The sequence below is a fragment of the Bombilactobacillus sp. ESL1097 genome (assembly GCF_058107205.1).
On sequence record NZ_JBYLUB010000005.1, the window covers coordinates 1 to 57671 of the forward strand.

The window sequence follows — 57671 nt, forward strand, 5'->3', positions numbered from 1 at the left end:
AGCTCATAGGACTTGTACCCTTGGGTATCATTTTGATACCCAAAATACATTTGCCTAATTTTTTATAGAAACTGAACTTTAGTATTTTTCAAATTTATCTAAAGTATTTTTATTGCATTAACATTAAGTGAAAAATACATCCAAATATATAACCGTGTTCAACGTTCAGTAAAAAAACTGATTAAGTGTTTAATAATCTAAATTTCACGTAACATATTTTTAGTTGTTATTTAAATTTTGAAATTGTTTGATACTTATCAAAGTTAAAAAAGGCTCTAAATAAATAATTATTTAGATGCTTATAAGTTTACCTTTTATTTTTAAAGAAAGTATTAAATATGTTAATCATTAAACATCAGTACTATTTATTAATACAAATTATTTTCATTTCAAATTATAATTATTAAAACCAATTAGTTAATCAAATGGATTATTTTATTATAAATCGAAATAATTCTTTAATCATTAAAAATAATAATATATCTTAAATATATAAGGCTTTGATAACAAATTATTTTGTTTAGTTAATTAGTATTTATTACTATAATGTATTTTACTTACTGTAGAAATTAGATTTCAAATATATATAAGCTCTTTTAAACGTAGATCTATATGGTCAAAAAATACTATTATTAAATAATAAGGCATAATAATTTAAAAAATATAGTTTTATCACCATTTAAATATTCAAATAAAGTCAGTGAACCAATTATTAACATTTAAAGTAACGTTCTTTGTTAAAAAATACATAGCAGAAGCTTCTTGCTTAATTTTCACACAGGATAAGCAAGTTGCGGATATCTATTCTTTTTCCAACATTGGTTTCATGCCCAAATACATATCAATTAAATGTTGTACTTTTTATGTAAACGTTATAAACTAGCATCTGTAAACATATAATTATCGCAAAGGGGAGCCTATCTGTGCTGAGAATGATGAAAATCAGACCCTTCGAACCTGTTTTGTTAAGACAAACGTAGGAATTGTGATCAATTGAAAGTATTCTTTTTGCGAAATTGTTGCTGAATCGTAAAAGAATACTTTTTTATTGCCACAACCAAGTATTTATTCGGAAAGTGTGTGCAAAATGCAACAAACAAAGTTGAGTAGTTTATTTTTATTGTGGCTGGGAACAGCAATCTCAATTGCTGAAATTGTTACTGGAACCTTAATGGCTCCCCTAGGATGGGGAAAAGGTATTAGTGCCATTATTATCGGGCACTTGATTGGCTGTTTTTTATTTTTATTACCTGCAGCTTATCTTTCAGCAATTAAACAACAACCAGCTATTGCCGTCACGCAAAGTATCTTTGGTAAGGCTGGAGTTGAAATTTTCTCTGGTTTAAATGCGTTACAGTTACTCGGCTGGACGGCAGTGATGATCGTCAATGCGCAATTGGCTTTAAATAGTCTGGCACAGAAGTTATTTAATTATCATAATACCGTGGTCATGGCAGTAATTGTAGCGGGATTAATTATTATTTGGCTATTATTGAACCATCAATGGCTCTTTCGAATCAATAATTTAGTAGTTATTCTCTTAGCTATCGGGATGCTTTTAGTAGCAGGAATTTTGCTGACACATTCTTTCCCTCATGCACAGCAGCTAAAACTCACTCCGATCAGTTTTGGCAGTGCGGTAGAACTCAACGTGACGATGGTCTTATCTTGGCTACCATTGATTGGTGATTATACCTATCAAGGACAGCAGCCAGTGAAGGAAAGTTTAGTGAGCGTCCTGGGTTACTTTCTCGGTAGTTGTGCCATGTTTGTCCTAGGATTATTAGCCGTTTTAAAATCTGGACAAACTAATTTTAACCAAACCCTAGCACAAACCAATTTGGGCATCATCGCTTTATTAATTATCATCTTCGCGACCGTTACCACAACCTTTATGGATGCTTACTCCGCAGCAACTAGTTTAGATAATATCTGGCATTTAAACCATGTCAATTATTGGGCTGTTGGTATTACGATCTTGGGCTTATTAATTGCACTCAACGTTTCTTTAAAGTACTACCAAAACTTTTTAAACTTTATCGGCGCCATTTTTACGCCATTATTTGCCATTTTATTTGTCAGTGTCTTCTTAATTAAACAAAGGCTCAACTTTTTCTGGAATTTCTGGTGGTGGTTAGTGGGCGTTGTAGCATATTACTTGCTGCAAAAATTAGACTTCATTGGCGGCACTACCTTATTATTACTGGTGATCATCACCAGCGCACTGCTCATCACGGCGACTTTCAGTAAAAAGTATGATTTTAAATAATTAATGCTGTTACATTAATTAGTAGTAGCATTTTTCAAAAGTAAGATTTCTATCAAATTTAATCTCAATTTTTGATTAATTATTGCATTGAACTACCTGTTAAATTTTATTAAAAATTAATTAAATAATAGTCATTATTTGCAATTACTAGTACTGATTTATGCTATATTTAAATTAATCTTTATGAACAAAGCTAAAGGAGTTGATATCATTAAAAGCCAGATCACACACTGAAAGAACCAAGTTAAGATTTCAACATAAAATTTAATTTGACAAGGATGAAAATTAAAAATGAAACTAAAGTTATCCAGTAGCAGCTTCTTACTTGCCCTAATCGGCTGTTTAATGTTAGCTGTACAACCAGTTCAAGCAAAAAACTACGTGACATCAGCTACTAATTTACAAGTTAGTTCCGGCAATACTGCAGTACCCTTATACAGTGATGCTGATTGCACGCAACCAACCGGGGCCACTTTATCAACTAAAATCAACAATTGGCAAGTCTTCGCCATTGGCCAAGCTAGTCCAGCAGCCAATGCTCAGCGCTTATCTTATAAACTAGGGGCCAAGGCCTGGGTCAAAAGTAGCGATGTCTTTTTAGGTGGTGTCGTTAAAAATCAAAAGCCAAATAACTTATTAGAAGCCTATTCTAACTACCAACGGGTGCCAATTTATGATTCGCCACAACTTTGGCACATTACCGGTTATTTGAATTCCAACATTGCTGATTGGAAAATCAGTAAGTATGCTAGTAACAGTGCCACCGGAAATCCCATTACGCGGGTGGACTTAGGAGCTAACCAATGGGTGGATGCCACTAATGACGTAGTGGCCGTGCGTTCGCTATATATTTTTGAAAAGGGGACTCAACTGTTTAACCAGTTTGGAACGCCAACGACTAAAATCCAAGCTGACGACTTTTACAAAGTTTATGGTATTAAAAACATCAACGGACAAAATTATGTCAAATTAGGAACCAACAAACAATGGGCTAACTTAAGTGAAGCTCACACTAACTAATTATGTAAAAAACAGTCTTTATATATCAATATATCTTTATATCTTTGAATTATCAAGTTAGTATATTGATATGTATGTAAGACTGTTTTTTTAGCTTTTAAAACTACTTCATTTTTAATTTGTACGAATTATAACCTTTAATAAACTCCGCAATTTCATCCGCACGATGATCAAAGAGTTTGTTTAAGACATCAACTGCTAATTGAGGATAAACTTTAAAAGATCCATGCTGCTGAAAATCGTTTTGAGCCTGCTACTCGCCCATGGCGAAATCTGTCATTGATGCATTATTCTGGTGGGCTTTTTGTTGCTGCCAAGCCGTATATGCCAATTGCACATCATCATAATTGCCAGCTTTGACATCATCATGAATTTTCTTGAACATTTTTTACTTTCTTTCCGTGAACTACCTCAGCTCTATAGTAACAAATTCTTTGGTGGCAGTTTAATCATGTTTCAAAGCCAATATTAGCACATTTCAACTGAGCAGCGAGGTGATTTTTTCCCAATTCAATTACTCGTTAATCTGTGCCATCAGTTTCAATTTAAAATTTGACATTTCAGCTTGATAATGTTTTAATACAAATCGTTAATTCGATATTTCTAAAAATACAAACAAGGAGTAAAAAATGAATTCTGACGAAAATAGAGTAAAAATTCTCAAAGCTTTAGCCGATGAAGGACGCTTAAAAATTATTCGAATCCTGTTTAACAGTCACCGTGAAATGACCTGTGGTGAAATTGCAGCGCATTTAAACTTAAGTGATTCCACCGTTTCATATCATTTACGAGCTATGCGGGAGGCCGGCTTAACCAAGACCCGTAAAGATGCACAAACACGTTTGATCAGCATCAACGAAGCCACCTTTGCGCAGTACTTGCCCGGATTTTTAACAACTTTGACAGACCACTAAAAAATTTTAGAGCTAATTTCGATATATTTAGAAATAGCGAATTACAACTTGATTAAATGAAACGGAAGTCTTCAATAGATGAAAAAATATGCTAGTTTATTCTTTTTAACAATGTTTTTAATTGGTACGGATACATTTTTAATTTCGCCATTATTACCTACTTTGAGCCACATTTATCATATTCCAACTGCAATTTCCGGTTGGTTAGTGAGTGCCTATGCCATTGGTTATGCAGTCTTTGCTTTAATTTCCGGCCCTATTTCTGACGGCCATGATCGCAAAAAAGTCATGTTATGGGGCTTATTAAGTTTTGCCCTCGCAACTTTACTCTGTGCGTTTGCCAACAGTTTTCCTTTAATGCTAATCTTTCGCTTTTTGGCTGGCGTCAGTGCTTCTTTTGTGACACCACAAGTCTGGGCCTCTATTCCCGTAGTGATTCCGCGAAAACAAGTAGTCAAAGTCATGGGTTACGCCACGGCAGGGATCTCTGTTGCGCAAGTCATTGGGATTCCCATTGGCAGTTATTTAGCCGCTAGTTCTTGGCACACTCCATTCTATGTTATCTCAGGAGCAGCTTTCTTGTTATTACTATTGTTATTTTTCACCTTACCCGAATTAGAAATTAAGTCCCGCCAACATCTCTCCTTTATTCAAATCTATCAACAAATTTTAACTAATCACCAAGCTCTAAGCCAATTAATCGTTTACTTAATTTTCCAAACAGGCGCGTTTACGGTCATGACCTTTGTTTCAACTTGGTTTCAGACTACCTTTCAGCTCTCTTTATCAACAATTGGTACAGCACTCTTGGTCGCTGGCCTGGGTAATTTAATTGGCTCTCTCATCAGCGATAAAATCGTTCAACATTTTGGTCTGAAAAAATCGTTCATGAGTATTGCATTACTTTTAATCATTGTAGATTTACTAACCATTACTGCCGCTAACTTTTGGTTCGCAGAAATTATTTTAATCTTAATTTATTTGTTAAACGGACTAATTTTGCCCTTATTCATGACCATGTTTCAAACTACGGTGCCCAATGCTGGCAGCACTATTTCTTCATTATCCAATTCTGCTATGTATTTAGGCGAAACCTGCGCTGGTATAATCGGGGGCCTCTTATTCAAAGCCTTTAAAAACTATCTCGGCATTGGATTATTTGCCGCCATGATGATCATCATAGCCTTAACTATCCGTTGGATCTTAAACTTAAGAACAGAACGTTGAGTGAAGACCTGAACATCAGCACTATTTATTTTTACTACTCAAGAAGTGCTTATAATTACGCGGTCTTAATTACTATCCGTAACCGGAATGGTAGCAGCACCTCAGCTTATAAATACAAACCGCTGAAAAGTAATGTTCGTATCTATACGAACATTTTCTTTTTACATAAATTTCTTAATTAGTCTTTATATAATCAAAAGACACATTTTAAAGCGTTTGTGCCTTTTGATTACCTTTGATAACGCTTGTAATGGTCATTATAGTATACTATTTGAACTAGCAACCTACAATCCACCAATTAAATCATGTGAAAGGATATAATAACAATGACTCAAGGAAAAACTCCATTACACTTAGCCAAAAGTACTGCAGAATACCGTTTATTAGGACAAGCAAAAAATAAAATTAATCCGTGGGAAGAGCACGTTCATTTCGACGGCTTAAAAGGATCATTTGAATGGTTTTTTACTAAAGTTGATACCACCGAAGCTAGTGTTGTGATTGGCATTACGACGGCCCCCTTTTTTCAAGGTGAGTTAGGTCTGAAACCCACTTTAGATGTGATGATTAATTTTCCTAACGGTAAAAATATTATGAAACACCTTGAATTCGATCCTGCAGACTTTTCCATTTTAAAAAATAACTCTGGGGTGGCCATTGCTCAGAATTACTACCAAAGTACTCAACTGCAACAATTTCATGCACACGCTGAAGTTGATGATCTTGTGATTGACTTAGAGGTTACACCACAAGCACCAGTCTGGCATCCTGAAACAGGACACTTTCTTTTCGGACAAGAACAAGAAAATTATTTTGGCTTTTTTGTAGTACCACCAACTCCCACAGCTCATGTAACCATTCACAGTAAAGAATTAAACCTGGATACTGATGGAACCGGCTACGTCGATCGGGGTTGGATGAATAAGCCCTTGGGGGAAATCTTAAATAACTGGAATTGGTATTACTGGAATTTCAACTAGTACACTGTGATGGCTATTAACATCACTTTTGAAAAAGAATACGGCTATCCTGAATACCCACTTTTTATGGTATATAAAAATGGTGAACTATTAGCTGGCGGGCCAGACACTCAAAATAATGAGCATTTACAATATACTGTTAATCAACAACATTACGATGCAAGTATCCAACGGAACGTGATTGATGCATTCACTTATTCCTATCATGAAGCAAACAAAAACTTTACTTTAAAAGTCCACAATGATCAACAAATCGAAGTACAAAAATGGTTTAATGTCTTACCAGGATCATTGACACAAAAGCAAGCTTCATCAGTTTGTGATGGTGCGGAAGCTCGTTTTACTGGCCGCGCAACTTTTACTTTTGAAAAGGATGGGCAAGTCATTGATCAAATCTCAATTGCTAATGGACCATTTGATGAACTGCAATATATGGGGCATCCTAAAAAATAATCCTCTGACGACCAACATATTTCTCTAAATTATACGGCTTTTTAACTGGAGCTCATCTACGCATTGTTATCTTGTTCTTATGATCCACATTGAACAGGAGACAATGCTTTTTTTATTCAAAGTACTAATCAAATCAAATGAACATCAATAGTTTCGTTTCCAATCGTTGAAACAACAGCATTCCTACTGGCGAGTTAAAGACATTGCCTACCAATTACTTGATAGAACTCTACAATTGATTAGCAAGCGCAAGTACGTATGCCCGAAAATCGGTTTTAAATTGCGACTGATTCAAAATCTGAACTCCCTGTCCCAGACCTAACAAAAACCGGAAACTTTCTTCATTATTCGGCAGACCTATAGTTGCATGAAAGGTCTGCCCATCCGTTTCGTTGATTACCTCCGGACCAAACCGTTCCACAAACACGTCCCGAAAACGTTCCGCAACAGCTAACCAAACTATCGTTTCCCGTTGCGGTTTCATCCCGCTATATAAGACAAGCTTCTCAGCATTAATAGATCGCGGTTCAAATGTTTCTGCTGAGTACTCGATCATGGAGAGTTTTGCAAGAGTAAAAGTTCGAAATGCCTGCCGAGTCATGTCGAAACCTTGAAGATACCAGCGCTGGACTTTGAAAACGATGCGGTATGGTTCCAATGTCCGCTGGCTCATTTGACCACTTCGGTTCGTATAGGTAAACTTCACGATATGATGTTGCCGAATCGCAATTAATCATGCGGTTGCTCGTCTCCGCAGGGCGACCGTTCCTGGCCAACCTTGATATTCAATGACCACTGGCATCAGTCCTTCAGATACAGTAGATAATCCCTTAATCCGATTCAAAGTTTCTCGCAGTTCTGGGGTTGCTAGTAGCGTAGTCGTACCAGATAGCGCAACGAGCAGATTATCAAGATCTGTTTGAGTAAACAACTTTTTGTCCACCTTATAATCTGACATGATGCCAACGCCACCATAACGACCCTGTTTGGTAAAAATCGGAATACCAGCCTCATTTAACGTATCCAAATCTCGATAAATGGTACGAACACTGACTTCAAATAACGTTGCCAACTTGGTTGCTGGGACTATTTCTTGTCGCAGCAGTAGGAAAGCTAGACTAATTAAGCGACTTATTCTCATTCTTTCTCCAATCCTGACATAATTGTGTCATATTTTACTTGCTATACTACGTTTGTTAAATCAATTAAGCAATTGGAGGTTGTAAACATGACAAAAACAGAACTAATTCCTTTTCTATCGTTAAACGGACAAGCAAATAAGGCAATCGCCTTTTACGAAAAAGCACTAGGAGCCGAAGTCGTTTTTAAAAAGACACTGCTTGAGGTCCAACAAATAGGTGCTCCCCTGAAGCTGACGCCTAAAATTGAAAATCAGGTTAGTCACTGCGTATTGGTATTTCCTACCGGTGGCGAATTAATGTTGAATGACACACCTGTTGATAATGCACAATTTGTGATTGGCAATAATCAGAGTATTTGCCTACAATCAACGGACAAAGACCAGATTACGACCCTTTACCAGGGATTAGTGACAAACCAGTACCAGGTTGACATCATCACACCGCTGACCAGTAACGTCTTCAGCCCCGCTTATGGGATCGTGAAGGATCCCTTCAATATTGTCTGGCAACTGACAACTTCAATTCACAATGATTTCTAATTAATCCAACACAATATTATATTTATAAAACTGATAAGACCGTCTCCCTTCGATATGCCACCAAAAATGCCTCCAAAAATCTTAATTTTTGGAGGCATTTTTTATGAGCAGATTATCTAAACAAGACAAAATTGATATTTATAATTTATGGAAAAATTATTCATACGGAATCAAGGAACTATCCGAAAAGTTCTTAATTGATCGATCTACTATTATATATTTGGTGGCTTTACTTGATCGACACGGTATTGAACTACTGGATTGCCCATACATTTCCCATTCTGTAGAATTTAAAGAACAAGCAATCAATCGTGTATTACTGAATTACGAAACCATGTACTCGGTTTCTATTGATTTAGGATTAAAACATCAATCAATCTTACAATCTTGGATACGCAAATACAAAGCAGACGGGTATAATGTGATTAATCACAAGAGAGAAAGAACGACTCAAACTCAACAAATCAAGCTTCTCCAACAAAAAATCCAAGACTTAGAGCAGCAGAACTTGAAAATGCATATCGAGATCGAATTAAGAAAAAAGTTAAATACTCTGATCGACCAGTCCGATCAGAAGAACTAGTTCAAGCAATTATCAAGGTAAGAAAAGAATTCCGCGTCAGCGTTGAGTATGTCCTTAAAATCATCAATGAATCTCCTGATTTACCCAATCCGTCTCGTAGTAACTACTACTATACAAAATCAAAGATAACAAAAACCAAGCTTTAATGATCCATTTATGTTATGAAACTAACTGTCATCACTATGGCTATCGTAGAATTACTTGTGAGTTGAGACGTAAAGGTCATATCAAAGACAATTTAATTCAACGTAATTTTGGTGCAACTAAACCTAATCATAAGTGGTATTGTGTGACATGACTGAGTTCAATCTTCATGGTCAGAAGACATATCTATCGCCCATCATGGATGAGTGTTATTTCCTACACAATTTCTCGTAGTCCCAATCTCCAACAAACAATGACTATGTTGGAAAAGGCAGAGCATAAATATACATCATTATGCACTCTGATCAAGGATGGCAGTATCAACACCAAAGATTTCAATCATGGTTAAAGCAACGTGGAATCAAACAATCCATGTCACGTAAAGGAAATTTGCTCGACGATGGCTTAATGGAGGGGTTCTTTGGTATACTCAAGTGAGAAATGTATTATGGTTTTGAGAAGCAATTTTAAAACTTAGATGACTTAGAGGTAACAACCAAAGAATATATTCATTACTATAATCACCAGCGAATCAAGATCAAATAAAAAAGTGGCTAAATCCTTGATTTACAAGGCTTTAGCCACTTTATTTTGTTGCTTAAAATTGTTTTGATTAGCTATTTTTGACCAAATAGTAATTCATAAAAGCAATTACTATGGTTAAAACTAAAAACACTGCTATTATTACTTGACCGAGAATTTTAAAAATATAGCCGTTGGCTATTAACAGGAACCACGCGCTGGCAGCCATTAATGTTATGCTCAAAGTATTTAAAACGAAACCTAATTTTCTATTAACTTTAATTCTGGCAACAGACAAAACGGTTGCTATGACCAAGCTAGCTGTGCTTAAAATATAAAAAATGGTTGCCGAATTACTTGTCGTTGGATGAAGTAACGATTCTACTAACGAACAAACACTCAAAATTACCATAGCAAGATAAAGTAAGACATCTAAATAATAAGACATTTTCTTAAGCATATGAATTCTCCTTATTCTATTAATTAATTGTTCAACAATTTAAAACGTCGCTGTTGAGTACGTTCACTGATACCTGTTTTACGCTCAATCATTTTATAGGTCATACCCTGCTGGCGTAATTCATAAGCAAAGCGAATTTGTTCGTCAGTGTACGTTTTGGGGCGTCCTTCTCTAAAACCTGGATCATTCTTTTTAGCGTAAGCTTTCCCTTCCTGTGTCCTTGTTACAATCATATCACGTTCGAATTGCGCAAACGCACTAAAAATCGTAAAGATTAATTGTCCTGTTGGTGTATTATCAATCATTCCCATATTAAGAATATGAATCTTAACATTGCGTTGGATCAGATCTTGGATAATCTCCAAAGCCTCTTTCATATTTCTAGTAAACCTATCTAGCTTAGTAACGATCAATGTATCATCTTCTGATAGCAGATCAATCAGCTTTTGAAATTCTGGACGTTGAGTTGTAGTGCCTGTAAATTTTTTCAGAGCCAGCTGTTTTTAACAATTCAATTTGATTTTCCAATTTTTGATCCGTTGTACTAACACGAGCGTAGCCGTATTTCATGTAAAAATCCTTTCATGCTATAAATTATTTTCTGTTATATCATGGATAATTTGCTTAAAAAAAGTTTTTGTGTCGCCATTTGTCAAACGGCGGTCATTATATTCTAGATAATCATTAGCCCGCCACCATTTTTTTAAACTTGCTATTGGAAAGGGAAAATCTTTTGTTTGATTATGCTTAACTGTCAGAGAAAAAGGTACGTCCAAGTAATAGACAAAAGCATTACGACCAAAAAGTTGGATTAAATTTTCTAACATTTCACCATAAACATCTTTGCGTAAAATACCCTCTAAAATAATTACATGATAATGTTTAGACCCGTATTCAACCAATTCTTTTATTAAACTAATTGCTGGTGTACCTGGACGGTCGTTAGCATGTAATATATCACGGCGGATAACATCTTGATGAAGCAAAAAACAATTATCATAACCTAAATATTTTTGTAGATTATCAGCTAAAACTGTTTTGCCACTCCCAGAATTTCCTCGGATTAAAATAAAAATAGTTTCCATACTTTTAACTCCATTCCAAAAATATAGCATGTGTTTATGTCGGTAAGTTATGACGTATTTTAACCAATTTAATTATAAGACAAGTAAAAAAAGCGACACAACCATTAAGTTATGTCGTAAAAGTTTAAAGATACTTCAATGTTATAATTAATTAACAGATATGTTATTCTTATTTATTTTTTCTAAATCTTCATTCTTAATGAGTATTGAATGATATCTTTCTTTAGGAAGTTCTAACTGAATTGCATCTGGAAAATTTGTATCCTCACGACCAAATTCAATGATTAATATTCTATATTCATTCTGCTGAGAATATTTTGGATTTTTAACCGCAAAAGCGTTTAATAAAACTTCTTCCAACTTTTTTTTATCCTTTATTTCATAGAATAATTCTTCGTTATTATCGAAAGACAGAGTTTCATTTTTATATTTAACAAACTTTGTAAAAAAGGTTATATCTATTCCATCATTATCATACCTTCCTAATTCTTTTAGATAATTATTTAAGTGATCTTTTTTTTATGATTTATGTTTTGATCGACAATTTCACATTTTTGGTTATTAAAAGTTTTGACGAAAGATAGCTCTTTATATGCATCTATGCAGTCCTTATTACACATTTCAACCTTCCAATCAAGAAGATTATCTCCCTGAAAAGTTTGTATTCCCGAATTATCTATTTTAGGATTTTTAACAGACTTGTTATTAAATTCAACAGTTTTTATTCGTACCCTGTCTAATTCATGATTAAAATCAGTGAAAAATAATACCGCGTCTTTCCCTTGATTGCTATCACTAAATTTTCTCAATCTATAGACAACATCTTTTTTTATGCTACCATCTTCGTTAAAATCATTATCATAAAGTATAGTAAAACAACTAATATACGATTTAGCATTATTATATAGACCTGATTGATATATTAATTCTGAATAGCTAATTTTTGAACTATCCCTTATTTTAATATAACCCTCCTCATCATCTCCAATAAAAGTATTTTTATCATTTAGAAAGGTTTTTATACTTGGAAAGTATAAAATTCCATTATTTAACTCCTCTGCTTTACAATTAAATTTAATAAATGCTACAGCATCTGTTCTTCTATTAGGAATGTTCATTAAATATCAACCCTTTTCACAAAAACTAAATAACTTTTAATTGCCTCTTAGTGATCGTTTTTTTATTTCCATTATTTTATTTTTCCTTGAAAAAGTTCTTTATGCGTTCCTATTCGAATTAACCTAATTACTGGATTAGTATTATGCGGCAGATAAATGATTACAACGTCTACTTTGCCTTCTGATAAGTGAAAGTCTAAAGTATCATTATATAAACCACACCTATTATCCAGTTTATGTGGACTGTAAGAATCAGGAACACGGCCATGAAGCTGTAACTCACTTAATGCAATCCTAAATTCTGAAATTAATTCTGGATGGTGTTTTTTAAATTTTTGATAATCCTTTTGAAACTGCGGTTCAATCTTAATCTTGTAATTAACGTTATTCATTATTGGCTATCACTATTCAAAAAATCCATAATCTGACTTGTCTCCTCAAATTCAGGAGAGTTATCCGGTATTAAACCCATTTCCTTAGCTTGTGCTTCAATCAAAGCCTTATGAGTTGTATCATTGGGTATTTCGTCAGGAACTATAATTTCAAATGGAATTTTATTTTGAATAACGAACTGTTTAATTGCCATGTTAATGTAACCATTTAATGTTAATCCGGCAATTTCTAGACGCGGTTCTACAGCTTTTTTTAACTGGTCATCTATCCGAATAGTAGTTGGAGTTGTTGTCATTATAAATCCTCCTTTGTATATTTGTATTCATTATAACATACTTAAGAATACAAAAACATAAATAACAATTATAATGAACAGTACAGGCTTCGTTTTTCAATTAGAAACCAAAACGATTTTATTGACGTAAAAATTATTGATTACCATGGGACCGTTTTGTACATAACCTTGAAAAAGTAATTCTTCCTTTTTGGAGTCGAATAACATAAAACATTAAAGAAAGAAGTAATGCTGAGTTATTCTGAATTTTAATAACTACTCCAACAATTGCTAATTATTGTTTGATTTTCGTAAATAAACATATAACAAGCTATAACCTATTCCACAAACTATCGTCAACACTCCGTAAATTAACAGCAACAGTTTAGTGCCTGTTTGTTGAAACAGCAACGTTCCGACTGGTGAACCTAAGGCATCACCTACCAAAAAGCCCGACTGAGCTATGCCTAAATACAGAAAGCTTTCAGTTTGGGGAAACATATCGTATTCCATCAACTCTTTAAAGATAAAAAAGCCGGCGATACCAATTGCCATAATTGTATAAGCAATTAACGAAATATAAATGCCCTTGTCAAATTCTAAAAATGCTACCAACATACTACAACCAACAATGACTTCATTGATAAGAAAGGCCCATCCTGCAGACATCCGCAAATGTCGCCGTTGATAAAAAAGCGATGTTAAAACTGTTAAAATACTAAATATCGTCGTCCAAACAGTTACTGCACTAATTTTTAGACCAGTCTTCCGTAAAATCGCTGGTAAAATAGGATCAATCAAGGCGTTAGTTAACCCCAATAAGAACACCAACAAAAATAATAGTACCCCCGCTAACCGATTCGTTGGTAACGCCACCAACAGACTATGCGGCTTTTTTTGAACTCTACCGTCAGGAATGCTATTAGTCACTGACAGACTGCCCATCAATAAGGCCGCTATAACAATCAAAAACCAGTACATATAATTTGCAGCATGCACTACAGAAATCAACCAGCCAGCAACAATAGTGGCCATCAAAGTAGCAATTTGCATAATTGTATACCGCGACGAAACCAATGCTTCTTTAGCTGCTTCATCTTGGTCTGATTCAAAATAAATCCAAGAGCGAATTACTAGTAACGTAATACTAGCTCCGAGACCGGCAATAATACCCGAAATCAACGCTATAAAAGCGTTATTAGGAATCACTCTCAACAACATGCCCACAGCATAGATTGGCAAAAAAACTTTGACAATCTTTTTTAACCCCCAGTTGGCCAAATTGTTACTGATTAAAAAGGAAAATGATCCCGCCACTGCCATCGCCGAATAAGAGATGGAATAATTCAGCAGACCATGATTTTGTTGAAAGAACAAGATTTGAGCGTATTTGGAGACGCCCATTGCTAAATAGAAAATTAAAATAAAGACAAACATCTTCTGATATTTGTATTCATTATGGAAAAAACGTTGAAATAGTTTCACTGAACAATGACTCCTGAATCTTTAATTAACGGTATTAATGCATAACTTCAAGGCGAACATCAACCAAAAATACTTTTTTAGAAATCAAGACACTTTCTTTTGTCTCAAATCTGCTGACAAAGAATTTATTAATATCATAATCTACAAAATTAATTTTATCTATAAATCACAAAGAAATTCTCAGCAGAGTATTTAAAACAAACATCTTCACTATAGTTTAACAACTTATCGTACGTTACTGTTCAATTATAGAAAATCGGTTAACTAATCATAAATAACTTTTTGTGTTGTGCAAAACTATTATGTTGGATCACTCACGTTAGAATAGTAGTTCAAGATGTTTCTTCATTGGTGTCACCTACTATCTACATATTAATCCAATTTAAAGATAGTCAATATAACTTTAATAGAACCTAATCAACTATTGAATGAAAATGATCCTGGATTAAACTTCATGAACGCAATGTCACTGAGCGCAAACCTAAATTTTAAAATCAATTCCAACTGGTGTTTTCGAAACTTCTGATAACCTTTTCGTGCTACACTTAATATGTCAGAAAGAGGGGTAAATGATGCAAGCAAAATTAACGTTGATTGGCAGTTTAATTATGACCGTATTTGGTTGTTTATTGATAATTAGTCATTCGGTTAATGCCCAAGCCTATGTCACATCAGCCGCAAATTTACAAGTTAGCTCTGGAAAGGAAGCGGTACCAATCTATAGTGATGCTGCCTGTTCCCAACCAACCGGTACAACTTTAGCCACCACCATCAATGATTGGGCAGTCACTGCTGTTAGTCAAAGTAATCGTCCTACAGATGGTACAACGTACATTCCCTTTAATTCCTTTGACCTAGGGTTTAATCAATGGGTTAAAAGTAGTGATGTCTTTTTAGGTGGCGTCGTCAAAAACAAAAAGCCCAATAACTTAATAGAAGCCTATTCTAACTATCAACAAGTTCCCATCTACGACTCGCCACAACTATGGCACATCACTGGTTATTTAAATCCTCAGATTGCTGATTGGAAAGTAAGTCAGTATGCCAGCAATAGTTCAAGTGGCGATCCCATTACGCGGGTTGATTTAGGAGCTCATCAATGGGTGGCTACATCGAGCAACGTCCTTGCCGTGCGTTCGATCTATGCCTTTGAACAAGGAGCCCAATTGTTTAACCAGTTTGGAACGCCAACGACTAAAATCCAAACTGACGACTTTTACAAAGTTTATGGTGTTAAAAACATCAACGGACAAAATTATCTCAAATTAGGTAACAACCAGCAGTGGGCTAATTTAAATGCCGCTCATATCAACTAATTTAATTCAAATTATATATTTGGGAAAATTGCTAACGAAAGGGTGCAATTATTATGAAACCAACTCTAATATCTTTAAGTAGTCAATTATTGGCAACAATAATTACTGTAGCTAGTTTACCAATATTATCGACTCAAGCCGCTGTCGTTCCCAGTCATGATATTTATTATTCACATGGACAGATGAACATGACTTACCAAGATCCACAGTTAAGTCAACCCATTGGTACGAGGCTCGTTCCTCAAATTAGTGCCTGGCAAACTTATGAAAAAGAAGTCGATAATACTGGAAAAACAACGGCTTATGATTTAGGTGGTCATCAATGGGTGAGCGCACAATTTAATGCTGTCAGCCATGAAGTTAAACCCGGATCATACATCTATCAAGAAGCTTTTTCGGCTGGCCAACCTATTCCCGTGTACAAAGATCCCCAACTGACCCAACCCATCGGAAAGTTAAGTAATAAAGTAGCCGATTGGCAAATCAATCGCGTCGACTTTGCCAATCAATCTGAATATGTTTATGCCGTTGATTTAGGCAATAATCAGTGGGCAGCAGCAGACGCTTTATATCTTTTACCCAAAGCCGTGACTGTCCATGCTAACAACACTTTAGTCAACCAAAACGGTCAGCCCACTGGCCAGATCACTAACCTCAACGTGCCCTATGCGACTTATGGCGTTAAATCCATTAACCAACAAACCTATATCCGACTTGGTAGTAATCACCAGTGGTTATTAGCCAGTCAAAGCGATCCCGCACTTAATTAGTATTTCTTATAACTTCTAACTTCAAAGCAAATGACGCTAATAGTAACTATATAAAATAAATTAAGATAGTATTGCCATCTATGTCAAAAGTTTTAAAGCAAGGACAATTAGATAGTCGTACTATTTTTTAACGATAAGAACTTCATAAAAGTTCATGAACGGCAGAGCAATAAAAAGAGCTTTAACAAAAAGATTTTTAACGAGGACCTAACAAAACACACCCACTGCTACTGCTACTGCTCATAATTTTTATGGTTCTTCTTTTTTAAAGAGAGCTTTTTTAAATAGATCAATGTATCCTTTTTTACTAATACTGTCGTTGGTTTTAATCTCACTGGGCTAACATAAAATCCGAGTGTTCCAAAACCACGATGCCATAATTATATCTTAAATTGGCATGTCATTCTTGAATTATCATTGTACTTCTTCTCTTTAACCAGTCCGTTAAATTACAAACACTAATTTAAAATTAACAACACTTGTTTTAGGTGGTATTTTAACCGATATCTAAATGGGATCTGGCATGTCATACGCTTCAATAGCTTCTACTGTTTTCAACCTCTTATTTTTTAGATTAAACTTGTGTTTATTACAAGCTGGATTTATTATTAATGTAATACAATAGTAAACAACAATAAAGGGGGCGTATTTTCTTGAGCAATTCTACTCTTAAAGATAAAACTGTTTCCACTCGTGTTAATAGCACAATTAGTGAACGTGCCAAATCAAATTTAGCCAAACAAGGTTTAACTGTATCAGAATATATTCGACTATCTTTAATAAAGGCAGCTAATAACGAAGTCCGCTTGGTCAGCTTTTTAGATTCCTCAGAAGCTATAGCTGCTAAGCGTGAAGCTGAAAACAACGAAGTAACTGAGATTGGTTCAGTCGCAGATTTCAACGATTGGATTGACAAAATAGATGAAGATTAAGATCACAAAATCCTTCGAACGAGAATTAAAAAGACTAGCTAAAAAACATTTTCCTATTAGGATATTAAAACCATGTCTAAAAGCTATCATCGAACAAGATTCTCATATTCTTCACAAGATTAAGGATCATGCTTTAAAGGGTCAATGGCAAGGATACCGGGAATTTCACCCGTCGAGGTATGGCAATTATGGTAAAACATCTGATAACTGGATCGTTATTTACAAACTAGACCACACACAATTAGTTTTGTTATTAGTAACTACTGGCTCACATCAAATTTTAGACAAGTAATCAAAAGTTACCTTATTTTTATTGCAAACTTGTTGCGCTAATTGCGGTTAAGCCCATTTTACAAGTTGGCTTAATTAAAGCATAAAGCTAGTTTAAAAAATTAAAATCATATAAAAACCACTTAGCACTTATGACTTGAAGTCAAAATACTAAGTGGTTTTATTTTATTGCTATAGCATTCAAAACTTTAATTACGAAAATAAAATATAAAATAATCATTATTGGTTTGTTATTGGTTTACTGAAACGAATTTGCGACCTTGGTATCTGCTGCTTCCAACTCACTGGATACCTGGGAATACTCTACTGTATCGTGTTCCGCAATTGTCCCATAATGTTTAATTACTTGTTCCAATTCCTTTTCTAATTTAATTGCTTGAACAAAAGGTTTTAAATTCGTTCCAGATATATTGGTAGCTGTTAAGGATTGGGCTTGTAATTGTTGAACTGAACTGCTTGCTTGGCTCACATTTTGATTATAGTTAGCTTGAACAATTTTAATAGTAGTCATTATTTTTTCTCCGCACTCTGGGCTAATGCCAATTGGACTTCTAGTTGAGTAATTTCGACTTCTAATTGGCTAATTCTTTGTTGGATGGCACTTAAATTCTCGTCATTTTTACTTGCATTATTTTTTGTAATGGATAAGTTATTCGTCTGTAACTGTTCAAATTTATTCTTTCTCTGACCGTGCCATGGTGCTGCTGTTGCTTGACCTATTTGAATGTCTCTAACGATTTTTTGTAAGTCATCCACCTCCGCCTTAGCTTCTTGTTGTGCCTGGTGCAATTTTCTTAATAAGGCTTGCTTCTGCTTAATTGCTTGTAAAATAGCGGCAACATCCATTTCAAATTATCTCCCATCCAAAAATTATTAGTAACTACCACTTTCTTTTTAATAACTACCGCTGGCTCGAAACTTGTTGATTAAATCTTCTGAAACCGAATCCGGAATTGGATAAACATGATCATACTTGTGAAGGTAGCCATATTTATAAGGATTATTGTAATACCTTTTAGATCCCTTAACATGCTTCCTTTCTCCAATCATGGGCTTCTGAACTTGCCAAGTATTTCCCTTCTTTATCAATACATAACTACCAGCATTTGCTAACCTTTTAGCGTATCCTCTAGAATAGACACTTCGATAATATTCATATGAATTATATAGTTGCCTAATTTGATCAGGTAAAATCTTTTGTTGTATGTCTGTTGGTAACTGATTATATAATGCTTGATTTAAACGAATAGATTTTGGCATTATTAACCAACTATTAATACGCTTTAATGGATCAACTTTTTCTACATACTCATCTACTCCCATAGAACTTGCCCAATAATCTTGAATAAATAATTTAACTTTCTTTTTGGATGTCTTGTAATTTCCCGCAAAGGTTTTAATCATTAAGGAGTCATCCCCTCCCTCTTGTGCTGTGCGTACTTTAAAAGCATCGTTATATACTAAAACAAAGGTTTGATCGGGTTTTAACTTAAAAAAGTATTCGCCATCACCTTCTCTCGGAAAATATTCAAATTCTGACGAGTTAAAGGAAAAAGATTTACCGATTAAATCTTTAGTCGTTTTGGCTTTTATTTTGGGTGTCAAGACACCACCTTCATCTTTGCGGGCTTGCAGTTTTTTATCACTCATCTTTTGATATTTGGATGTCATTTCTGCTCTACTAGGTGGATTACTACTCAGTCCCATCGTAAAAACACTTAATCCGGCTATCATCGCCAATAGAAAACTTTTATATATTTTTTTCATCTTATTTACCTTGTTTTTTGCGATGATAATCCGAATAGCTGTCTACAGGCTGATATTTATTTTTACCTTCTTTTTGAGGAGTTTTATATAAATTGTCATCTTTATTCTTATTATGCAACATCGAATTGCGATTAGGTATGTCCATATTTCCGTAGGAGTAATCATAATTAAAGTGTGAACTGTTTACATTGGATAAATTCATATCATTTTGATTGGCATAATTATACGATGGTCCATTCACAAATCCTGCTAAATCATCCGTTTGCCATTCAGCTAAATTTTGCCCACTTTTACCAATGGTTGTTGCTGGATCAACATGTAACAATTCATTGTCAAACAGATTTAAGACGGGAAAGCCATTTGTTAACTTCAGATAACCATTTTCCACGGTAGCACCTACGTTTACACTCATTAATAACTACCGTTGGCTCGAAACTTGTTGATTAAATCTTCTGACACTGAATCCGGAATAGGGTAAACATGATCATACTTGTGAAGATAACCATATTTATCAGGAGAATTATAATATCTTTTAGATCCTTTAACATGCTTTCTTTCGCCAATCATCGACTTTAGAAATTGCCAATTTCTTCCATCTTTTTTAATTACATAATCTCCCATATCACCTATTTGCTTAATGTATTTCTTTGAATATTCTTTTTTCAACGATTCAATAGATGGATAATCATGATCAATTTGATCAGGTGAAATCTTTTGTTGTACGTCTGTTGGTAATTGATTATATAATCCTTGATTTAAACCTATCGATGTTGGTGTTATTGGCCAACTATTAACTCTTCTTAAAGGATGAATTTCGCTTGCGTTTTTTATCGTTATCCAATAATCTTGGATAAATAGCTTGATTTTCTTCTCACTTATTTTGTAATTACCTGCATAAGTTTCAATACTGATTCCATCTCCTCCTCCTTCTTGCATTGTCTGTACTTTAAAGGCATCGTTGTACACTAAGACAAAGGTTTGATCTGGTTTTAATTTTAAAAAATATTCGCCATCGCCTTCTCTTGGAAAATATTCAAATTCTGACGAATTAAAGGAAAAAGATTGTCCTATTAAATCTTTAGCAGCTTTGGCTTTAATTTTGGGTGTTAAAGCGGCCCCCTCATCTTTGCGCGCTTGCAGTTTCTTCGCACTCATTTTTTGATATTTCGGTGTCATTTCCGCTCTACTAGGTGGATTATTGCTCATGCCCATGGTGAAAATACTTAATCCTGCTATCATTGCCAGCAGAAAAGTCTTATAATTTCTTTTCATCGTCTTATTTACCTTGCTTTTTACGCTGATAATCCGAATAGCTGTCTACAGGCTGATATTTATTTTTGCCTTCTTTGTTAGGAGTTGTATAAAGAACTTTATTATTTTTAGTTTCATCTTTCACTAACATTTCATTGCGATTAGGCATATCCATATTTCCATAAGAGTAGTCATAATTAAAATGTGAACTATCTACATTTGATAAGTTCATATCATTTTGATTAGCGTAATTATACGATGGCCCATTCACAAAGCCCGCTAAATCATCGGTTAGCCATTCCGATAAATTTTGCCCACTCTTACCAATGGTCTTTGCCGGATCAACATGTAACAATTGCCCCGTTTTATTATCAATAATGAATTCCACATGAAAATTAGAAAGCAATTTATAATTGTGCATGTAATTCAAACCATACTGTTTTTTATCACCTGTCTTACCAACATACTTTTTGTTATGCGCTCTCGCACTTTCACTGCCGACTTTAAACTGCCCAGTTTGACTCAAATCATCTAAATACTCACCTGGAGTAACATGCAACTTCTTAGCTACTTGTTCGATATATTTAGCGTTGGAGTCCGAAATATAATAGCGCAATTGGTGAATCTCGGTAGCTAACGTGCCACTGGCGTTGGCTAAACCACCTTTTGTTCCCTTAGTAAAGGGAAAAGCAGTATGCACGACTTGAGGCAACAAGGTTTGTAACAATTCATTTTCAAAGGGATTCAACATTGGAAAGCCATTTGTTAACTTCAGATAACCATTTTCTACGGTCGCCCCTAAGTACTTCAGCATAATCGTTAATGCTGAACTGGCCGCTTTTTGACTAACTCCGGTTTGCGCATACGGTCGAAACAATGCATTAAAGGCCGCTGATCCGACTTTACGCGCCTGCTTAAATAAATGATTTAATTGTTTAGATAATTTATTTCCTTTTAAGTTCTTGATACTATCATTCAAAAAGTGTTCATAACTGGTTAAAGCCGCAGTATTCCAACCATCATGTCCTAACTCGGTTAAAAAAGCCGCCATCTGAAAGTGCTCTTTGCCTTGTCCTTTAATCCCAGCGGTTACTGCCAAATCGCTTTTAACATGTACCAGATTATGACTTAAATCTTTTAACGCTAATGGCAGGGTGCGATTATTATAATTTAATACTTTGCGCTTCGTTTGTTGTACCAATTGGATCGTTTTACCCAGTGCTTCGTCAGCTTGATCATCGATTAATTGGCAATCCGCGCCAGCTTCAAGCGCTAATTGGTAGGCTTTGTTCAGTCGGGCCACTGTTCTACTATTTAATTCTTTGGCCTTTGTCAGTATTTTTTCAATATCATCTAAATTATCGGTGTCAATTTTAGCTTGACTACTACTATCAACATCTGCCTTAAAGTCATTAATTAAGCGTTCCATGCCTTGCGCTAATTGATCTAACTCACTTGTTAATTGTTGCGATTCACGACCATGCGCTGCTTCGACATACTCGGACATTTGTTGTTGCGTTTTCCCGCTGAAGCCTTCAGAATTTGGCACAGCTTTCATCTTGACACTGGTATCTTGTAACGCACTTTTTAAAGCTTGAACTTGTGTTTGTAAATGATAGTTATTTTCTTCTAACTTACTCATGTCAATTTTAACCATTAATTTCTCCATGTTCTGTATTATTTCGAAATTAATATATTATATTTATATATAATAATTTTTAATTTTAATGGCAATATATTAATTTGATAGTAAAATAACATATCCATCAAACATAGTAAAGCAGTAGTATTATGCCAAGCAAAAAATAGATAACAGAGCATACAATTAATATAAAACCAACAATTGAGTAATGTTTTTAGATATATTTGTATCTAAATTAGCCAAGCAAAATAAATTTAATTGGTTTTAATTAATTTATTAATTTCTGCAGCTAAAGATTGATCATTTAAAAATTCTGCAATGGTTTTAATTTGTATTACCTGCTGAACATTTACATCAGCCAGATAATTTTGAAAACAAAAACAGCCAACCCCAAAATCAAATCTTTCTTTCAATTCAATTTAGAAATTAGACTGTTTATTTTTACTTTTTAGCTATTTCAGATAAGCCCGCGTATAATCGTCTTCACCCACTGGATGACGTAAAACTCCTTTGAGCTTGGGATTAACCAAATGACTTTCCACCATTTGATATAGTGGAATGACCGGCATAGTTTGGTTTAAATGTTGTTGTAATTGCCGCATGGTCTGCCAATATGCTTGATCATTATTGCCACTGTCTAAACTAGCCTGCTGGTATAACTGATCAAACTGAGCATCATGATATTGTCCATAATTTTGAGGATTGGCACTCTGTAAAATGCCCATAAAACTAATAGGATCGGCAAAGTCTGCTAACCACAAGGTCTGTCCTAACGAGAACTTACCACTATGCATTTCACTCGAACTCGTTTTCTCCGGAACATTCCGCAAATTAACTGTCACGTCTGGTAAATTCTTTTCTAAAGAATTTTGTAAAAATTGCGCTACATTCTTTGTAATAGTTTGATCATCACCTAACAATTGCAAAGTCACATGCTTTTTAAGATGAGATTCTTGCAAACCTTCTCGCCACAAAGTCCGAGCTTGCTTAACATCATAAGTAGTCTTGGGTGTGGTCTCGGTCGCAAAGTCCTTATTCGTTGTCGGATCCATCGTTAAATCCTTGGCCGTGTAAGTGTCCGCTGGTTTGGAGCCGTCTGCTAAAACATTTTTCGTTAAGGCTTGACGATTAATTACCAAACTAATTGCTTGACGCATTTTAGCATTAGTTAACGGCTGATGATTGCGTAAGTTAACTCGTAAATAATAGTTTCCCGCGCGGCGTTCATGAATTAACTTTTTTGACTTTTGAAGACCTTTCGCCGTTACTCCGGTAATAGTCGCATCATCCAACTTGTTTTGACTAAATAATTCATTCGCCGTGTTAGCATCTTTCACGACTAAATAATTAATCGCTTTTAGGTGAATTTGCTTTTTCGCATAATAATACGGATTAGGCTTTAAAGACCATGTATCACTATTTCCATTCCACCGGGTAACTTTAAAGGGACCATTATAATACAAATACTGAGATTTAGTACCATACTTGGATTTAAATTTCGTTAACGCGGTCCGATTTTCCGGAAAGAAAGCAGGCATCACCATCATCTTATTAAAATACGGCATCGGGTGCTCTAGCTGTACTTGTAAAGTATGTGCATTTAATGCCGCAACGCCTAACGTTTGGGGCTTTTTTTGTCCCTTGGCAATCGCCGCTGCATTTTTAATTCCATCAAAAATATAACTATAACCCGATTTAGCATTAGGAGAAGCCGAACGGCGCCAAGCAGTCACAAAATCTTGAGCGGTAACTTTTTGTCCATTACTCCATTTAGCGTTGGAACGTAAGTGAAAGGTATAAGTTAACCCGTGATTAGTCGGCTGCACTACTTTGGTCGCCATTGCCGCTTGTGGTTGATTATGCTTGTCCGCACGATATAATCCCTCCATCGAATTTTCTAGAGTATTCCAAGTTTGTAAATCTGCATGCTCCGAAGTATCTAAAGATAACAAATCACCTGTTTGCATCAGGTTAATTTGTTGCTTCGTACCAGATGAAGAAGATTGTGTAGTCTGAGAACTACAGCCAGTTAATAAAACCACGCCCAAGCCACTTAAAACTGCGACCCAATTTAATTTATTTGTCATCTGTTAACCCTTCTTTCAAGTTGACTTGCGGATTACGTTCAACAGTAGTTAAGAATTGGCCTAAGGTTTGGAAAAACGCTAAAGGATTATCAACACTATGGCAATGACCACCATCGGGTGTAAGCACTAAGCGCGCATTCGGCAGCGTCTGTTGCATCCGCTGCGCCACCGCTAAAGGCATCGTATCATGATCACCAAACGTTAATAACGTTGGTGTGGTAATTTTATGCAGGTCACTTCGGCGATCCCAGTCCTTGAGCGTTCCAGTCATCACAAATTCATTATTACCCTGAAAGTGGTTGTAAACCGGCGTAGCATTTGTTTCAACAGTATGATGTCCCCCATTTTCCGGATGACGACAAACATAGACCTTATACAACTGCTGCACTAAATCATTATACTTGGGATCATCAAACCGCTCTTGAGCTTCAACTTGTTTCATATAACTAACCCAAAATGGTGAAAATAATTGTTCCCGTAAGTAATTAATGTGGGTAATATATTCAGGAATATTGTCAATCATACTCATAATGATTAAGCCTTTGAGATGTTGCGGATATTTCAAGGCATACTCTTGCGCCAATAAGCCGCCCCAAGAATGCCCCAATAAATAAAATTGGTCTAAGCCTAATTGTTGGCGAACTTCTTCTAACTCTGATAAATAGTAATCAATTGTTAAATATTTTTGATTCTGAGGATCAGTAAAATCTGGTTGATCTGAGTAAAAAGAACCCAACTGATCATACATTGAGATCTGTACGTTACTGAGGTGTTCATTAAAGTTTTCAAACTCTTCATGGTTACTACCTGGACCACCATGCACACATAATAATTTAACGGGTCCTTCACCGACAGTCCGCGTAAATAAATGAAAACCATTTTCTAATGTTAAAATTTTACTACCTGTCATATCTGTATCTCTCCTTTTAATCTCAGCTGCTCGCAAAGTTGGTTAATCTTCAATTACTGATTTTGCAAGCGCAACAATATGCTGTGCCCAAAAGCGCTGAGCGACTAAGAACTTCCTTACAACTCTAGTGCTTAAACAACTAACTCTAACAATAAAAAAACACCCTCTCTAAGCAATAAATTTCTTAGAAAGGGTGCGTTGAGCACGGTACCACCTTATTTTTAACTTCCAAGCCAAAAACCAATCCACTCTTCAATAAACGCCAATATGACAACAGCTATTATTGATTTTTGATTTGTTAACTAAATAACGGTAGTAACCGATCTAGCTTACTAATTTCAGCTGATAGCTCAAAAGTGATTTTCATAATTAAGATTTTGTCCCTGCTTGCACTCGACCAGGTTCGCTATCCGCAATCTTAAAACTACTTACTTCGTCATCACTATTTTAATTTTATTGTCATTTCAATTTAATCTGAATGTTAAAGCTTTAATCTTACTTTGTCAAGGATTTTTTAATTTCACCAAAAGAAATTTTTGAACCTGCAAGTTCTGTTTAGCTCCTAAAAGTAAAACTCATGATTTTTTCTTAACTTTTGCAAATAAAAAGGAAACGTTCGCCTAATTTTTAATAATTATCGAATCGCTTCCTCAATCAATGTCTGGAATAATCTGTTGCTTAAGGATGGGCCCACAAAAATTTTCCAATGGCTTGATTAACTTGGTAATTATTTTCGTGTAATTGACTATGTTGACCCTTTCGGCCTTTAATCTCTAACTCTTGATAACTTTGATAACGCCCGCGTAACAAGTACTTGAGTGACCGTGCGGAAACGTTGGTAACATCACCATCAGAATTAGTTCCGTTATTCAAATTACCATAAATATTCAAAATTTGAACATGTTGCGGATAAGAACTACGTTTACTTAACAAATAGCGATAATAGCGATCTTCATATCTAGGCCGGCCGTTGGCTAAAAAATAGTTCTTATTTGGTCGATCATCAATGCCAATAATCCCATCAAAGTGTCCCGCAATATTCACTTGCTTATTGAGCTGGGGCAAATCTTTACGTTGACCATATTTAACTTGATAATACATTGTCGTTAAATTGCCCATAGAATGAGCGACCGTATTATACCGCCGAATCTGATATTTTTTCTGTAACAAAGTAATTAAATTATAAAACCACCGACTAGTTTCTTGATAATTACTATTCTGATTATCTTCCATTAAAACTTGAATTAAGGGATGTTTGACCCCTTTCGGCCAATGACCACTTAACTTAACTTGACCTTGTGGCGAAATTTTGGCAACTAACACTTTGGTCGCTCCTTGATGTGCTTGAGCATAAGCCATCATACTTTTAGCCGAGTTAGCTCCAGCACCATAACCGTGTAAATATAAAGTTGGCACACTAGCTGAACGATCACCGTTAGTGGGTCGATTCATTTTAATAAATAAACCACCACCCAGTAGTAATAACACAATAATGACTCCTAACCACCAGAGTAAGGTTTTTCGCTTTTTAGTTAACACTGTCATCACCTCTCCTTCAAAAAAGCTTGCGTGCCCTGACTTAAGCGCTCTAAGCCGTCAGTTAACATTGCTGGTGGACAAGCACTATTTAGCCGGATAAAATGAGCACCATTGCCACGATAAATAGCCCCATCATTAACAATTAATCCTGTTTGGCGTCTTAAATACTGAACTAATGATGTCGTCGTTGCCGTAACCTGCTGCACATCTAACCATAACAAATACGTGGCATTTTCTGAAACCAATTTGACCTGCGGTAAATTAGCTATTAAATATAGTTGAACTAAATCTCGATTTTGTTGTAGTTGCTGCTTTAATTGTCGTAACCACCGGCTTCCCTGAGTATACGCCGCAATGCTCCCCGGAATAGCCACCAAATTCGGTTCTGTTAGCTCATCATTATTGAGACCGCGACTAACAATTTGTCGCAGGTTAGAATTAGGAATAATAACTGTGGCCGCATGCAAAGCCGCCAAATTAAAAGTCTTACTGGGCGAAGTCAACACAACAATATAACTAGTCATACTCGTTATACTCCTTAATTTTCTCAATAAGCCTTTAGCTTCAATGATCCTAATGATCTGTTAGATTAGCTTGAATGGCCGCTATGATTTGTTCAGGTAATAAATTATTTTGTTGATAAAGTTGCTGTAGCGGCGTTTGATCAGTGTAAACCCGCTTTTGGCCAAAGTTTAAAACTTGAACATCAAACTTACCTAAATAAGATGCTACCTTTTGGCCAAAGCCCCCGTCTAATAAGTTATCTTCTAAAGTGACAATCAATTGATGATCAGCGGCCAATTGTGTGAGCGTCTGATCATCTAAAATATTGGCCGCCACCGGATTAACTAATGTAGCACCTACTTTGTCCGCGACTTGACGCCCTAATTCATAAAAATCACCCAGTGCTAAAATGGCAACCTTTTGCCCCGCTTGCACTTGATAATGAATCGTTTGATAATCACGCGCTGGTTGATTATGAGTAGTAAACGGTACTGCATTGGTTGGTAACTTAATAGCAACTGGTTGTTGGCGTTGCTTAATGGCCCAAGTCAACATTGCTTGTTCTTCAGCTAAACTAGTTGGTGCTAAATATAGCCAATTAGGTAAATTAGATAGCATTACTTGATCAAAAACTCCCAAATGCGTTTTTGATTGTTCCGACATTCCTCCACCAGCTACGAGCATCACTACTGGCAAGTTATTAGCCGCCACATCATGTGATAATTGATCAAAGGCACGTTGTAAAAAAGTCGAATTTTCAAACAGAATGGGAATCGCACCTGCTTTGGCAAAACCAGCCGCCAAGGCGACGGATTCTTGTTCAGCAATCCCCACATCAGTGTAATTATTCGGATAATCATTTTTAATACGATCCAAACCAAATACTCCCGGAATCGCCGCATCAATTGCCATAATTGGTTGTCCAGCATCAATTTGTTGCGCTACGACATCTAAAGCGGTTGAATTGGCAGTAACCGTCGTGGGGCCTGGAGCTAAAGGTTGATCCGTGGCTAAGTTAAACGGCGCTACCCAATGATGCGCTTCTTCTTGCGCTACTGCGGGTTGATAGCCTTTGCCTTTTTAAAGTATTAATATGAACTACAATCGGATGATCAATATCTTTCACAGCGGTAAAAGCCGCAATCATTTGTGTTAAATCATTACCATCGGCTACGTAACGATAATCAAAGCCTAGGGCTTTAAACAAGTTATCACTAGCTTGACCATGAGAATCTCGTAATTTTTGTAAGGCTTGGACTAGCCCACCAACATTTTTATCAATGGACCATTGATTATCATTAATTACAATCACCAAATTGTTCGGTTCAATGGCTGCATTATTCAACCCTTCATACGCTAAACCGCCGGTCAGGGATCCATCACCAATTAAAGCCATAATATTTTCATGTGTGCCTTTTAAATCACGAGCTTTGGCCATGCCCGTTGCTAAAGCAATTGAGGTTGAGGTGTGCCCAATCGAATAGTAATCATACGGACTTTCCTCCGGATTACTATACGGCGTAACTGTATCATAAGCCTCAGGATCTAGCCACGCTTGCGCGCGCCCTGTTAACATTTTATGGGGATAAGTTTGATGGGAAACATCCCAAATAATTTTGTCAGTCGGAGCGTTGAACACATAATGATAAGCGATCGCTGCTTCGACAATTCCTAAATCTGGTCCTAAATGACCACCCTGTGCGGCATCTTTTTCTAAAATTAACGTTCTAATCTCTTGCGCTAATTGTTCTAAATCTTGTAATTGCAGTTGCTTCAAATCTTGAGGTCCGTTAATTTGGTTTAAAAGATAATCTGGATGTTGATTCATAAAATGACCTTCTTCTTATTTAATTTTAATCTTGCAAAAGCAACTATAATACTTAAAGTGCTGTTTAAGTCAAATGATTTTCACCATTTATTACTCAACATACGCCTAAACAATTTTTTAGCTGCCCAGAAAACTGTTTCTGTGCCCCCAGTATAGATATCCTCTTAGCTACTGTCTAATACTTATTTTTAATAGCCAATTATAACCAAAGAGCATACTCAGTTAGCTTGACTTACAGTTAACTCTAGGTTTTATGCTACAAATAATTATTATTAAATCTTATGAAAGTAGGTGACTAAATTGCGTTCCAAAATCACACTTCATATTTATACTTCCCTCGATGGGCGGATTACTGGTAATTTTAGTACTGCTTTGTCAGATCATAGTGCAACAAAATTCTTTCAAACCATTGGTTTTCAAAAAAACAATCCGCATAGTTTTCATTTTCAGGGTTGGATTTATGGTAGCAATACCTCCAAATCCTATTTTGCGCCAGGTCAATTTATTGCTGACCACAATACTTCTAGCATCGTTCCTGCCGGCGATTATCTGATTAACCAACAACAAAGTTGCTATTACATTGCATTTGATCGTCACGGTTGTCTTAATTGGTCCCAAAATACTACTGCTTATGCTGGGCAAACTGCGTTTGTGATTGAAGTCTTGACTGACCAAGCATCCAATTCCTATAAAACATTTTTACGGCAAAAACAGATTCCCTATATCATTGCGGGAGAACAAGAAATTGATCTAGCACTGGCGTTGCAAAAATTAGCTGCTGAATACGGCTTAGACAATTTGATGTTGGGCGGTGGTGGACTGTTAAATTGGAGTTTTCTTACCGCTGGTTTGATTGACGAAATTAGTTTAGTCGTGGCGCCAGCGATTGATGGTCAAGAACATACTGCTCGCCTATTTAATTCCCAGTTTAGCCACGATCCAAAACCCATTGGTTTTAAATTGCGTTCAGCACAAGTCATCGCTGATAATGTCCTATGGTTAAGATATATTCCTCTAAATGTTAGCCAAAGAACTTGAATAACCGACAGTTGCGACAAAAGTGCTTAGAAGCGGGGTTTAACCTTCCAGTATGAATAATAAATATCAGCCTAAATTTACAAAATTTGTTGTTTCAACTCTTCTCTTTGTCAGCACCTCAGACGATTTGCGTCACTATATATCAAAATTTTAATTTGAAAGGATTTTCAATGACTACAACAATCAAAATTACTATTAATAACGATGCTTATTTTGCACAAATTAATGATTCGCCAACCGCTCAGGATTTTCTTCAGCTGCTCCCACTAACACTAACTTTAAAAAATTATGGTCAGACTGAAAAAATAGCTGATCTCCCGACCACATTAAATACTCAAACAGCACCGAGTGGTAGTGCCGCTCAAGTTGGCGATATTACTTTATATGCACCTTGGGGCAATTTAGCCATTTTTATTCAGAATTTTGGTTATGCAAAAGGTTTAATTCAACTAGGCCATATCCAACAAAATGGCGCTCAATTAGCTAATTATCCTAATAACACCATTGCTTACTTTGAACGGCAATAGTACCAATTAATTTGGAATAACTTCTTAAACCAAAATACTCTATTATTATTAGGTATACGCCTAACTATAATGGAGTATTTTTATTAATGAATAAACATCTTGACGCCAAAAGAATTATACTTAAATTTATTAAGCACTGTTATTTTAAAAGGAAGCGTAAAATTAGTGAACTATCCAAAAGCTTTAATTAACGCAGTTAACCGGCGCTCACAAGCATTTCAGCTAGAAGGCCTGAACGAAGGTGCCGGACCACAGCACCCTACTTTAATGTTAGTGGGCGAGGCCCCGGGCAAAGACGAGATTGTAACGCATATTCCCTTTCATGGTCGCTCTGGACAAGAATTAATGAAATCTTTAGCACTACTGCAATTAACTCGCGATGATGTTTATATAACTAGCGTTGTACGTAGTCGTCCCTACAAAGTGGTGCAAGCTTTAGACAAAAAGACTCACCAACTAGTCACCAAATATCCTAACCGCAAGCCAACCCAAAAAGAAATCCTAGCGCAAGCACCATTTTTTGATTACGAAGTCAATTGGGCTCAACCTCAAATAATCGTCACTTTAGGCAGTACCGCAGCCCAACGTATTTTAGGTACTAAACAAAGTTTAACTGATATTCACGGGCAAATCTTTAATCAACCAATTCAACAATTAAATGCTGCCAAAGATGCTTATCAATGGTCCGCCAAAAAATATCAAGTTTATTGTACCTATCACCCTGCCGCCATTTTTTATAACCGGAAATTAGCAACTCAAATTAAACACGATTGGGAGCAATTAAAGCCCTATATTAAGTAGTTATTGCACTTAAAAGGCTCAGTGTAGCGGGTGGGTCTCCAAATATTAAAATGGGTTAGAAAGACAATTTTAATCATGCTCAGCTTTTATTGCTGGCGCAATAATTGCATGCCATTTATTTAAATTAATCTTGCCAGCGACTATTGAAATAAAACTTATTTTTAATTATGACGTTTATCAAACACTATTTAAATAGTATTTCTTGTTCACAGGTTCAATTCTAAATATTATTAATCTAACAAAGTTCAATGATTATTAATAAATCAACGCTCTAAACACTTTTATTGATAGTAGTTAACATAATTCCTTTTTTAATCTAGTAAAACATAAAGCGATTTCTTCACGATTTAATATTTAGGTTGCAGCCCTGACACAGCAACATGAGGGGGTACTTGTGTTTGCTGATATTATAGTGCCGATTGTCGTCGGAATTGTTATTGCCACCTTTACATGGTGGATCAATAAACATTAGTTGACGCAAAATAAAAGACGTCTAGTCACTGTCCGGGTAAACTAGGCGTCTTTTTTGTGTTGCATTCATGTTCTCTAATATCCTTGCATGTTTATAATAACACATTTATTTCTGAAATCCCACAATTTGATTATGTATTAGCTCCCGCATTGGGAGCATTTTTATTACTTACCACTGCCAACCCGTATATAAAGCTGGTAGATATTCATCAGCAGCTACATGATAGCATCAAAATTATTAATCTAACAACTATCTAAAACGTGTCCGGGTGCTGGGCAAGCAGTCCAAGAGTTCTAAATCTAATTGATCTAACAACTATCTAAAACTACAACTCCGTTCAGCAAATATCCTAATGCGTTCTAAATCTCATTGATCTAACAACTATCTAAAACGTCGACGAGCTAAGCAGGTTGATTTTGTACGTTCTAAATCTCATTGATCTAACAACGATTTAAATGTTATTGATAAATCAACGTTTGTAAGACTTTTGTTAACCATTTGTTCTCCATAGTTAGCGAAACTACTCTTTTAATTTAACAACATTTAGTTAAAAGTAAAACACTTTTGCTATGCTATAATATTTAAGTTGCAGCCCCAACACAGCAACATAAGGGGGGTGTACTTATGTTTACCAGCATTATAGCGCCGATTATTGTCGGAATTGTTATTGCCATTTTTAAATGGTGGCTTAATAAACATTAATTGACGCAAAATAAAAAGGCATCTAGTTACTGTCCAGGTCAACTAGGTGTCTTTTTTTGTTGCAGTTATGTTTACCAACATCTTTACATACTTATAGTAACACAATCATTCCCAAAATCCTACAATTTGATTATGTATTAGCTCCCACTTCGGGAGCTTTTTTATTACTTGCCACTGCCAACAGCATAAAGCGCTGGTAGATATTCATCAGCAGCTACTTGAGCATCAAAAATCATTAATCTAACAACTATCTAAAACGGAATCTGATGTATCTTTTCAGCGATTATAGTTCTAAATCTCATTGATCTAACAACTATCTAAAACATCTTTTCTAGGAGATGTTCACCTTGACTTGTTCTAAATCTCATTGATCTAACAACTATCTAAAACATCTTTTCTAGGAGATGTTCACCTTGACTTGTTCTAAATCTCATTGATCTAACAACTATCTAAAACAAAGATTTAAGAGAGCTGGTCAAGTTAATTGTTCTAAATCTCATTGATCTAACAACTATCTAAAACGCTCCATAAAAAGTGCAAACTGGTCATTTGTTCTAAATCTCATTGATCTAACAACTATCTAAAACCTCGCCATCCTTTTGCATTTGTGAAACATTGTTCTAAATCTCATTGATCTAACAACTATCTAAAACAGTCTTGTCATCATCACTATCTAAGTTCGAGTTCTAAATCTCATTGATCTAACAACTATCTAAAACGTAGAGAGACGTGTCATCATTGAAGATAGAGTTCTAAATCTCATTGATCTAACAACTATCTAAAACGCAAGTATCTGCCTCCTCTCTAAATTTTTGGTTCTAAATCTCATTGATCTAACAACTATCTAAAACCTAATGCTGCAGGAGATATTAGAGATGGCAGTTCTAAATCTCATTGATCTAACAACTATCTAAAACTCCTTTGAAAGGTTTTCATTTAATTCCATTGTTCTAAATCTCATTGATCTAACAACTATCTAAAACTTAGTTGCGCTGGCGATTTCTTTTAAAATTGTTCTAAATCTCATTGATCTAACAACTATCTAAAACGCTTTACTCCAAACTTCATCAGCAATATTAGTTCTAAATCTCATTGATCTAACAACTATCTAAAACTAGAACCGATGAACAGCACTGAACTAAATCGTTCTAAATCTCATTGATCTAACAACTATCTAAAACGTTCTGGCAGCTTGAGCGTTCGTTGTCATAGTTCTAAATCTCATTGATCTAACAACTATCTAAAACTTACCCAAAAGTGGCTTCAAATCTTTAAGAGTTCTAAATCTCATTGATCTAACAACTATCTAAAACCATTAAAACTGCTGCTAAAACATTAACGCTGTTCTAAATCTCATTGATCTAACAACTATCTAAAACGAATTATCATCGGGCTTTTCTACTTCTTTGGTTCTAAATCTCATTGATCTAACAACTATCTAAAACGTCTAAACCATTTTTTAGTAGCGATTTAAGGTTCTAAATCTCATTGATCTAACAACTATCTAAAACTTTCTCGGCAGCATTTGTGAGAAGCAAAAGTTCTAAATCTCATTGATCTAACAACTATCTAAAACCTCAGACATTGGAAGGTATTGTATCTAAAGGTTCTAAATCTCATTGATCTAACAACTATCTAAAACTTTGGAAATATCTTGCGACAGCTCATGCATGTTCTAAATCTCATTGATCTAACAACTATCTAAAACGCGGCCGTCGCCTTTACCGCCACCAAGTGAGTTCTAAATCTCATTGATCTAACAACTATCTAAAACCGCAAGGCAGCTGAGAATTTTGCCAATTTCGTTCTAAATCTCATTGATCTAACAACTATCTAAAACAAGCAAATCTTTGTCAAGATATTCTACAAGGTTCTAAATCTCATTGATCTAACAACTATCTAAAACGTCTAAACCATTTTTTAGTAGCGATTTAAGAGTTCTAAATCTCATTGATCTAACAACTATCTAAAACTAATATTGGGATGAATCTTCCTAATCAAAAGTTCTAAATCTCATTGATCTAACAACTATCTAAAACCGATTTTTTATAATCTAATTTTAATTTAGCTACTAATACCAATCAACGAGATCATCATCGATGTAGTATAATTGCACTCCCTGCGGGATTTTCAATAAATCAGGAGTCGCAAACTCTACGACAATTAAAGTTAAATTTAACTCATTAATTAATTGATTTATTTCAGATAGCTCCTGTAATTCTAAGTAATTAGCGAGGTTACAGATTACAGGAATTGTTTTCAGATGACACATCTCATGAATTTTTAAAACAGTCTTTATTATAGCACACGGATCAAGTAATATTTTTTGATCCAGATGTAGTTCCACCATTTTTAATAACTTTTTGAGATCTTCATCAAAATTAATTTCTAATGGCAAATCTTCTAGTAACAATGAATCTTGCAAAATTGTTTCCAAATTATGAAAAGCGGTTAATATTTTGTTGCGATTAATTTCATCTAAATTATCCATGTAGCTTTTAACTATCTGCGTTAGATATTTTTTAGTAACATCACCACTTAATAATGGATCCCCGATGAAATCAAAAGTTTTAGGAATTTCTAACTGATCATATTGATCATTAGTACAAAGCAGCAGTTCATTTTGATTTTGAAAACCTTGAACTATATCACGATAGGCAATGGGACTATTAGTGACAATCATTTTTAAACCATTATTCTGCCACTGCCATTGCTTATGCGTTAAATAAGACAAAATCATAAAATCACCGTCCGATCCGAAGTGTTTCGAACATCTGTTAATGGTTTCCCTACCAGAAAATGCATATCATTATATTGCTTCTCTGTCACCATTAATGACTGCACAACTCCGCCTTGCGGTAGAAAGTTTCGCACCCGATTTTCCAAAAAAGTGGCCGTTTGGCGTGTTACACAAACACGTTCATAAACAGAATATTGAATCATTAAAAATCCTTCGTTAATTAATTTTTTCCGAAATTGGCGATATTCTCTTTTTTCTGCTGCTGTTTCCATGGGTAAATCAAACATTATCATTAAGCGCATTATTCGGTACCTCATCTGTCACACTCATTTCCATCTTAATTTCATCAATCTCACCACTTAAATACTTCAAACAATCACGTGTATAAATGGTGATGGCATTCTTTAATAGCGTTGTTTTGCCGTTGTAAATTACTTCCAGACTCAACAATTCTACTAATCCGTATTTAATATCTGGTGTAAACTCAGTGATCTGATCATGAGCTTTCATCCAATAGTCCACCAATGGTCGAAAAGGTTCCATCAAATCTGAACCCAGATTAAATTCATTTTCATCCGAATGATGATGAATACCAAAGTAAGTTAAATAACCGTTCACTGCAATCTCCCGATCAAAACTAGCCAACAATATTCCGTAGCCATAATTTAATGCAGCATTAATCGCGTCGAAGCTCCGACGCACAAAATGTTGACCAAATAATGCCATAAAATATTTACGAGCGACTACCGCTTCCCGATTAGTTATATCGTCCAGTTCTAAAGCATCTAATTCGGTCTGTAACTCATGCGAGTCGATTTGATAATTATCTAAAACTGCAATTTGATTTCTAATTTTCCAATTAACAATTTTTGTCCACAAAATTTGCCGTCGCTGCTCCGGCCAAGTAAATTGCTGTTGTAATTTTTGTAAACTCCGACTACCAGGATAATAATCCATCGTTTCCGTTACTGGTTGATAATGATCATCAACAAAAATAACTTTTGTTTGATTTTGGGCCAGCTTACTAATTAACGCACTCGTTATCACCGCCTGTGAAGTGGAGACTAACAATAACTGAATATCAGCAATCGGAATTTGATTAATTCCGTCACGTGTTTGGACAATCATCATATTCATTGAGTACGTCAATTTTGCATGTTGAGTAATAATTACTGAACGCCACGCCATATTTCAATTTCTCCTTGTCTTTTAATTTTATTAATGCTATATTTATCTTGTTGGGTAGCTCCCAACAATAAATCTCATTGATCTAACAACTATAGTTTAAAATCAAACAATGCATTCTTCGAATGCAAAGTTTCAACACTTATCCCTAACCCTATGGCTGGGATTTTTTTATTGTTCAAAAATAGAGAATCCAATCGCGGATTCTCTATTTTCTTACTTATAAATCAGATATCTTAATCCGCTTTTCAAATAAGCCTGATGGTGATTGATAGATTAATTTAGCATCGGGAGATAAGGTTATACCAGCAGTCAATTCAGTCTTACCAAAGTCCTTAATGCCTAAGAAGCTGGAGCTAACCGAATTATCATGTAATCCCTGCAAAATTTGATGAATGACGTTTAGCTTGTCTTCAACCGATATATTAATAAATTTATCCCTCACATCATGAAGTTTTTTTCTAAAGCCTCTAGTATCAAATAATGTTAAATATTGATCAACTTTAGACACAATTTCATCAAACGTTGCAATTAATAGCTGATTTTCGTCATCATTAGTCATAAAGTTTTTTGTAATAACCCGCATGGCTTTATTAGACAAAGTCAGTTGCTTTGCATTATACATATAAACAGAAGATCCTACCATGAACTTTTTATCGCCATCTACAACAACTTGTTTATAAGGAACTTTACCCTTAACAATCGAAAAATCTTTAACGCCTCGTTTACTTAAAATCGAATTCGCTAATTCTCGCTTCAAAAGAGCGTCATGTTCTGCTGTATTACGAGCCTGTTTTAACTTTTCTAAAGTCCGCATTGGAACCCCAACCACTTTATAAGTTGATTCTTTAGCTTTATCAATTTTGACAATAGCCATATAAGCTTTTGTATTATTTGAATAACCGCCATAAATTTTAGGATCCATTCCTTGAGCTTTTGAAATTAAACTCCGCGATTTAGCTGTATCACGCTCCAGCCTTGGGTAAAGCGTCATCTTGAACATTTCTTGATCTTGAACGTAAGTTTCCCGCGAAATCAGCATATGTTTAAAACTATAAGCTCGCCGTAAGGGATCAAAAATATCAGGATGCTTTTGAAAAAGTATTTCACCTGTATCTTTGCGACACAGCTGCTCTGGTGCTGGCTGATTAGGTTTGTCTTTTTGCAATAACAAGTAAATAAAGTTAAAACTACTCAACTCTTTAATACTTTGGCGTTCTTGTTCCGGATCAGAATTAATTTTTTTAAACTTGTTATAAACGAACAGTGGGCGAAGTTTCGGATACATTTGATACAAATAATTACCACAAACTGCAGTTAAATAAGCATCAATTGCATGATGGTAATCATTAGCTGAACGACTCTTGTATAGATTGAGGCGTTTTCTTAACTCATGATTATAGCTAGCCTTAACGGTAATAACTTCAGTATTAGGATATTTCGTCTGTAAAATGATGGTAACTAACTTAATCACTTGGTTAGTTTCGACTAATTGTCGATTCACGAAGCCAGAACGTTGATATTTATTTAAGTTATCTGGATCTAATAATAGATTATTCAATTTAAATTTACTAATCATACCGGCTTTTTGCCACTGCTTCCACATAGCTACAACACTCATCTGCAAATCAGGAACAAAATTTGAACCAAAAAGCTTCAATGGAACATTATCCGATTTAGCATTGTTATTTGCTGAAGCTGTCAAAACTCGATTATTTAAAGAATCATCTTTAATAAATGACTGAGGCAAGATATGATCAATCTGATAACCCGTAGTAATTTCATCAATATTAATTCGTTGACCAGTGTAAGCATCCCGGCCACCTTGCATAAAGTACAGATAATATTTATCTTTCACTAGTTGCTTATTAGAAGTGGCTTGCTTTAAACTCTCGGCTAAGCCTGGTTCCACCAATTGACCGGCAGTCTTTTGATAAGCTTCCTGTAATTGTTTGCCCCGTTGCTTAGACAACTGCGGATTCTTCTCTGGCTCACGAGTAAATTCAATTGCAAATTGCTTAGGCGTCTTGCCACCAGCGGCTTTCACAATATCGGCTACTACTTTCATAACTTGGCGAATTGCTTTCTTATTGGCAGGCGAAGTATAAGCATCTGCTAACACATCTTCAATGGCATCAGTTTGATTATCCTGGATCAAATTAGCATTAGCTTGTTCCGTTGCAACTTTGAAATCAGGTTGCTTAACAATCTGCATGAAGTTTTGTTGGCTATCCCACAGTTGCTCCATGATATTTTGCCCATTTTGATCATGAAGACCGACTAATAACTTCCGTGACAAGCGTCCCCAGCCCTGATAACGTAAACTAGATAAAGCTTTAACTTGTTCATCTGTTAACCAGGCAATTTCTGATTGTTGAGCTTGTTTTAACTTAGCTTGATAAATTTCACGATCTTCAAAAATTGTTGCCCATTCAATAATTTTTTCCAAGTCCAATTGATAATTCTGATCATCTAGCTTATCACCTAAAACACCTAGCTTATTAAGCTGGTAGTAAGTCGCTAAACTGGAATTAAATTTGGTTGGGTCTGCCACACCTTCAATTTTAACAGTTGGTAAGTGATAATTCTGCTGTAAATAATCAGACAATCTCTTCTTAGAAATTGTTTTATGTTGCTTAAATAAATGATTATAAATATCTTGTTTAATATAAGGTTTTAACCGTTGGCCATTAACTCTAATATTATTTAATTCGTTTAACACCGTGAACTTTTGATACAACAAACTATTGGCGGGTAAAACATCCTCACCTAGTAAATAAGTGTCTTTAGTGGTCATACGCTTAATAAATTGATTAGCGGTAGCCATGCGATCCACTTTTTGATCAAAGTTCCACGGTGTAATGGCTTCATTCGGATTAGGATCTTGGCTATTACGAATCATCCACGCAAAATTTGCTCCTGAACTTTTTTGTTGTTCTTGATTGGTAATCATTGGTCCTACATAATAGGGCACGTGAAAACGCACTAGTTCGTCTAATTTATAAGGAGCTTGGTTCAAATGCTCAGTTACGGGATTAGGTTCCTTTAAAAATGAGTAATATTTGCTTTGATTTTGAATAATCCGATCCAGTTCAATCTGATGTAATTGATACGGAATGACTCCATTAGCATTAGTGCGTTGCTTAGGCATAAAAGTATCTAAATCTATTTCCGTCGAGATTTGTTTAGATTCGTCAGAATCGTCCAAGTTAGCTTTAACATTTTTATAAAATTCGTCTTTGCTTAATTCCTTAGTTGTGTTAAATTCTTTTTTGGCTTCTAATAACTTGCCGTGTCGATTATTTACATATAAGTCATAAGCTAAACTTAATTTTTTAGCCTTTTGGGAATCCGAATGATTAGCGATTACCTTTTTTAACAAACTAAGGTCTTTTTTATGATCTTCATACTTTCTAACCATTGTTTCCGATAAAGTCTTGCCTTCATCGACTAAAGTACTTAAAGTTACGGCCCCAAATAATTGCTTAATCTCTGTAATAATAGCCTGTTGTTGGTCGTCCAACTGATCAACAATAGCTGCCAATTTATCATCAGCATCTGTATCAATTAATTTAAATTCCCATTCCTTTTTTGCATCCGTATCTATCTCTTGACCTAAAATCACTTCAAAAGAAGCTTTATAACCCAAAATAGCATTTACAATTTGCTTAGCAATTGCTTTATTGGTTTTAATAGTTTCCTTAGTGTCATCTGGGTTATTAGTTATCAACAGTGCGGTGATTTCTTTTAACTTATCTGCTTTAAATTTTTTTGAATCTCGTAGTACATCTTCAATGGCTGCAGCATTCTCAACGGCTAATTGTAATGGATGTTCTACATTAATTGCTGCAAAAATATTATTCAAATGTTCTAAAGTTGATTGCACATCAATTTTGGAAGCATTAAAGCTCTGCACGGATGTGTTTTGTAAGAAATTTCCCCGATATTTTACAATATGATGAATTACTAAATAAACCAGACGCAAATCAAATTTGCGATCTTGAGTCATTAGAGCTTGCCGTAAATGATAAATTGTTGGATATTCGTGATAAAATGCATGATCTTCCTTAGGCGTTGGGAAAATAATCGCCTGGGCACTTTTTCTAGAATCTAAGGGTGACAACCCTGATTCTTTCAGTCGTGCAAAAAAATATGGATCCACTTGCGTCATTTCAGTAGCAAACAATTCTTCTAACAATCCTAAGCGCCATTTGCGCCGTTTCAACCGGCGGCGCGTCGTACGAAAACTACGACGATCTGCCGCAGAGATTCCTTCTTCAAACAGTCTTGCACCAATGGCTGTCTTACCCTGTAAATGTAATAATTGGTTTTTAGAATCTGTTACGGCATAACCACAGGAATTAGTTCCGATATCTAAGCCTATTATGTAGTCTTGTTTAACTTTGGTCATTAATCTATCTCCCTTTATATCTAGAATTAAATGAAAATACTTCAACATTTTATATTATAGTATTTTAATGTAAAGAAAGACAATTAATTTTGAATGAATTAATTTCTAAAGTTTTTACTTGTCTGTAACCATCTGATAATGACTTAGGTGAAGTACTGAATTTACTCTTACTTAAAATTTTAGTTGCAGATTGAATAAAATTATTTTTCGACAATCTAGTTAAAATTAATTCATTAGCTCTCTTTTCATCCACAAAGCATAGCTTCCTTTTTATTACATAAATTAATTTTTAGTTTTCAAATTAAAGTTTAAGGTTACATGAATAAGACTGTCCAGGAGAAATTTTAGTTTTTTAATTATTCCAATTGATTGAAATCACAAAAAAAGATGCCGAAAGTTTTATCATCGACATCTTCAAATTCAAAATTTATTTTTATTACTTATGGCCGCAATCGATTGATCATCCGTGGAAACGGAATAGCCTCACGCAAATGATCTAAATGACAAATCCACGTAATAGCCCGTTCTAAGCCCATGCCAAAACCAGAATGCGGCACAGAACCGTACTTGCGTAAATCTAGATACCAATCATAATCATCCAGATTCATGCCTTCTTTTTCCATCTCAGCTTTCATTTTGTCATAATCAACTGCCCGTTCAGAACCACCAATAATTTCGCCATAACCTTCCGGTGCTAATAAATCGGCACAAACGTAAACATCATCACGATCTTGCGCTTCTTTCATATAAAATGGCTTAATAGTTTTGGGATAGTTTAAAACAAAGACTGGTTGTTCAAATTGGTCAGAAATATAAGTTTCTTCAGGCGAACCAAAATCGTCGCCCCACTTAATATCAAAACCACCCTTTTGACACATTTCTACCGCTTCGTCGTAAGAAATCCGCGGATAAGGTAATTTGGTATAGCGTTCCAAGATCTTCGGATCACGATCCAATAATTTTAATTCATACTGACAATGGTCTAAGACCGCTTGAACCAAATAACTAACATAGCGTTCTTGTACCTGTAAACTTTCTTCTTGATGCATGAAAGCCATCTCCGGCTCAATCATCCAAAATTCGGTTAAATGCCGCCGCGTTTTGGATTTTTCTGCCCGAAAAGTTGGTCCAAAAGAAAAGACCTTGCCATAAGCCATGGCCCCAGCTTCCATATATAATTGACCACTTTGTGAAAGATAAGCCGGATTATCAAAATAATCCGTTTCAAATAATTCCGTCGTTCCTTCGGGTGCCGTTCCCGTCAAAATCGGCGGATCCATTTTAATGAAGCCTTCCTGCTTGAAGAAGCGGTAAGTGGCATCAATAATTTCATTACGAATTTGCATAATAGCAAAGGGCCGCCGTGAGCGTAACCACAAATGGCGATGATCCAACAAAAATTCAATGCCATGTTCTTTCGGCGTAATGGGAAAATCTTCACTTTCACCAATAACTTCTAAATTAGAAACTTCAATTTCATAACCAAAATGTGAACGATCATCTTGATGAATAACTCCAGTAACATAAAAACTGGTTTCTTGACGTAACTTTTTAGCAACATCAAATAATTCTTCACCAACATCATTCTTCACCACAACACCTTGAAAGAAGGCTGTACCGTCACGCAATTGCAAAAAAGCAATCTTACCTGATGAACGCTTATCAGTTAACCAGACACCAATCTTCACTTCTTCATTAACATGATCCTTGGCATCAATAATTCGAATTGTTTCCACTACTTAGCCTCCAGTAATCTTTTGTTCATTACTTATAATTAATGATTAAAATTTATTCGTCTAGTAAAAATTATAGCAGATCTTGACCAGATTGGTTAGGTGCATTGTTCATTTTACAGCTGGGGGGAAATTTTCCATTTTCTTTACAGTGCTCCCAAGATCAGCAGTTTGAACCAACATCGCTTTTCTAAAATAAGCTACAAATTATTAATTACTTGTAAAATTTTCGTATTTTTAAAATTGATCAAATAATAGCCTAACGTATGATTCTTATTCCGATAGGTTACTTCCCACACCAGCCGCTTTTTATCATAACCCAGGGCCACCTTATTAATTTTTTGGGGATGTTGATGCTCCTGAACCGTTTGTTGGACTTGCTGTACCAAATGAGGACTACCAGCAATGCTTTTAACAGCACCCGTTTGACCATTAATCAAAACATAAAAATATTGCTGCTGGCGATTTTTACCACCGACAGTAAAATATTGCTTTTGGCGGTCAAATTCGGAGTAAAAATTAACTTGTTCAATTCCGACCTGGGTTTGCGCTACTTTAATGGCTTGCTTTTTAGCAGAACTATGTGGCAGCACCATTAAGTATAAACTACCAATTAAGATAGCAATTACTACAATAATTCCGCCCCAAATTAACGAACTTTTCCATTGTCGTTTCATTTTTTCACCACACTTAGTTGTTGACTGATTTGTGCAACAGTTAAATCTGTCCGTAATAGCGGTAAATCTAACTCTTGATAAATTAGTTTACCATAATGTGCCGTCTGCAAGCGTTGATCTAGAAAAATTAACGTACCTTGATCTTTGGGACCGCGAATTAAACGTCCTACTTGTTGCTTCAAGCGACGCACAGCCGTCGGCAGACTTTCCACTCGAAAGGCATTTTGACCTTGACGTTGCCAATATTGATTTTTAGCTTTCACAAACGGATCATCCGGTGCTTCAAATGGCAATTGCGTAATAATCACTAATTTTAAATGTTGCGGAGCTAAATTTAAGCCCGTACCAAAACTAGTTGTCGCTAATAAAATCGCTGTGGGGTTCAAAGCAAAGCGTTTCTGTAACCGCCGGTTAGAACCCGAAATTGATTGTGCCAAAACCTCGCGTTCATCAGTTAACCCGCTTATTTGCACAGCTTGATAAACTGCTTGCAAAGTCCGTAGGGAATTAAATAAAATTAACGTCTGCGTAGTCTGTGAACGTAGCAATTCTACCAATTGCTGACCTAAAGTTGCAGCAAAATCAGTCTTGGCAGGGGCGCTAGCATCACTTGGCAGATAAACCTTTAAACGCGTTGCTACGGGAAAATCAGCTTGTAAACTTAACTTATTTTTTTGAGCAATGGGCGCTGTATAACCTAATTGCTGCAAAAAGTTTTGAAAACTATGTTGATATTTTAAACCTGCTCCTAACAAAATGACCGTAGCAAACCGGTCCTTTAATGCGTCCATCACTGCTCGTTGATTAAAAACTTGCGTCGCTAATGTTAAACTATCCCAATTATGATAATCAGCCATCGTGATAATGACCCCGCCTGTCTGCTGCTGAGTCAACTGCTGGATGATTGATTCTAATTGTTGTAGCTGCTGTTGCAATAATAAATACTCATTAGTAATTTGTTGTAACAAACGGTCAACAACTAGTAAAGAATTACGTTTCGTTGCTTGATATAATTTGAGCAACGGCAAAACGACCGCTAATAAAGCTTGAAGAGCTTGTGAACATTGCTGCAAATAAGTGATTGTCGTCGCCTGAATTTCCGTCTGTGAAATTCCTAGTTGCACAGACCCACTTCTCTGCTGCAAAGTTAGCTTTTGTTTGACATAATTAGTCATTAAATCTGCACTTAAGCGGTGCAAACTAGCTGTTAATTCGCCAAACTTTTGTTCAAACTCGGCCAAATTCGTATAGCGCCACGATTGCCAGCGATTTTGCTGAAAAAATTGCCGCAGTAGAACCCGGTTTTGGTACAATAAATCACTCAGATGTTTCAGTGCTGTTTGCGTCGTTGCCAAATTGAATTGGGCTTGCGGTTGTAAAGTTTGTTGTAATAAATTAGCTGCCTCATCAATAATCACGCTCTGAGCAGTTTGCCAAACATCTAAATCCAAATGCCGTAATAAATAATTTTGGTTGGTCACAATTAAAGAACTTTGTCGGGCTGTTTGTAATTGGCGGTGCCAAAAATCATATTCCATAAATAAACCACTAGTGCGGTGACCCGAACTGCGTAATAAACGAAAAATTTCCGTTTGATCATTTGTAATATTTAATTCTTGTAAATTACCACTGGTCGTTTGGGTCAACCACACCAAAATTTTCAGCAATAATAATTTAGTTTGCCGACCTTTTGTCGTTTGGGTTAATAACCGATAAAAATTATCTAAATCTAAATAATCCTGTGCACTAGATAACTGCGCCACTTCATAATGACGCTGCCGTAATTGTTCAATTTGCGGCCAGTCCTTCGTTAAAATTTGTTGTTGCAACAACTTTGTTGAAGTGGCAACGACTATTTTTTGACCTTGATCTAACTGATAACTAACTGGCAATAAATAACCCAAAGTTTTACCTAACCCCGTCGGGGCATCTATTAGTGCCAAAGGCGCTTCTTGCGTCAATTTACGTTGAACAAAGTTCATCAATTTAGCTTGTTGCGGACGCCATTGTAATTGCTCTTTAAACAATGCTAATTTCTGTTTTTTAGTCACCGGAAAAGTAGCGGGCGGCAAGAAACTTGCACTCGTGCTCAACGGTTTTTGTAAAACAATCTGGTGGCTCACCACTAAATTGTTCGGTAGGCTTGGCTTCTCATTCAATAACGGCTGAGCCACTTGCGTAATAAAGTCCCCAGTCTGTCGTAAAAAATTTGGTGCTGCTTTGACCAACCATCTTAAAGTGGGCGCTGGTAATTTTAACAAGCGCTCGCGTAACTTTAAAAATAACATGGCTGTTGCTAAGGCGTCACTGTCAGCTTGATGCGGTGCTAAATGATCAATCTCTAAATAACGTGTCAAATCAACTAATTTAAAACTAGGCGCCTGCGGTAACAACACTTGCGCCAATTCCACCGTATCAATCGCCGCACAATTAAGTTGAGGTAAATTGGCCGCAGTTAATTCAGACTGTAAAAAGGGCAAGTCAAAATTAACATTGTGCGCCACAAAAGTGGCATCCTTTAATAATTCAAAAATGGACTGGGCATGTTCGTGAAAAACCGCTTGCTGGTGCAGTTGCTCGTTAGTTATTCCGGTTAAATTACTAATTCGTTTAGTTATTGGTTGCTCTGGATTAATTAAAAAAGTAATCTGATCTTGGATTTGCCAATTTTCAATCACAACCGCTGCAAACTGAATAATTCGATCATTATCTTGACGACTAGTTCCCGTGGTTTCTAAATCGACCACAACATACTTTTTATTCTTCATACAGTCTAGTTTACCTTAATTATTTGATTAACGGACAATAAACAAAGGAATTTATCTACTACCGGTAAGTGCAAAATTTGTTGGGCTGCTTGTTGATACAAATTGAGCTGCCCCGAATATTTCTGTACAATTTGTTGGACTGAGTGTTCCCCTGTAGCTTGCCGTAAATTAACGTGATCAGTTTTATAATCAAATAACACTACTTGTTGGGCTTGATTAACAAATAAACCATCAATGATTCCGTGGACTAGAATTTGATCATCACCTAGTTGTTGTTGGGGAAAAATTTGTTGGGCCGGCAAAACCATCGAAAAAGTCCATTCTCGGTGTAAGGTTTTTTGATTTTCAATAATCTGCTGTCCTAAAGTAGAAGCATAGAAGTTTTCTAAGCTGACAAAATCAATCTGTTGCACCACATTGGCACTCAACACCTTTTGTGCCACTAACTGTTGGGCTAAAGCCTGAAAATCTTGCTGCGTGGGGGTCTGCGTTAAAGTGATTTTTTGCAATAACAAATGCGTAGCACTCCCCACATCAACTGGTGTCACCTGGGATTTATCCTGACTTAAAAACCTCGGCCGCTTAAAATCATTTAAGACATAACGTTGACCGGAAGTTGACTGGGCTTGTAAATCTAAAGTGGGTAAGGTTTGATCATCGGGATTCGCAAATAAATGCTTGATTTCGGAGACGGATTGATAAGCAGTCGTGGTGGTAGCAATTTGTTGAGGATATTGAAAGCCTAAAATTTGCCGCGCAGTTTTCAGAAAAAGATTATCCATTACTGGTACACTAGTCGCAGTTGTTTGATCATTTGGGGGTGTTAGTAGCGGCTTTTTCTTTTCTAACGGAACTGCCATAAAGCGAGCCACAAACTGAAAATTACTATTCTTTTTAGGTTCAATCACTATGGTTTCAGCTTGCTGTTTCAACGTGCCGGCTAAGGCCAAAATGGGCTGGATCATCTCTTGAAACGAATGAAAATTGGTCCGCAAACCAATATCTAAAACGGTTGTTTCGCCAGTTAGTCCTAGGTGCCATTTCTCAAACGCCACTTCCGGATCATCTTTAACTGACCCCACCAAAATCAACTTTTGTTGAGCTCGGGTTAACGCTACATAAAGCAAACGAATTTCTTCTGACAAAACCTTATTTTTTTGATTAGCTTTTAAAGCGGTCATCGGCAGGGTTTCATAAAAGATACGGTTTTTTGTATCTAAATACTTAATTCCCATGCCCTGCTGGGCATCTAATAAATACCCTTTTCTAACATCCATCAAATTAAAACTATGATCCAGATTTAAAACAAAGACAAGCGGAAATTCCAAGCCTTTACTACCATGAATCGTTAAGGCCTGCACTTCATCTTGTTGTCCATGGTGTTCAACTGGTTGACTCAAATCTTGATCGTTATCTTCAATGTGTTCAATAAAATGAATAAACTGAAACAGTCCCTTAAATCCTTGCTGCTCAAATTCATCAGCTCGTTGGTACAAAGCGTGCAAATTGCTGACCCGTTGGGAACCGTTAGGCATCCCTTGCACATAAGACAAATATCCCGTCTTTAAATAAACCTGCCAAATTAAGGCGGCCAAACTAATTTTCGGTGCTAATCTGCGAAAACTGGTTAATTGCTCCATAAAAGTCGTCACTTTTTGCGTTAAGCGCTGCGCAAAAGCATTTTTTTGGTTATACTCTCGATCTTTTAAATAATGTTCTACTCGTTGATAGTAATTATCGCCACGTTGATTAATCCGTAAATACGCTAATTCATTTTCATCTAAACCAACAATGGCCGAACGCAAGACTGCTACTAAAGCAATATCTTGTTGAGGGTTATCAATAATTTTTAACATCGACAACATGACTTGCACTTCGGTTGCCTGAAAATAATTAGCAGCATCATGAACGACAATCGGAATTTGTGCTTGATTAAATTGTTCAATTAAATCATTATTCAAACTTTTTACCCGCGTCAAGATAGCAATATCACTATAACGGAGGGGACGTAATTTTTGCGTTTGCCGATCATAAACTTGAAAATTAGCCGCTTTTAACTCTTGAATGCGTTGAATAATCAATTGAATTTGTGCTTGTTCATTCGTCAAATGGCTCGCAGTCAAGGAAGATTGCTGTAAGAACAACACCTCGCTAGTAGCATCACACTTGGCGGGAAACTGACTACCAGCTTGCAACTGCGCCGTTTGGTCATAGTCGACCTCCCCTAAGGTTTGATCCATAATATGACGGAAGATTTCATTGACTGTGGCTAAAACATTGGGATGTGAGCGAAAATTAGTCGTTAAATTAATCAATTGACCAACAGTTGGGTCTTGTTGCATGGCTTGAAATTTATGCGTGAATAAAAATGGTGCTGCCTGCCGAAAACCATAGATTGACTGTTTAACATCGCCCACCATAAATAAATTACCGGGATTTGACTGTTTGATTTGTTGAATAATTGCTTCTTGTAATGGATTAGTATCCTGATACTCATCTACTAAAATTTCGTGAAATAAAGTTTGATAATATTCTCGGGCAACTTGTTGTCCTTGATAATCCACCTGCAAGATTTTTAAACAATAATGTTCCAAATCATTAAAGTCTAGGCTATGTTGACGCTGCTTTTGTTTTTGAAAAGCCGTTAAAAAGCACTCTTCAACTTCTACCACTTTATCAATTAAATGTTCACTAGCTTGTAAAATTTGGCACCATTGATTGTTATCTAAAACACAATACTTATATTGCCATTCCTGGATTAATTGACTCACGATTTTTTTCTTAGCTTTAAACGGCTCCACAATGCTACTATCACTTTTAGCTTTAGCCCGTCCCTTGATCGGTGTTAATGCTAAAACGCGTTGGCGCAACTGATCCCACTTTAATTGCTTGAGATCAGTTAATAACGCATTAACTTGCTGTAACAACGTCTCAACACTGGTTTGATAACCATTTAGCTCCGTAAAATTAGTAGCTTGTTCGGCTAAATCACTGACTTGTACAATTAGATAATGCAATTGTTGTTCCAAAAAATCTAAAAAATATTTTTGATAAAAATTGGCGGCACTCACGTCACCAACTACTTGATAATCCGCGGCTAATTGGTGCAACCACTGCTGGGGATTTTCATTAGTTAACGCAAAGTCGGTTAATTTAAAAAATAAATTTTCCACTTCACTATCGTCATTACCCGTGGCAAAATTATTTTCTAATGCTAGAAAGTCACTATCGGCGGCTTGGTAATACGCACTGCGAACGTGCTGCCAAGCCCGTTCTTGGAGCAAAAAGCGTTCATTAGAGTCACTTAACAAACGAAAAACTGGATCTAAGTCGATTAAATAATAAAATTTACGAATTACTTGTAAACAAAAGGCATGCAAAGTGCTGATAGAAGCGCCCGGAATTTTAGCTAATTGGGCGCGTAAGTGCTGCACTAATTGTGGCTTGGTAGCTTGTTGAGCCGCCAGCTGAACTTGTTGTAATAAGCGCTGCTTCATTTCTTGAGCCGCTGCTTCAGTAAAAGTGACAATTAATAAGTGCTCAATCTGTTCACCCTGTTGCAATTGCCGAACAATACGTTCCACTAAGATTTTAGTTTTGCCGGCCCCAGCAGACGCTGAAACCAAAATATCACTGCCCGTAGCCATTAGTGCTTGGCGTTGATCTGCAGTCGGACTAAATTCTGTCATTACTTTTGCTCCTTTTCGTGCTGCAACAACTCAAAGAATTTTTTCTTATTCAATTTGGTTAAATTTCGATATTGATTTTCCGGTAACATGGCATCAAATTGCATAATTGGCAAATAATCACTATATTGCAAAGTGGTTTGTTGCCGGTTTAAACGTAAAGGACTGATGGCGTCAACACCTTGAAAAATTTGGTGAGCTGCTTGCTTAATCAACTTTTGATTAAAATCAACCATCTGTTGAAATTGGGTCGGACTCACCACTTTACTAGCTAAAACCCGATGTTTTTTTCCAATTTGAAAAACTTGTGACGCTGTCTCATCAATTGATGGATCTAACGCTAAGGCACTCTTGCCATCGTCAATAATCAAACCTTTATACTGATACTGTTTAAACCACAAATTAGCCGCTTGACTCAAATCGCCTTTCAAATCTTCAACATTGACTGCGGGATTTTGTAAATGAAAATAAAAACCACCAACCGGTAACATTGCGCCATTAAATAATGACGAATCATTTAATAAACTGGTTAAATAAGTCATCATCTGCAAGTCTAAACCGGCGTAAAACTTTTTAAAATCAAAATCTCGAGCGCTGGATTTATAATCGACCACAAAATAATAGTTCGGGGCACTTTGCAATTGATCAATCCGATCAATCCGCCCCCGCACAATAATTTGGTGCTCATCCGCTAATTCTAGGCGCAAGGGTTGCAAATCATGCTGCGCCCCAACTTGCCCAAAAGTTACCTCGGTTTTCCACGGGGTAAATTGTGCGTCCTGAGCTTGTTGCCGTAAAACTTCCAGCGATTGTTGAACCGTCATCACCATCCGTTGCTGGATGAATTGTTCATTGTGCGAAAAGATTTGGTAAGCTGGCTGTGCCAAGACTTGTTCAATAACTTGTTGGGCAATTGCCTGTAACTGTTTTGCTTGCAATTCACTCCACGCAATATCTTTCATTTGTAATTGCTTCACCGTTAAGTCCATCACTTCATGAAAAAACGTTCCTTGATTAGCTGGCGTAATTTTAAATTCTGGACGCGGCTTTAATCCTAGACCATATTTCAAAAAATATTCGTAAGGATTCTGATAAAACGTTTCAAGTTGAGAAATGGAGACTGTCAATTCTTGACCGTACAATTGTTGACTAATTTGGGCTGTTAACGGAACAGCAATATTTTGATAAGATAAGCCGGACCAAATTTTAGACAAGTACTGCTGAGCGGCACCATCAGATTGAAAAAGCAAGTCCTTAATGGCCTGCCAAGCTGGGGCGACAGGAATTTGTTGGGTTTTACTATGACGATAAACAGCCAATAAATGATCCGCTGTCAAAACGGGACTACCTAATAATTGTAAAACCGCAGTCGGTGAAGTGGGTTCCACAAAGTCCACCACTTGTTCAGTAATCTGAAAGTGCTGCTTTAAGATTCGCACATAGGGTGATAATTGGACGGCAGCTTCATTTTTAGTTTGCGCATAAGTAAAAATTAATCTTTGGCTGCTACTTAAAAAGGCCAGATCATGTAAATATGGTTCAAAACTATTTAACTGTTCTTTAGTGAGTGGCAGTGTTTCATCACTAGTCAGTAAAGGTTGTAAGGCCGCTAAATCATCATCACTAAACAAACTCACCGCTTCATTAACTTGTGGCATATCCTGGTCATTAGCACCTAAAATAATGGTAATTTTTCGTTGTGCGACTTGCTGTGCTCCTAAACCCGAGATTTGGACAGCATCTAACGCCGCCGGAATAGTTAAATACTGAGCTTCATCAAAACCATTATCCAAAACAATTAAAAACTCCGTAGCCGCAAATTTCTGAGTACCAAATAAGTCGACAAATTCGTCTAAAATCTGTACGAAAGTATTCACTACTTGCTCTGGCTGTTGACTCAACGCTAAATTTCCTTGATCAATGGCAGCTGTTTCCCATTGTTTGAGGTTAGCAAAGACTTGTAAATCAACTAGTAATTGATATAACTGGCTGCAAGCTTGTTGGACAGTGATTTCTTGTTGCACTAGTTGTTGTACTTGGTGATAAATATGGGCCACCAAATGCTTAATCGTATTAATTTGTTTAAATTGATGCTGAATTTCTGTTGTCGGATGCTGCCCTAAAGCCGCAAAGTCTTTAGCCGCAAGCCAATCCCTAGCTTGTAAGCCATGCGCTAAACAGTAATTATCCGTGAGGTCAACTGCTTGGCGATACTGTTCTAAGGTCAAATCTTGCGGTACTACTAATTCTGTCCGCAATAAGCGCATAATATCAGCGTATTGCAGATTATTTTGCACTAAAGCAAATAAACTATCAATCACATCTTTAAATGCATGATCACGCATCGAATGTGGTAAATCCACAAAATAACTCAAGCCTTGATTTTGAAAATACGGATCAATTATTTGTTGATAATCCGTTAAATTCCGTGCTAAAACCAAAAAGTCACGGTAGCGGTAACCTTGAGTCGCCACCAACTGTCGAATATAAGTAGTCACTGCTAATAACTCTTGTTGCTGCGTGCTAGCTTGCCAAATCTGTACTGAACTATCATCCTGCAATTGTTCCGGTTGTGGATGCGTTAATTGAGTATTTTGGGCGATCCAAAAGTCTTCCACGCAAGCTAAATCCGCCGTTACTCGTCGAGCTTGAGCCACTTGTGTTGTATAAGCAACGCCACTTTGGCGACAAGTCTGCGTCAACCATTGAAAGACTTGTTGGGGTCGTTGAAAAAAAGGCGTTGTTTGTTGGTCATTAACCGGATGATCTAAGGTCAGGCTTATTTCGACAGTCGCAGCATGAGTCAAAATAGCCTGTAAAACTAATAATTCCTCTGCCGAAAATTGTGTAAAATCACTAATAAAATAATGTAACTGCTGTTGTTGGGGATCAGCCCGTAAAAACTGGGTTAACAATGTTAATAACTGGTGCTCATCATTATAATTTGTCGTGATCTTTTGCCAGTATTGTTCGTAAATTAAACTTAAATCTAATAGCTTTAAATGCAAATCACCAGTTTGTGAGATATCTTGTGCCATGATCTGTAAGCGTTGCGGCGTAATATGATTTTTGATTAAATTATCTAGTTGTTGTTGTAAATTTTGAATAAAACCAATGTGTTTAACCTCACCGCCGTATAAATGTAATTGTTCAGCTTGTTGTTGCACAATATCAGCTAATAACATCACTTTCGTTGTCTGGGTTAACTGTGGACTTTGATAAATGGGATCGTTGCGTAAAAAATACCACGCCAAGCGAGAAAAAGAAAAAACTTGTAGCCGATTGGTTGCAATAATCTGTTGGGGAGCGGATTTTAATTGCGTTAAAATCTGCACTTCCCGTTCAAACTTCACATGATCTGGCACTAACCAAATAAAATTATCTTGCGGATACTGTTTTAGTTGCTGCTTTAAGTCTTTTAACATTAAAGCGTGCTTGTCTTTTTGCATCGTACCCAAAACTAATTTTAATGACATGAAAACCTCCTGGATAAACTTTTAACGATGAAAAGGTGCGTTTTAAGTCTAAATTGTGTAAAATAAAAGACTATGAGAAAGGTGATTTTATGACGAATTGTGGTCAAGCCCACGGTAAAATAATTTTAATCGGTGAACACGCGGTGGTCTACGGCCAACCAGCCATCACTATTCCGCTCTTGGATATTCCCACCACGGTAACGGTTCAACCCACAACAACTGAAACAACTATTGCTTCTCAATATTATCACGGTTCATTAACCAATGTTTTACCAGAATTACAAGGAATTGCGACCTTAATTAAATTATTAATGCGCGATTTACCCATTACCCAGCACCTGCAAATAACCATTGCTAGTCAGTTGCCCATTGAACGTGGAATGGGCTCCTCCGCCGCCACTGGAGCGGCCATTACTAAGGCACTCTTTAATTATACACATACGCCTTTAGAACAGGCTACATTACTTCATTATACTAATTTTTCTGAGAAAATTATCCATGGTACTCCGAGTGGTGTCGATGCCGTCACCGTCAACTCCAAGCAACCGATCTATTTTATTAAAGATCAATTAATTCAGCCGTTTACCATGAATCTCTGTGCCTACTTAGTTATTATTGACTCTGGAATTACCGGGAACACGGGCCAAGCGGTGCATGACTTACGCGTGTTGAAACAGCAACAACCACAATTGGTCAATCAAAGATTAGCTACATTAGGACAATTGACTAAGCAAGCACAAACCTGTTTACAGCAACAACAAGTCACGCAACTCGGCCACATTTTTACACAAGCCCAAACGATTTTACATGACTTAAAAATCAGTTTGCCTTTTCTCGATCAATTAATTCAAGTTGCTAATCAAGCAGGCGCGCTCGGCACTAAAATCACTGGCGGTGGTCGTGGCGGTTGTTTGATTGCCCTAGCTTCAGATCAAACTAGTGCTCAAACTATCAGCCAGGCTGTCATGAATGCCGGTGCTCACCAAACTTGGATTCAATCACTTCAACAAAGATAGGAATTAATCAATGTCCACAACTACCACAGCTCATACCAATATCGCCCTCATCAAGTATTGGGGCAAAAAAGACCAGCAATTACGCTTACCATATACTGATAGTTTATCGTTAACTTTAGATGGCTATTATACGACGACGACAACTGAATTTATTGATGGTCCTCAAGATCAAATTTGGCTCAATCAAGAAATTGCGCCGGCCAAATTTTTCCAACGCACGCATCAATTCTTAGATTATGTTCGACATTTAAATCACTCCCACCGCGCCATTTGTGTGCAAACTGATAATCATGTGCCCACTGCTGCTGGCTTAGCCTCCTCAGCTTCGGGTTTTGCTGCTTTGGCTGGTTCTCTTAATCACTTATTTCAAATGAATTTAGATAAAACCGCGCTCTCACGCTTAGCCCGTATGGGCTCGGGTTCTGCTACGCGGTCAATCTTCGGGGGCTTTGTCCAATGGCATCATGGCACAGACGATCAAAGTTCTTTTTCTGAACCTATCCAACCACCTAACCAAATTCCTATTCGCATCGTGAGCGTGGTTTTTAATCAACAACCTAAAAAAATTTCCTCAACTCAAGGCATGCAACACGCGGTGCAAACCTCACCTTTTTACAAAGCTTGGCCCCAAATTGTCCAAACAGATCTGAATGCTATGCTTAATGCCATTGCCAACCAAGATTTGGAACAAATTGGCCTGATCTCGCAAAATAATGCTTTAGCAATGCATGCTTTAAATTGGACGGCTCGTCCTGGTTTTTCTTATTTTTCGGCAGATACCATAAGCCTCATCAATTTTTTGGCAAAATTAAGACAGCAAGGTTGCTTGGCCTATGCCACCATTGATGCCGGTCCGAATGTCAAAGTCATTACTTCTAATAATGATGTGGTAACGGTACAACAACAAATTCAAACCAATTTTCCGCAAGCCACTACGACAATTCTCAAACCGGGACCGGGAATTCAATAAAATTATGCTATAATATTTTTTTGGTGTTTTACAACACAGACAGATAGTACAAACAATGAAAGGGTTTGATGAATTGATAACTGTGAAAGCTCCAGGTAAATTATATATTGCGGGGGAGTATGCCGTAGTAGAGCCTGGGTATCCAGCAATTGTGGTGTCTTTGGATCAATTCGTGACGGTCTCCATTAATCGTGCGCACGATCATGGTACAATTAATTCGAAACAATATGAAGAAATGCCCGTCATTTGGCAAAGAGAAGGCAATCAATTAGTTATTGATAATCGTGATAATCCATTTGAATACATTTTATCCTCCATCAAATATACAGAGTTATATGCGTTGGAACAAAATCATTCATTAGAATTATTTGATGTCAATGTGAATAGTCAGTTAGATGCTGACGATGGAAAAAAGTACGGTTTGGGCTCTTCAGCAGCGGTAACTGTAGCAACAGTCAGCGCTTTAGCACAATTTTACCAACTAAACTTATCTAAAGAAGAAATTTTTAAATTAGCAGCTATTTCTCATTTTATGGTTCAAAATAATGGTTCTTTCGGCGACATTGCCGCCAGTGTCTATGGTGGTTGGATTGCTTATCAATCACCGGATCGTCAATGGCTCACCCAGCAACTAAAAACCAACTCCTTAGTTCAAGTCATTCAACAGCCATGGCCGCAACTCAAAATTGAATCATTAACTTGTCCGCCCAATCTCAAATTATTAATCGGTTGGAGTGGTAGTCCTGCTTCAACGCCGGTATTAGTCGATAAAATTGCCGCCGCTCGGGCACACCAAAAGCAAAATTACCAAAAGTTTTTAACTGCTTCCAAGCAGTGTTTAAAAACCATGATTCAAGGTTTTAAAGAAAACAACGCGCAACTGATTTTACAGCAGTTAACAATTAATCGCCGCATTCTACAAAAATTAGCCGACTTTAGTGGTGTGATTATTGAAACAGCTCGCTTAGATAAGCTTTGTGAATTAGCACAACAATTTCATGCAGCTGCTAAAAGTTCGGGCGCCGGTGGTGGTGATTGTGGTATTGCCATGATTCAAGACGATCAACAAACTAAGCAACTGTTAAAAGCTTGGCAGGAAAACGGTATTCAGCCGTTGAACTTTAATGTCTATACCCCTTTTAATTAATCTGGGAGGTCTTTATGCCCAAACAACCTTATGATCTACAACGTAAGAATGAACACATTTTTTTATCCGAAAAATTTTATCAGTCTGCCAATGCTGACTTTCAACAATTCCGGGTCGTTGCCCCAATCATCCCAGATATAACCAGCCAACAAATTGATTCTACTTTTACTTGGCCTTCTACTAAAAAAGTGACAGCAGCACCATTGTATATTAATGCAATGACGGGTGGCGCTCCGCAAGTAACCCAATTAAATCGGCAATTGGCGCAAGTCGCGAACCAATTAAATTTGGCCATGGCTGTCGGTTCGATGAGTAATTATTTACGCTATCCTGATAATGCCGCTGTCCGCCAATCGTACCAAATTGTTCGGCAAACCAATCCCGAAGGTGTCATTTTGGCTAACGTTTCCGCTGCTACTACTTGTCAGGATGCCCAAAAGTGCATTGACTTAATTCAAGCTGATTATTTACAGGTTCACGTTAATGCCGCTCAAGAAGTGGTCATGCCTGAAGGCCAAACTAATTTTTGTTGGAGTCAAAACTTAAAAGACCTTATCACACAAGTGAGTGTGCCTGTTATTATTAAAGAGGTCGGTTGTGGCATGAGTGTGTCTGGCATTCAGCAGTTGCAGCAATTGGGCGTGCAAAACATTGATATTGGTGGTCGTGGAGGCACTAATTTTGTCCAAATTGAAAATGAACGTAATCATCAGACTGATTATCAGTTCTTACAAAATTGGGGGCTGACCACTTTAGAATCTTTATTAGCGATCAATCAAGCTAAATTAACAGATTTGAATTTCTGGGCTTCCGGTGGTGTTCGTAATCCCTTAGATGCTGTCAAATGTTTAATTTTGGGTGCAAAAGCTGTGGGCAT

At 36.3% G+C, this 57671-nt stretch carries 50 protein-coding genes, 4 pseudogenes, 1 CRISPR repeat array and 1 riboswitch (1 of these 56 running past the window's edge); of the genes and pseudogenes, 22 read left to right on the plus strand and 32 right to left on the minus strand.

From position 1 onward, the window contains the following. Positions 1 to 899: 899 nt before the first annotated feature. Positions 900 to 1000: riboswitch (TPP riboswitch) on the plus strand. A gap of 87 nt (positions 1001 to 1087) precedes the next feature. Together cytX and AC3B6D_RS09165 are read left to right on the plus strand one after the other, a co-directional pair. Next, positions 1088 to 2269, plus strand: coding sequence for a putative hydroxymethylpyrimidine transporter CytX (cytX, locus tag AC3B6D_RS09160; protein WP_489758050.1), 1182 nt, complete (start codon positions 1088 to 1090; stop codon positions 2267 to 2269). Between the two features lie 291 nt (positions 2270 to 2560). After that, positions 2561 to 3289, plus strand: coding sequence for a hypothetical protein (locus tag AC3B6D_RS09165; RefSeq protein WP_489758049.1), 729 nt, complete (start codon positions 2561 to 2563; stop codon positions 3287 to 3289). Between the two features lie 253 nt (positions 3290 to 3542). On the opposite strand, the gene AC3B6D_RS09170 is transcribed toward AC3B6D_RS09165, so the two are convergent. Then, positions 3543 to 3674, minus strand: coding sequence for a hypothetical protein (locus AC3B6D_RS09170; RefSeq protein WP_489775317.1), 132 nt, complete (start codon positions 3672 to 3674; stop codon positions 3543 to 3545). A gap of 244 nt (positions 3675 to 3918) precedes the next feature. Between AC3B6D_RS09170 and AC3B6D_RS09175 the strand changes: the two genes are divergently transcribed. The 4 genes from AC3B6D_RS09175 (at position 3919) to AC3B6D_RS09190 (ending at position 6863) form a co-directional block, all read left to right on the plus strand. Continuing rightward, complete coding sequence (locus AC3B6D_RS09175; protein WP_489775318.1) at positions 3919 to 4203, plus strand: ArsR/SmtB family transcription factor; 285 nt, start codon at positions 3919 to 3921, stop codon at positions 4201 to 4203. Between the two features lie 78 nt (positions 4204 to 4281). Further along, complete coding sequence (locus AC3B6D_RS09180) at positions 4282 to 5430, plus strand: MFS transporter (protein ID WP_489775319.1); 1149 nt, start codon at positions 4282 to 4284, stop codon at positions 5428 to 5430. A 326-nt stretch (positions 5431 to 5756) separates the two neighbouring features. Continuing rightward, positions 5757 to 6410, plus strand: coding sequence for a hypothetical protein (locus AC3B6D_RS09185; protein WP_489775320.1), 654 nt, complete (start codon positions 5757 to 5759; stop codon positions 6408 to 6410). A gap of 9 nt (positions 6411 to 6419) precedes the next feature. Continuing rightward, on the plus strand, positions 6420 to 6863 hold the full coding sequence (locus AC3B6D_RS09190) for a hypothetical protein (RefSeq protein WP_489775321.1): 444 nt from the start codon (positions 6420 to 6422) through the stop codon (positions 6861 to 6863). Positions 6864 to 7092: 229 nt separating this feature from the next. On the opposite strand, the gene AC3B6D_RS09195 is transcribed toward AC3B6D_RS09190, so the two are convergent. The 3 genes and pseudogenes from AC3B6D_RS09195 to AC3B6D_RS09205 all read right to left on the minus strand — a co-directional run bounded on the left by AC3B6D_RS09195 (position 7093) and on the right by AC3B6D_RS09205 (position 8004). Next, a complete protein-coding gene (locus AC3B6D_RS09195; protein ID WP_489775322.1) occupies positions 7093 to 7347 on the minus strand; it encodes a WYL domain-containing protein in 255 nt (84 codons plus the stop codon). A gap of 81 nt (positions 7348 to 7428) precedes the next feature. Then, positions 7429 to 7593: pseudogene (locus tag AC3B6D_RS09200) on the minus strand (helix-turn-helix transcriptional regulator); the annotation flags it as partial. Positions 7594 to 7596: 3 nt separating this feature from the next. Continuing rightward, the gene (locus AC3B6D_RS09205) at positions 7597 to 8004 is read right to left on the minus strand and encodes a helix-turn-helix transcriptional regulator (RefSeq protein WP_489775323.1); all 408 of its coding nucleotides are present in this window, start codon (positions 8002 to 8004) and stop codon (positions 7597 to 7599) included. Positions 8005 to 8091: 87 nt separating this feature from the next. Between AC3B6D_RS09205 and AC3B6D_RS09210 the strand changes: the two genes are divergently transcribed. From AC3B6D_RS09210 to AC3B6D_RS09225, 4 genes and pseudogenes are all read left to right on the plus strand, one after another. Then, complete coding sequence (locus AC3B6D_RS09210; RefSeq protein WP_489775324.1) at positions 8092 to 8544, plus strand: VOC family protein; 453 nt, start codon at positions 8092 to 8094, stop codon at positions 8542 to 8544. Positions 8545 to 8647: 103 nt separating this feature from the next. Then, positions 8648 to 9127 (plus strand): transposase, encoded by a 480-nt coding sequence (locus tag AC3B6D_RS09215; protein WP_489775325.1) that lies wholly within the window; start codon positions 8648 to 8650, stop codon positions 9125 to 9127. A 438-nt stretch (positions 9128 to 9565) separates the two neighbouring features. Further along, on the plus strand, positions 9566 to 9709 hold the full coding sequence (locus tag AC3B6D_RS09220; protein ID WP_489775326.1) for a DDE-type integrase/transposase/recombinase: 144 nt from the start codon (positions 9566 to 9568) through the stop codon (positions 9707 to 9709). A gap of 63 nt (positions 9710 to 9772) precedes the next feature. After that, a pseudogene (locus AC3B6D_RS09225) lies at positions 9773 to 9817 on the plus strand (hypothetical protein); the annotation flags it as partial. 67 nt (positions 9818 to 9884) lie between these two features. Here the strand turns inward: AC3B6D_RS09225 and AC3B6D_RS09230 are convergent. The 8 genes and pseudogenes from AC3B6D_RS09230 to AC3B6D_RS09265 form a co-directional block, all read right to left on the minus strand. Beyond that, positions 9885 to 10253 (minus strand): hypothetical protein, encoded by a 369-nt coding sequence (locus AC3B6D_RS09230; protein ID WP_489775327.1) that lies wholly within the window; start codon positions 10251 to 10253, stop codon positions 9885 to 9887. A gap of 23 nt (positions 10254 to 10276) precedes the next feature. Next, a pseudogene (locus AC3B6D_RS09235) lies at positions 10277 to 10823 on the minus strand (recombinase family protein). 17 nt (positions 10824 to 10840) lie between these two features. Further along, positions 10841 to 11338, minus strand: coding sequence for a zeta toxin family protein (locus AC3B6D_RS09240; protein ID WP_489775328.1), 498 nt, complete (start codon positions 11336 to 11338; stop codon positions 10841 to 10843). 147 nt (positions 11339 to 11485) lie between these two features. Beyond that, the gene (locus AC3B6D_RS09245; protein WP_489775329.1) at positions 11486 to 11698 is read right to left on the minus strand and encodes a hypothetical protein; all 213 of its coding nucleotides are present in this window, start codon (positions 11696 to 11698) and stop codon (positions 11486 to 11488) included. Between the two features lie 143 nt (positions 11699 to 11841). Next, complete coding sequence (locus tag AC3B6D_RS09250) at positions 11842 to 12456, minus strand: hypothetical protein (RefSeq protein WP_489775330.1); 615 nt, start codon at positions 12454 to 12456, stop codon at positions 11842 to 11844. Between the two features lie 71 nt (positions 12457 to 12527). Further along, a complete protein-coding gene (locus tag AC3B6D_RS09255; RefSeq protein WP_489775331.1) occupies positions 12528 to 12848 on the minus strand; it encodes a type II toxin-antitoxin system RelE/ParE family toxin in 321 nt (106 codons plus the stop codon). Beyond that, complete coding sequence (locus tag AC3B6D_RS09260) at positions 12848 to 13144, minus strand: type II toxin-antitoxin system RelB/DinJ family antitoxin (RefSeq protein WP_489775332.1); 297 nt, start codon at positions 13142 to 13144, stop codon at positions 12848 to 12850. Before AC3B6D_RS09260 ends, AC3B6D_RS09255 begins: the two co-directional genes overlap by 1 nt. A gap of 270 nt (positions 13145 to 13414) precedes the next feature. Continuing rightward, complete coding sequence (locus AC3B6D_RS09265) at positions 13415 to 14608, minus strand: MFS transporter (RefSeq protein ID WP_489775333.1); 1194 nt, start codon at positions 14606 to 14608, stop codon at positions 13415 to 13417. A gap of 569 nt (positions 14609 to 15177) precedes the next feature. On the opposite strand from AC3B6D_RS09265, the gene AC3B6D_RS09270 reads away from it, so the two are divergent. The 4 genes from AC3B6D_RS09270 to AC3B6D_RS09285 all read left to right on the plus strand — a co-directional run bounded on the left by AC3B6D_RS09270 (position 15178) and on the right by AC3B6D_RS09285 (position 17918). Then, positions 15178 to 15924, plus strand: coding sequence for a hypothetical protein (locus tag AC3B6D_RS09270; protein WP_489757683.1), 747 nt, complete (start codon positions 15178 to 15180; stop codon positions 15922 to 15924). A 53-nt stretch (positions 15925 to 15977) separates the two neighbouring features. After that, the gene (locus AC3B6D_RS09275) at positions 15978 to 16694 is read left to right on the plus strand and encodes a hypothetical protein (protein ID WP_489775334.1); all 717 of its coding nucleotides are present in this window, start codon (positions 15978 to 15980) and stop codon (positions 16692 to 16694) included. A 653-nt stretch (positions 16695 to 17347) separates the two neighbouring features. Further along, complete coding sequence (locus AC3B6D_RS09280; protein WP_489775335.1) at positions 17348 to 17626, plus strand: RelB; 279 nt, start codon at positions 17348 to 17350, stop codon at positions 17624 to 17626. After that, a complete protein-coding gene (locus AC3B6D_RS09285; protein ID WP_489775336.1) occupies positions 17616 to 17918 on the plus strand; it encodes a type II toxin-antitoxin system YafQ family toxin in 303 nt (100 codons plus the stop codon). Before AC3B6D_RS09280 ends, AC3B6D_RS09285 begins: the two co-directional genes overlap by 11 nt. A 237-nt stretch (positions 17919 to 18155) precedes the next feature. On the opposite strand, the gene AC3B6D_RS09290 is transcribed toward AC3B6D_RS09285, so the two are convergent. The 11 genes and pseudogenes from AC3B6D_RS09290 to AC3B6D_RS09340 form a co-directional block, all read right to left on the minus strand. Next, positions 18156 to 18428, minus strand: a complete 273-nt coding sequence (locus AC3B6D_RS09290; protein WP_489775337.1) for a DUF5344 family protein — start codon at positions 18426 to 18428, stop codon at positions 18156 to 18158. Then, positions 18428 to 18763: a hypothetical protein gene (locus AC3B6D_RS09295; RefSeq protein WP_489775338.1), complete on the minus strand. Its 336-nt coding sequence runs from the start codon at positions 18761 to 18763 to the stop codon at positions 18428 to 18430. Before AC3B6D_RS09295 ends, AC3B6D_RS09290 begins: the two co-directional genes overlap by 1 nt. A 48-nt stretch (positions 18764 to 18811) precedes the next feature. Continuing rightward, a complete protein-coding gene (locus AC3B6D_RS09300; RefSeq protein ID WP_489775543.1) occupies positions 18812 to 19684 on the minus strand; it encodes a hypothetical protein in 873 nt (290 codons plus the stop codon). Position 19685: 1 nt separating this feature from the next. After that, a complete protein-coding gene (locus AC3B6D_RS09305; protein WP_489775544.1) occupies positions 19686 to 20096 on the minus strand; it encodes a hypothetical protein in 411 nt (136 codons plus the stop codon). Further along, positions 20096 to 20956 (minus strand): hypothetical protein, encoded by an 861-nt coding sequence (locus AC3B6D_RS09310; protein ID WP_489775545.1) that lies wholly within the window; start codon positions 20954 to 20956, stop codon positions 20096 to 20098. The genes AC3B6D_RS09305 and AC3B6D_RS09310 overlap by 1 nt, the downstream gene beginning before the upstream one ends. A 4-nt stretch (positions 20957 to 20960) precedes the next feature. Then, the gene (locus tag AC3B6D_RS09315; RefSeq protein ID WP_489775546.1) at positions 20961 to 22592 is read right to left on the minus strand and encodes a DUF3114 domain-containing protein; all 1632 of its coding nucleotides are present in this window, start codon (positions 22590 to 22592) and stop codon (positions 20961 to 20963) included. A gap of 437 nt (positions 22593 to 23029) precedes the next feature. After that, entirely contained in the window at positions 23030 to 24664 is a 1635-nt protein-coding gene (locus AC3B6D_RS09320) for a peptide ABC transporter substrate-binding protein (RefSeq protein ID WP_489775547.1), read from the minus strand. Further along, the gene (locus AC3B6D_RS09325) at positions 24654 to 25574 is read right to left on the minus strand and encodes a proline iminopeptidase-family hydrolase (RefSeq protein WP_489775548.1); all 921 of its coding nucleotides are present in this window, start codon (positions 25572 to 25574) and stop codon (positions 24654 to 24656) included. The genes AC3B6D_RS09320 and AC3B6D_RS09325 overlap by 11 nt, the downstream gene beginning before the upstream one ends. A gap of 678 nt (positions 25575 to 26252) precedes the next feature. Then, positions 26253 to 27119, minus strand: a complete 867-nt coding sequence (locus AC3B6D_RS09330; protein WP_489775549.1) for an alpha/beta hydrolase — start codon at positions 27117 to 27119, stop codon at positions 26253 to 26255. Further along, positions 27119 to 27637, minus strand: coding sequence for an aminotransferase class I/II-fold pyridoxal phosphate-dependent enzyme (locus AC3B6D_RS09335; RefSeq protein WP_489775550.1), 519 nt, complete (start codon positions 27635 to 27637; stop codon positions 27119 to 27121). The genes AC3B6D_RS09330 and AC3B6D_RS09335 overlap by 1 nt, the downstream gene beginning before the upstream one ends. Before the next feature lie 49 nt (positions 27638 to 27686). Next, positions 27687 to 29445 (minus strand): annotated as a pseudogene (locus AC3B6D_RS09340) (1-deoxy-D-xylulose-5-phosphate synthase). Between the two features lie 300 nt (positions 29446 to 29745). Between AC3B6D_RS09340 and AC3B6D_RS09345 the strand changes: the two are divergent. The 4 genes from AC3B6D_RS09345 to AC3B6D_RS09360 all read left to right on the plus strand — a co-directional run bounded on the left by AC3B6D_RS09345 (position 29746) and on the right by AC3B6D_RS09360 (position 32985). Continuing rightward, on the plus strand, positions 29746 to 30483 hold the full coding sequence (locus AC3B6D_RS09345; RefSeq protein WP_489775551.1) for a dihydrofolate reductase family protein: 738 nt from the start codon (positions 29746 to 29748) through the stop codon (positions 30481 to 30483). Positions 30484 to 30653: 170 nt separating this feature from the next. After that, a complete protein-coding gene (locus AC3B6D_RS09350) occupies positions 30654 to 31010 on the plus strand; it encodes a cyclophilin-like fold protein (protein ID WP_489775552.1) in 357 nt (118 codons plus the stop codon). Between the two features lie 165 nt (positions 31011 to 31175). Then, positions 31176 to 31811, plus strand: coding sequence for a uracil-DNA glycosylase (locus tag AC3B6D_RS09355; protein WP_489775553.1), 636 nt, complete (start codon positions 31176 to 31178; stop codon positions 31809 to 31811). A 1096-nt stretch (positions 31812 to 32907) separates the two neighbouring features. Further along, on the plus strand, positions 32908 to 32985 hold the full coding sequence (locus AC3B6D_RS09360; protein WP_489775560.1) for a type I toxin-antitoxin system Fst family toxin: 78 nt from the start codon (positions 32908 to 32910) through the stop codon (positions 32983 to 32985). Between the two features lie 222 nt (positions 32986 to 33207). Beyond that, positions 33208 to 35024: direct repeats of the CRISPR family, unit length 36 nt; unit sequence GTTCTAAATCTCATTGATCTAACAACTATCTAAAAC. 32 nt (positions 35025 to 35056) lie between these two features. On the opposite strand, the gene csn2 is transcribed toward AC3B6D_RS09360, so the two are convergent. The 9 genes from csn2 to AC3B6D_RS09405 form a co-directional block, all read right to left on the minus strand. After that, a complete protein-coding gene (gene csn2 / locus AC3B6D_RS09365) occupies positions 35057 to 35725 on the minus strand; it encodes a type II-A CRISPR-associated protein Csn2 (RefSeq protein ID WP_489775554.1) in 669 nt (222 codons plus the stop codon). Then, positions 35722 to 36027 (minus strand): CRISPR-associated endonuclease Cas2, encoded by a 306-nt coding sequence (gene cas2, locus AC3B6D_RS09370; RefSeq protein ID WP_489757658.1) that lies wholly within the window; start codon positions 36025 to 36027, stop codon positions 35722 to 35724. Before cas2 ends, csn2 begins: the two co-directional genes overlap by 4 nt. Next, positions 36005 to 36913, minus strand: coding sequence for a type II CRISPR-associated endonuclease Cas1 (gene cas1 / locus AC3B6D_RS09375; protein ID WP_489775555.1), 909 nt, complete (start codon positions 36911 to 36913; stop codon positions 36005 to 36007). Before cas1 ends, cas2 begins: the two co-directional genes overlap by 23 nt. Before the next feature lie 217 nt (positions 36914 to 37130). Continuing rightward, positions 37131 to 41321: a type II CRISPR RNA-guided endonuclease Cas9 gene (cas9, locus tag AC3B6D_RS09380; protein WP_489775556.1), complete on the minus strand. Its 4191-nt coding sequence runs from the start codon at positions 41319 to 41321 to the stop codon at positions 37131 to 37133. A gap of 440 nt (positions 41322 to 41761) precedes the next feature. Then, a complete protein-coding gene (gene asnS, locus AC3B6D_RS09385; protein ID WP_489757654.1) occupies positions 41762 to 43057 on the minus strand; it encodes an asparagine--tRNA ligase in 1296 nt (431 codons plus the stop codon). Between the two features lie 197 nt (positions 43058 to 43254). Next, the gene (locus AC3B6D_RS09390) at positions 43255 to 43731 is read right to left on the minus strand and encodes a cell wall elongation regulator TseB-like domain-containing protein (protein WP_489757653.1); all 477 of its coding nucleotides are present in this window, start codon (positions 43729 to 43731) and stop codon (positions 43255 to 43257) included. Next, positions 43728 to 46499 (minus strand): helicase C-terminal domain-containing protein, encoded by a 2772-nt coding sequence (locus AC3B6D_RS09395; RefSeq protein ID WP_489775557.1) that lies wholly within the window; start codon positions 46497 to 46499, stop codon positions 43728 to 43730. The genes AC3B6D_RS09390 and AC3B6D_RS09395 overlap by 4 nt, the downstream gene beginning before the upstream one ends. 5 nt (positions 46500 to 46504) lie before the next feature. Continuing rightward, positions 46505 to 50188 (minus strand): helicase-exonuclease AddAB subunit AddA, encoded by a 3684-nt coding sequence (gene addA, locus AC3B6D_RS09400; RefSeq protein ID WP_489775558.1) that lies wholly within the window; start codon positions 50186 to 50188, stop codon positions 46505 to 46507. After that, a complete protein-coding gene (locus tag AC3B6D_RS09405; RefSeq protein ID WP_489775559.1) occupies positions 50188 to 53661 on the minus strand; it encodes a PD-(D/E)XK nuclease family protein in 3474 nt (1157 codons plus the stop codon). Before AC3B6D_RS09405 ends, addA begins: the two co-directional genes overlap by 1 nt. Positions 53662 to 53750: 89 nt before the next feature. Here AC3B6D_RS09405 and mvk point away from each other — a divergent pair, with 89 nt between their 5' ends. The 4 genes from mvk to fni all read left to right on the plus strand — a co-directional run. After that, the gene (gene mvk, locus AC3B6D_RS09410) at positions 53751 to 54677 is read left to right on the plus strand and encodes a mevalonate kinase (protein ID WP_489774989.1); all 927 of its coding nucleotides are present in this window, start codon (positions 53751 to 53753) and stop codon (positions 54675 to 54677) included. 10 nt (positions 54678 to 54687) lie between these two features. Beyond that, positions 54688 to 55647, plus strand: coding sequence for a diphosphomevalonate decarboxylase (gene mvaD / locus AC3B6D_RS09415; protein WP_489774988.1), 960 nt, complete (start codon positions 54688 to 54690; stop codon positions 55645 to 55647). Between the two features lie 73 nt (positions 55648 to 55720). Next, positions 55721 to 56794, plus strand: coding sequence for a phosphomevalonate kinase (locus tag AC3B6D_RS09420; protein WP_489775000.1), 1074 nt, complete (start codon positions 55721 to 55723; stop codon positions 56792 to 56794). A gap of 14 nt (positions 56795 to 56808) precedes the next feature. Continuing rightward, positions 56809 to 57671, plus strand: the 5' portion of a protein-coding gene (gene fni, locus AC3B6D_RS09425; RefSeq protein ID WP_489774987.1) for a type 2 isopentenyl-diphosphate Delta-isomerase. The gene runs 184 nt beyond the window's last position; only the first 863 of its 1047 coding nucleotides appear in the window; it begins with the start codon at positions 56809 to 56811; its stop codon lies off the right edge, out of view.

Coding starts and splice junctions, on each gene's coding strand:
- cytX (WP_489758050.1), top strand. CDS start 1,088: ATGCAACAAACAAAGTTGAGTAGTTTATTTTTATTGTGGCTGGGAACA.
- AC3B6D_RS09165 (WP_489758049.1), top strand. CDS start 2,561: ATGAAACTAAAGTTATCCAGTAGCAGCTTCTTACTTGCCCTAATCGGC.
- AC3B6D_RS09170 (WP_489775317.1), bottom strand. CDS start 3,674: ATGTTCAAGAAAATTCATGATGATGTCAAAGCTGGCAATTATGATGAT.
- AC3B6D_RS09175 (WP_489775318.1), top strand. CDS start 3,919: ATGAATTCTGACGAAAATAGAGTAAAAATTCTCAAAGCTTTAGCCGAT.
- AC3B6D_RS09180 (WP_489775319.1), top strand. CDS start 4,282: ATGAAAAAATATGCTAGTTTATTCTTTTTAACAATGTTTTTAATTGGT.
- AC3B6D_RS09185 (WP_489775320.1), top strand. CDS start 5,757: ATGACTCAAGGAAAAACTCCATTACACTTAGCCAAAAGTACTGCAGAA.
- AC3B6D_RS09190 (WP_489775321.1), top strand. CDS start 6,420: ATGGCTATTAACATCACTTTTGAAAAAGAATACGGCTATCCTGAATAC.
- AC3B6D_RS09195 (WP_489775322.1), bottom strand. CDS start 7,347: ATGAAACCGCAACGGGAAACGATAGTTTGGTTAGCTGTTGCGGAACGT.
- AC3B6D_RS09205 (WP_489775323.1), bottom strand. CDS start 8,004: ATGAGAATAAGTCGCTTAATTAGTCTAGCTTTCCTACTGCTGCGACAA.
- AC3B6D_RS09210 (WP_489775324.1), top strand. CDS start 8,092: ATGACAAAAACAGAACTAATTCCTTTTCTATCGTTAAACGGACAAGCA.
- AC3B6D_RS09215 (WP_489775325.1), top strand. CDS start 8,648: ATGAGCAGATTATCTAAACAAGACAAAATTGATATTTATAATTTATGG.
- AC3B6D_RS09220 (WP_489775326.1), top strand. CDS start 9,566: ATGCACTCTGATCAAGGATGGCAGTATCAACACCAAAGATTTCAATCA.
- AC3B6D_RS09230 (WP_489775327.1), bottom strand. CDS start 10,253: ATGCTTAAGAAAATGTCTTATTATTTAGATGTCTTACTTTATCTTGCT.
- AC3B6D_RS09240 (WP_489775328.1), bottom strand. CDS start 11,338: ATGGAAACTATTTTTATTTTAATCCGAGGAAATTCTGGGAGTGGCAAA.
- AC3B6D_RS09250 (WP_489775330.1), bottom strand. CDS start 12,456: ATGAACATTCCTAATAGAAGAACAGATGCTGTAGCATTTATTAAATTT.
- AC3B6D_RS09255 (WP_489775331.1), bottom strand. CDS start 12,848: ATGAATAACGTTAATTACAAGATTAAGATTGAACCGCAGTTTCAAAAG.
- AC3B6D_RS09260 (WP_489775332.1), bottom strand. CDS start 13,144: ATGACAACAACTCCAACTACTATTCGGATAGATGACCAGTTAAAAAAA.
- AC3B6D_RS09270 (WP_489757683.1), top strand. CDS start 15,178: ATGATGCAAGCAAAATTAACGTTGATTGGCAGTTTAATTATGACCGTA.
- AC3B6D_RS09275 (WP_489775334.1), top strand. CDS start 15,978: ATGAAACCAACTCTAATATCTTTAAGTAGTCAATTATTGGCAACAATA.
- AC3B6D_RS09285 (WP_489775336.1), top strand. CDS start 17,616: ATGAAGATTAAGATCACAAAATCCTTCGAACGAGAATTAAAAAGACTA.
- AC3B6D_RS09290 (WP_489775337.1), bottom strand. CDS start 18,428: ATGACTACTATTAAAATTGTTCAAGCTAACTATAATCAAAATGTGAGC.
- AC3B6D_RS09295 (WP_489775338.1), bottom strand. CDS start 18,763: ATGGATGTTGCCGCTATTTTACAAGCAATTAAGCAGAAGCAAGCCTTA.
- AC3B6D_RS09300 (WP_489775543.1), bottom strand. CDS start 19,684: ATGAAAAAAATATATAAAAGTTTTCTATTGGCGATGATAGCCGGATTA.
- AC3B6D_RS09305 (WP_489775544.1), bottom strand. CDS start 20,096: ATGAGTGTAAACGTAGGTGCTACCGTGGAAAATGGTTATCTGAAGTTA.
- AC3B6D_RS09310 (WP_489775545.1), bottom strand. CDS start 20,956: ATGAAAAGAAATTATAAGACTTTTCTGCTGGCAATGATAGCAGGATTA.
- AC3B6D_RS09315 (WP_489775546.1), bottom strand. CDS start 22,592: ATGGTTAAAATTGACATGAGTAAGTTAGAAGAAAATAACTATCATTTA.
- AC3B6D_RS09320 (WP_489775547.1), bottom strand. CDS start 24,664: ATGACAAATAAATTAAATTGGGTCGCAGTTTTAAGTGGCTTGGGCGTG.
- AC3B6D_RS09325 (WP_489775548.1), bottom strand. CDS start 25,574: ATGACAGGTAGTAAAATTTTAACATTAGAAAATGGTTTTCATTTATTT.
- AC3B6D_RS09330 (WP_489775549.1), bottom strand. CDS start 27,119: ATGACAGTGTTAACTAAAAAGCGAAAAACCTTACTCTGGTGGTTAGGA.
- AC3B6D_RS09335 (WP_489775550.1), bottom strand. CDS start 27,637: ATGACTAGTTATATTGTTGTGTTGACTTCGCCCAGTAAGACTTTTAAT.
- AC3B6D_RS09350 (WP_489775552.1), top strand. CDS start 30,654: ATGACTACAACAATCAAAATTACTATTAATAACGATGCTTATTTTGCA.
- AC3B6D_RS09360 (WP_489775560.1), top strand. CDS start 32,908: ATGTTTACCAGCATTATAGCGCCGATTATTGTCGGAATTGTTATTGCC.
- csn2 (WP_489775554.1), bottom strand. CDS start 35,725: ATGATTTTGTCTTATTTAACGCATAAGCAATGGCAGTGGCAGAATAAT.
- cas2 (WP_489757658.1), bottom strand. CDS start 36,027: ATGCGCTTAATGATAATGTTTGATTTACCCATGGAAACAGCAGCAGAA.
- cas1 (WP_489775555.1), bottom strand. CDS start 36,913: ATGGCGTGGCGTTCAGTAATTATTACTCAACATGCAAAATTGACGTAC.
- cas9 (WP_489775556.1), bottom strand. CDS start 41,321: ATGACCAAAGTTAAACAAGACTACATAATAGGCTTAGATATCGGAACT.
- AC3B6D_RS09390 (WP_489757653.1), bottom strand. CDS start 43,731: ATGAAACGACAATGGAAAAGTTCGTTAATTTGGGGCGGAATTATTGTA.
- AC3B6D_RS09395 (WP_489775557.1), bottom strand. CDS start 46,499: ATGAAGAATAAAAAGTATGTTGTGGTCGATTTAGAAACCACGGGAACT.
- addA (WP_489775558.1), bottom strand. CDS start 50,188: ATGACAGAATTTAGTCCGACTGCAGATCAACGCCAAGCACTAATGGCT.
- AC3B6D_RS09405 (WP_489775559.1), bottom strand. CDS start 53,661: ATGTCATTAAAATTAGTTTTGGGTACGATGCAAAAAGACAAGCACGCT.
- mvk (WP_489774989.1), top strand. CDS start 53,751: ATGACGAATTGTGGTCAAGCCCACGGTAAAATAATTTTAATCGGTGAA.
- mvaD (WP_489774988.1), top strand. CDS start 54,688: ATGTCCACAACTACCACAGCTCATACCAATATCGCCCTCATCAAGTAT.